General features: G+C 61.6%; 53 protein-coding genes and 3 pseudogenes. 26 read left to right on the top strand and 30 right to left on the bottom strand.

Annotated features, from left to right (window positions below; all coding sequences use genetic code 11):
* Positions 1-215: 215 nt before the first annotated feature.
* Positions 216-1,901, bottom strand: a complete 1,686-nt coding sequence (locus tag ECTHA_RS0106835; protein WP_025281664.1) for a glutamine--tRNA ligase/YqeY domain fusion protein — start codon at positions 1,899-1,901, stop codon at positions 216-218.
* Between the two features lie 238 nt (positions 1,902-2,139).
* Between ECTHA_RS0106835 and ECTHA_RS0106830 the strand changes: the two genes are divergently transcribed.
* The 9 genes from ECTHA_RS0106830 to ECTHA_RS0106790 all read left to right on the top strand — a co-directional run bounded on the left by ECTHA_RS0106830 (position 2,140) and on the right by ECTHA_RS0106790 (position 13,753).
* Positions 2,140-4,014, top strand: coding sequence for a phosphoenolpyruvate carboxykinase (GTP) (locus tag ECTHA_RS0106830; protein WP_025281663.1), 1,875 nt, complete (start codon positions 2,140-2,142; stop codon positions 4,012-4,014).
* Between the two features lie 250 nt (positions 4,015-4,264).
* Positions 4,265-7,591, top strand: a complete 3,327-nt coding sequence (locus ECTHA_RS17385) for an ATP-binding protein (protein WP_025281662.1) — start codon at positions 4,265-4,267, stop codon at positions 7,589-7,591.
* A gap of 45 nt (positions 7,592-7,636) precedes the next feature.
* Entirely contained in the window at positions 7,637-9,403 is a 1,767-nt protein-coding gene (locus tag ECTHA_RS0106820; RefSeq protein ID WP_025281661.1) for an SLC13 family permease, read from the top strand.
* Positions 9,404-9,433: 30 nt separating this feature from the next.
* Positions 9,434-10,096, top strand: coding sequence for a Crp/Fnr family transcriptional regulator (locus ECTHA_RS0106815; RefSeq protein ID WP_026623610.1), 663 nt, complete (start codon positions 9,434-9,436; stop codon positions 10,094-10,096).
* A gap of 101 nt (positions 10,097-10,197) precedes the next feature.
* Entirely contained in the window at positions 10,198-11,541 is a 1,344-nt protein-coding gene (locus tag ECTHA_RS0106810; RefSeq protein ID WP_025281660.1) for an ABC1 kinase family protein, read from the top strand.
* 167 nt (positions 11,542-11,708) lie between these two features.
* A complete protein-coding gene (locus ECTHA_RS0106805) occupies positions 11,709-12,212 on the top strand; it encodes an antitoxin Xre/MbcA/ParS toxin-binding domain-containing protein (protein WP_025281659.1) in 504 nt (167 codons plus the stop codon).
* Positions 12,212-12,694, top strand: coding sequence for an RES family NAD+ phosphorylase (locus ECTHA_RS0106800; protein WP_025281658.1), 483 nt, complete (start codon positions 12,212-12,214; stop codon positions 12,692-12,694). Before ECTHA_RS0106805 ends, ECTHA_RS0106800 begins: the two co-directional genes overlap by 1 nt.
* A 431-nt stretch (positions 12,695-13,125) precedes the next feature.
* Positions 13,126-13,422, top strand: a complete 297-nt coding sequence (locus tag ECTHA_RS0106795) for a type II toxin-antitoxin system RelE/ParE family toxin (protein ID WP_025281657.1) — start codon at positions 13,126-13,128, stop codon at positions 13,420-13,422.
* 4 nt (positions 13,423-13,426) lie between these two features.
* The gene (locus ECTHA_RS0106790) at positions 13,427-13,753 is read left to right on the top strand and encodes an addiction module antidote protein (RefSeq protein ID WP_025281656.1); all 327 of its coding nucleotides are present in this window, start codon (positions 13,427-13,429) and stop codon (positions 13,751-13,753) included.
* 370 nt (positions 13,754-14,123) lie between these two features.
* On the opposite strand, the gene ECTHA_RS0106785 is transcribed toward ECTHA_RS0106790, so the two are convergent.
* The 7 genes from ECTHA_RS0106785 to ECTHA_RS0106755 all read right to left on the bottom strand — a co-directional run bounded on the left by ECTHA_RS0106785 (position 14,124) and on the right by ECTHA_RS0106755 (position 20,334).
* The gene (locus tag ECTHA_RS0106785; RefSeq protein WP_025281655.1) at positions 14,124-14,396 is read right to left on the bottom strand and encodes a HigA family addiction module antitoxin; all 273 of its coding nucleotides are present in this window, start codon (positions 14,394-14,396) and stop codon (positions 14,124-14,126) included.
* Positions 14,397-14,407: 11 nt separating this feature from the next.
* A complete protein-coding gene (locus tag ECTHA_RS0106780; RefSeq protein ID WP_025281654.1) occupies positions 14,408-14,686 on the bottom strand; it encodes a type II toxin-antitoxin system RelE/ParE family toxin in 279 nt (92 codons plus the stop codon).
* A 287-nt stretch (positions 14,687-14,973) separates the two neighbouring features.
* Complete coding sequence (locus ECTHA_RS0106775) at positions 14,974-15,357, bottom strand: hypothetical protein (RefSeq protein WP_025281653.1); 384 nt, start codon at positions 15,355-15,357, stop codon at positions 14,974-14,976.
* A 116-nt stretch (positions 15,358-15,473) separates the two neighbouring features.
* Positions 15,474-15,977: an MFS transporter gene (locus tag ECTHA_RS17380; RefSeq protein WP_051582609.1), complete on the bottom strand. Its 504-nt coding sequence runs from the start codon at positions 15,975-15,977 to the stop codon at positions 15,474-15,476.
* A gap of 421 nt (positions 15,978-16,398) precedes the next feature.
* Entirely contained in the window at positions 16,399-18,021 is a 1,623-nt protein-coding gene (locus ECTHA_RS0106765) for a methyl-accepting chemotaxis protein (protein WP_025281651.1), read from the bottom strand.
* A 257-nt stretch (positions 18,022-18,278) separates the two neighbouring features.
* The gene (locus tag ECTHA_RS0106760) at positions 18,279-19,466 is read right to left on the bottom strand and encodes a sensor domain-containing diguanylate cyclase (protein WP_025281650.1); all 1,188 of its coding nucleotides are present in this window, start codon (positions 19,464-19,466) and stop codon (positions 18,279-18,281) included.
* A gap of 7 nt (positions 19,467-19,473) precedes the next feature.
* The gene (locus tag ECTHA_RS0106755) at positions 19,474-20,334 is read right to left on the bottom strand and encodes an HDOD domain-containing protein (RefSeq protein WP_025281649.1); all 861 of its coding nucleotides are present in this window, start codon (positions 20,332-20,334) and stop codon (positions 19,474-19,476) included.
* 230 nt (positions 20,335-20,564) lie between these two features.
* Between ECTHA_RS0106755 and istA the strand changes: the two are divergent.
* The 5 genes and pseudogenes from istA to ECTHA_RS0106730 all read left to right on the top strand — a co-directional run bounded on the left by istA (position 20,565) and on the right by ECTHA_RS0106730 (position 26,307).
* Positions 20,565-22,114, top strand: a pseudogene (gene istA, locus ECTHA_RS17375) (IS21 family transposase).
* A gap of 1 nt (position 22,115) precedes the next feature.
* Complete coding sequence (gene istB, locus ECTHA_RS0106745) at positions 22,116-22,871, top strand: IS21-like element helper ATPase IstB (RefSeq protein ID WP_025280968.1); 756 nt, start codon at positions 22,116-22,118, stop codon at positions 22,869-22,871.
* A gap of 629 nt (positions 22,872-23,500) precedes the next feature.
* Positions 23,501-23,806 carry a SecDF P1 head subdomain-containing protein gene (locus tag ECTHA_RS20675; protein WP_419398060.1) on the top strand — a complete coding sequence of 102 codons (306 nt, stop codon included), beginning with the start codon at positions 23,501-23,503 and terminating at the stop codon, positions 23,804-23,806.
* A gap of 32 nt (positions 23,807-23,838) precedes the next feature.
* Complete coding sequence (locus ECTHA_RS0106735; RefSeq protein ID WP_025282983.1) at positions 23,839-24,780, top strand: hypothetical protein; 942 nt, start codon at positions 23,839-23,841, stop codon at positions 24,778-24,780.
* A gap of 6 nt (positions 24,781-24,786) precedes the next feature.
* Entirely contained in the window at positions 24,787-26,307 is a 1,521-nt protein-coding gene (locus ECTHA_RS0106730) for a hypothetical protein (protein WP_025282982.1), read from the top strand.
* A 20-nt stretch (positions 26,308-26,327) separates the two neighbouring features.
* Here the strand turns inward: ECTHA_RS0106730 and ECTHA_RS20525 are convergent, their stop codons facing one another.
* The 4 genes from ECTHA_RS20525 to ECTHA_RS0106710 form a co-directional block, all read right to left on the bottom strand.
* On the bottom strand, positions 26,328-26,453 hold the full coding sequence (locus ECTHA_RS20525) for a hypothetical protein (RefSeq protein WP_274521658.1): 126 nt from the start codon (positions 26,451-26,453) through the stop codon (positions 26,328-26,330).
* A gap of 230 nt (positions 26,454-26,683) precedes the next feature.
* Positions 26,684-27,379, bottom strand: a complete 696-nt coding sequence (locus tag ECTHA_RS0106720; protein WP_218915907.1) for a hypothetical protein — start codon at positions 27,377-27,379, stop codon at positions 26,684-26,686.
* Positions 27,380-27,419: 40 nt separating this feature from the next.
* Entirely contained in the window at positions 27,420-30,896 is a 3,477-nt protein-coding gene (locus ECTHA_RS0106715; RefSeq protein WP_128571972.1) for a hypothetical protein, read from the bottom strand.
* Positions 30,893-32,137: a TolB family protein gene (locus ECTHA_RS0106710; protein WP_158407585.1), complete on the bottom strand. Its 1,245-nt coding sequence runs from the start codon at positions 32,135-32,137 to the stop codon at positions 30,893-30,895. The genes ECTHA_RS0106715 and ECTHA_RS0106710 overlap by 4 nt, the downstream gene beginning before the upstream one ends.
* Positions 32,138-33,149: 1,012 nt before the next feature.
* Between ECTHA_RS0106710 and ECTHA_RS17370 the strand changes: the two genes are divergently transcribed.
* Positions 33,150-34,004: an SDR family NAD(P)-dependent oxidoreductase gene (locus tag ECTHA_RS17370; RefSeq protein WP_025282978.1), complete on the top strand. Its 855-nt coding sequence runs from the start codon at positions 33,150-33,152 to the stop codon at positions 34,002-34,004.
* Between the two features lie 43 nt (positions 34,005-34,047).
* On the opposite strand, the gene ECTHA_RS20520 is transcribed toward ECTHA_RS17370, so the two are convergent.
* Positions 34,048-34,173, bottom strand: a complete 126-nt coding sequence (locus tag ECTHA_RS20520; protein ID WP_274520734.1) for a hypothetical protein — start codon at positions 34,171-34,173, stop codon at positions 34,048-34,050.
* Between the two features lie 20 nt (positions 34,174-34,193).
* Between ECTHA_RS20520 and ECTHA_RS0106695 the strand changes: the two genes are divergently transcribed.
* Positions 34,194-34,847, top strand: a complete 654-nt coding sequence (locus ECTHA_RS0106695; RefSeq protein WP_238984788.1) for a hypothetical protein — start codon at positions 34,194-34,196, stop codon at positions 34,845-34,847.
* Positions 34,848-35,273: 426 nt separating this feature from the next.
* On the opposite strand, the gene ECTHA_RS0106690 is transcribed toward ECTHA_RS0106695, so the two are convergent.
* Both ECTHA_RS0106690 and ECTHA_RS0106685 read right to left on the bottom strand, forming a co-directional pair.
* The gene (locus ECTHA_RS0106690) at positions 35,274-36,509 is read right to left on the bottom strand and encodes an NnrS family protein (RefSeq protein ID WP_025282976.1); all 1,236 of its coding nucleotides are present in this window, start codon (positions 36,507-36,509) and stop codon (positions 35,274-35,276) included.
* Positions 36,510-36,531: 22 nt separating this feature from the next.
* The gene (locus ECTHA_RS0106685) at positions 36,532-36,906 is read right to left on the bottom strand and encodes a SirB2 family protein (protein WP_025282975.1); all 375 of its coding nucleotides are present in this window, start codon (positions 36,904-36,906) and stop codon (positions 36,532-36,534) included.
* Positions 36,907-37,021: 115 nt separating this feature from the next.
* Between ECTHA_RS0106685 and ECTHA_RS20350 the strand changes: the two are divergent.
* Together ECTHA_RS20350 and ECTHA_RS17365 are read left to right on the top strand one after the other, a co-directional pair.
* A pseudogene (locus ECTHA_RS20350) lies at positions 37,022-37,423 on the top strand (hypothetical protein); the annotation flags it as partial.
* Positions 37,424-37,765: pseudogene (locus tag ECTHA_RS17365) on the top strand (integrase core domain-containing protein); the annotation flags it as partial. It lies immediately after the preceding pseudogene.
* Between the two features lie 290 nt (positions 37,766-38,055).
* On the opposite strand, the gene ECTHA_RS17360 reads toward ECTHA_RS17365, so the two are convergent.
* The 5 genes from ECTHA_RS17360 to ECTHA_RS0106650 form a co-directional block, all read right to left on the bottom strand.
* Positions 38,056-38,838, bottom strand: a complete 783-nt coding sequence (locus tag ECTHA_RS17360) for a DUF2182 domain-containing protein (RefSeq protein ID WP_025282972.1) — start codon at positions 38,836-38,838, stop codon at positions 38,056-38,058.
* A 5-nt stretch (positions 38,839-38,843) separates the two neighbouring features.
* On the bottom strand, positions 38,844-39,473 hold the full coding sequence (locus tag ECTHA_RS0106665; RefSeq protein ID WP_025282971.1) for a DUF1326 domain-containing protein: 630 nt from the start codon (positions 39,471-39,473) through the stop codon (positions 38,844-38,846).
* 21 nt (positions 39,474-39,494) lie between these two features.
* Positions 39,495-40,043 (bottom strand): hypothetical protein, encoded by a 549-nt coding sequence (locus ECTHA_RS19395; RefSeq protein ID WP_238625633.1) that lies wholly within the window; start codon positions 40,041-40,043, stop codon positions 39,495-39,497.
* A 341-nt stretch (positions 40,044-40,384) separates the two neighbouring features.
* Positions 40,385-41,248 (bottom strand): helix-turn-helix domain-containing protein, encoded by an 864-nt coding sequence (locus ECTHA_RS0106655; protein ID WP_025282969.1) that lies wholly within the window; start codon positions 41,246-41,248, stop codon positions 40,385-40,387.
* Positions 41,249-41,997: 749 nt separating this feature from the next.
* On the bottom strand, positions 41,998-43,608 hold the full coding sequence (locus ECTHA_RS0106650) for a BCCT family transporter (RefSeq protein WP_025282968.1): 1,611 nt from the start codon (positions 43,606-43,608) through the stop codon (positions 41,998-42,000).
* Positions 43,609-43,829: 221 nt separating this feature from the next.
* Between ECTHA_RS0106650 and ECTHA_RS0106645 the strand changes: the two genes are divergently transcribed.
* The gene (locus tag ECTHA_RS0106645) at positions 43,830-44,258 is read left to right on the top strand and encodes a CBS domain-containing protein (protein ID WP_025282967.1); all 429 of its coding nucleotides are present in this window, start codon (positions 43,830-43,832) and stop codon (positions 44,256-44,258) included.
* 91 nt (positions 44,259-44,349) lie between these two features.
* Positions 44,350-44,676 carry a rhodanese-like domain-containing protein gene (locus tag ECTHA_RS0106635; protein WP_025282966.1) on the top strand — a complete coding sequence of 109 codons (327 nt, stop codon included), beginning with the start codon at positions 44,350-44,352 and terminating at the stop codon, positions 44,674-44,676.
* A 192-nt stretch (positions 44,677-44,868) separates the two neighbouring features.
* On the opposite strand, the gene ECTHA_RS0106630 is transcribed toward ECTHA_RS0106635, so the two are convergent.
* The 4 genes from ECTHA_RS0106630 to ECTHA_RS0106615 all read right to left on the bottom strand — a co-directional run bounded on the left by ECTHA_RS0106630 (position 44,869) and on the right by ECTHA_RS0106615 (position 48,028).
* On the bottom strand, positions 44,869-45,861 hold the full coding sequence (locus tag ECTHA_RS0106630) for an aldo/keto reductase (protein WP_025282965.1): 993 nt from the start codon (positions 45,859-45,861) through the stop codon (positions 44,869-44,871).
* A 90-nt stretch (positions 45,862-45,951) separates the two neighbouring features.
* Positions 45,952-47,337, bottom strand: coding sequence for an ethylbenzene dehydrogenase-related protein (locus ECTHA_RS0106625; protein WP_025282964.1), 1,386 nt, complete (start codon positions 47,335-47,337; stop codon positions 45,952-45,954).
* A 136-nt stretch (positions 47,338-47,473) separates the two neighbouring features.
* Complete coding sequence (locus ECTHA_RS0106620) at positions 47,474-47,686, bottom strand: hypothetical protein (RefSeq protein ID WP_025282963.1); 213 nt, start codon at positions 47,684-47,686, stop codon at positions 47,474-47,476.
* Positions 47,687-48,028, bottom strand: a complete 342-nt coding sequence (locus tag ECTHA_RS0106615) for a carboxymuconolactone decarboxylase family protein (protein ID WP_025282962.1) — start codon at positions 48,026-48,028, stop codon at positions 47,687-47,689.
* A 99-nt stretch (positions 48,029-48,127) separates the two neighbouring features.
* On the opposite strand from ECTHA_RS0106615, the gene ECTHA_RS17355 reads away from it, so the two are divergent.
* The gene (locus ECTHA_RS17355; protein WP_025282961.1) at positions 48,128-48,838 is read left to right on the top strand and encodes an ArsR/SmtB family transcription factor; all 711 of its coding nucleotides are present in this window, start codon (positions 48,128-48,130) and stop codon (positions 48,836-48,838) included.
* A 27-nt stretch (positions 48,839-48,865) separates the two neighbouring features.
* Positions 48,866-50,044, top strand: coding sequence for a trans-sulfuration enzyme family protein (locus tag ECTHA_RS0106605; RefSeq protein ID WP_025282960.1), 1,179 nt, complete (start codon positions 48,866-48,868; stop codon positions 50,042-50,044).
* 345 nt (positions 50,045-50,389) lie between these two features.
* Here ECTHA_RS0106605 and ECTHA_RS20745 read toward each other — a convergent pair whose 3' ends face one another.
* The 6 genes from ECTHA_RS20745 to ECTHA_RS18950 form a co-directional block, all read right to left on the bottom strand.
* Entirely contained in the window at positions 50,390-50,461 is a 72-nt protein-coding gene (locus tag ECTHA_RS20745; RefSeq protein WP_473216908.1) for a hypothetical protein, read from the bottom strand.
* A gap of 7 nt (positions 50,462-50,468) precedes the next feature.
* Positions 50,469-50,633 (bottom strand): hypothetical protein, encoded by a 165-nt coding sequence (locus ECTHA_RS19390; protein WP_238984787.1) that lies wholly within the window; start codon positions 50,631-50,633, stop codon positions 50,469-50,471.
* The gene (locus ECTHA_RS0106595; RefSeq protein ID WP_025282959.1) at positions 50,634-51,098 is read right to left on the bottom strand and encodes a helix-turn-helix domain-containing protein; all 465 of its coding nucleotides are present in this window, start codon (positions 51,096-51,098) and stop codon (positions 50,634-50,636) included.
* A gap of 334 nt (positions 51,099-51,432) precedes the next feature.
* A complete protein-coding gene (locus tag ECTHA_RS0106590; protein ID WP_025282958.1) occupies positions 51,433-52,626 on the bottom strand; it encodes an RNA-guided endonuclease InsQ/TnpB family protein in 1,194 nt (397 codons plus the stop codon).
* A complete protein-coding gene (locus ECTHA_RS0106585) occupies positions 52,623-53,246 on the bottom strand; it encodes an IS607 family transposase (RefSeq protein ID WP_025282957.1) in 624 nt (207 codons plus the stop codon). Before ECTHA_RS0106585 ends, ECTHA_RS0106590 begins: the two co-directional genes overlap by 4 nt.
* A gap of 53 nt (positions 53,247-53,299) precedes the next feature.
* A complete protein-coding gene (locus ECTHA_RS18950) occupies positions 53,300-53,992 on the bottom strand; it encodes a metal-dependent hydrolase (protein ID WP_084306790.1) in 693 nt (230 codons plus the stop codon).
* Positions 53,993-54,274: 282 nt separating this feature from the next.
* Between ECTHA_RS18950 and ECTHA_RS0106575 the strand changes: the two genes are divergently transcribed.
* From ECTHA_RS0106575 to ECTHA_RS17345, 4 genes are all read left to right on the top strand, one after another.
* A complete protein-coding gene (locus tag ECTHA_RS0106575; protein WP_025282955.1) occupies positions 54,275-54,832 on the top strand; it encodes a DUF2459 domain-containing protein in 558 nt (185 codons plus the stop codon).
* A gap of 51 nt (positions 54,833-54,883) precedes the next feature.
* The gene (locus tag ECTHA_RS0106570; protein ID WP_025282954.1) at positions 54,884-55,363 is read left to right on the top strand and encodes a DUF456 domain-containing protein; all 480 of its coding nucleotides are present in this window, start codon (positions 54,884-54,886) and stop codon (positions 55,361-55,363) included.
* A gap of 171 nt (positions 55,364-55,534) precedes the next feature.
* Entirely contained in the window at positions 55,535-55,831 is a 297-nt protein-coding gene (locus ECTHA_RS0106565; RefSeq protein ID WP_128571970.1) for a hypothetical protein, read from the top strand.
* Positions 55,832-56,191: 360 nt separating this feature from the next.
* Positions 56,192-57,244, top strand: a complete 1,053-nt coding sequence (locus ECTHA_RS17345) for an AlbA family DNA-binding domain-containing protein (RefSeq protein ID WP_025282952.1) — start codon at positions 56,192-56,194, stop codon at positions 57,242-57,244.
* Positions 57,245-57,312: the final 68 nt, after the last annotated feature.

The raw sequence follows: 57,312 nt of genomic DNA, 5'->3' as shown, positions 1-57,312 counted from the left end.
CCCGCCGCGCCCCTCACCCCTGACCCTCTCCCCGCAGGGGAGAGGGGGCGCTGGCTGGACCTGGGCCTGTTCCACTTTCCCCACCCCTCTCTCCGCAGGGGAGAGGGGCTTGATGTGAAAGCACCAAGGTTCAGTTATGGACGCTCCCTTCTGCCCCTCGGGGAGAAGGGCCGGGGATGAGGGGGGTGTTCAATGATGCGTGAGCGTTGGCCCCGTCAGCCCCGCATCTGCTTCTCCAGCTTGGCCCAGGTATCCCGCAGCGTCACCGCCCGATTGAACACCGGCCGCTCCAGCGTGCCATCCGGGTCCGGTACGAAATACCCCAGGCGCTCGAACTGAAAGCACTCACCCGGCGCGGCCTTGGCCGCAGCCGGTTCCAGGCGAGCATTTTCCAGGATGACCAGGGATTCGGGATTGATGTGTTCGATGAAATCCTTGTCCTTGTCACCCGCCGGATGGGGTACCTGAAACAGCCTGTCGTACAGGCGTACCTGGGCGGACACCGAATGCGCCGCCGACACCCAGTGGATGGTGCCCTTCACCTTGCGATCCGCCCCCGGCTGCCCGGAGCGGGTCTCCGGATCCAGGCTGCAACGCAGTTCCACCACCTGGCCGGATTCATCCTTGATCACCTCGTCACAGCGGATGATGAAGGCATTACGCAGGCGCACCTCGCCGCCCGGCTTGAGCCGGAAGAACTTTTTCGGGGCCTCTTCCATGAAATCATCCGCCTCAATGTAGATCTCCCGTGTCATGGCCACCTGTCGCGTGCCCATTTCCGGTTTCTGGGGGTGCACGGCGGATTCCAGCCATTCCGTCTCGCCCTCGGGGAAGTTGGTCAGCACCAGTTTCAAGGGTTTGAGCACGGCCATGGTGCGCGGTGCCCGCTCGTTCAGGTCGTTGCGCAGCGCGTTTTCCAGTACACCAAAGGGAATGATGGAATCCGCCTTGGTGACACCGATCTCCTGGCAGAACTGGCGGATGGACTGGGGCGTGAAACCCCGGCGACGGATGCCAGCCAGGGTGGGCAGACGTGGATCATCCCAGCCATGCACATGGCCCTCGTCCACCAGTCGGGTGAGACGGCGCTTGGAGAGCACGGTGAAATCCAGGTTCAGCCGCGAGAACTCGATCTGCACCGGGCGCGAGGGCACCGGCAGGTGCTCCAGCAGCCAGTCATAGAGGGGGCGATGATCCTCGAACTCCAGGGTGCACAGGGAATGGGTGATGTGCTCGATGGCATCACTCTGACCGTGTGCGAAGTCGTAGCTGGGGTAGATGCACCATTGATCCCCGGTGCGCGGGTGAGTGAGCCGGCGGATGCGGTAGATCACCGGATCGCGCAGGTTGATGTTGCCCGAGGCCATGTCGATGCGCGCCCGCAGTACATGGGCACCGTCCTGGAATTCTCCGGCGCGCATGCGCTCGAACAGATCCCGGCTCTCCTCCCGGGGTCTGTCGCGGAAGGGGCTTTCGATGCCCGGTTCGGTCAGGGTGCCCCGTTGCTGTCGGATGGTGTCGGCGTCCTGGCTGTCCACATAGGCCAGCCCGTGGTCGATCAGGTAGAGGGCCCACTCGTAGAGTTGCTCGAAGTAGTCCGAGGCATGGCGCTCGTGTTTCCAGGCGTAGCCCAGCCATTGGACGTCCTCCTTGATGGCGTCGATATACCGCTGCTCCTCCTTGGCCGGGTTGGTGTCGTCAAATCGCAGGTTGGTGTAGCCCCCGAACTCCTCGCCCATGCTGAAGTTCAGGGCGATGGACTTGGCGTGGCCCAGGTGCAGGTAGCCGTTGGGCTCGGGCGGGAAACGGGTGATCACCTGCTGGCATTGCCCGGCCTCCAGTTCCTTGCGAATACGGTTGCGGATGAAGTGGGTGGGGGCCTGGGGTTCGGGTGTGGTCATGGGGTCCAATGCGTTATGAGTAAGTCAGGGCGGGATTATAAGTGTCCGCTCAACCGGGAGCCAGCGCGGGCCGTTCGCAAACACCCTCTGACGCGCTTCCCGGCTGGTGTGAAATGTCGATGGATGAACCCCTTCGGGAACGGGCAGTCCCATAGGGCAGGCGTGCAGGTTGCCGGTCGGGGGACAATCCCCCGCAAGATTGAGTATGCTGTTTTCACTCACCAACGCGAGAGGTCCCATGAACGATCAAGCGAGAACCCAATCCCTTCCAGGGCCCGATTACTCCGACCAGGTGACCAACCAGGCGCTGCTGCAATGGGTGCAGGAGACAGTGGCCCTGTGCAAGCCCGATGCGGTGTATTGGTGTGATGGCTCCCAGGAGGAATACGACTTCTTCACCCAGCAGCTGGTGGATGCGGGCACATTCATTCGCTTGAACCCGAAAAAACGGCCCAACAGCTTTGCATGCTTCTCCGACCCCAGCGACGTGGCCCGGGTGGAGGATCGCACCTATATCTGCAGTCTGCGCAAGGAGGATGCGGGCCCGACCAACAACTGGGAAGAGCCCCGCGCCATGAAGCAGACGCTCAACGGTCTGTACGATGGCTGCATGCGCGGACGCACCCTGTACGTGATTCCCTTCAGCATGGGTCCCATCGGCTCGCCCATCTCCCAGATCGGCGTGGAACTGACCGACTCCCCCTACGTAGTGGTGAACATGCGCATCATGACCCGCATGGGCAGGAAGGTCATCGATACCCTGGGGGATGGCGACTTCGTCAAGTGCCTGCATTCGGTGGGCGCCCCCCTGGAGCCGGGTCAGAAGGATGCCCCCTGGCCCTGCAATCCGGAGGTGAAGTACATCGTCCACTTCCCGGAAGAGCGTTCCATCATGTCCTATGGCAGCGGCTATGGCGGCAATGCCCTGCTGGGCAAGAAGTGCTTCGCCCTGCGCATTGCCTCTTCCATGGCCCGGGACGAAGGTTGGCTGGCGGAGCATATGCTGATCCTGGGGGCGGAGTCACCCGAAGGCGAGAAGACCTACCTGGCCGCCGCCTTCCCCAGCGCCTGCGGCAAGACCAACTTTGCCATGATGATTCCCCCCGAGGAGTTGGGTGGCTGGAAGATCACCACCGTGGGTGATGACATCGCCTGGATCAAGCCGGATGAGCATGGCCAGCTCCATGCCATCAACCCCGAGGCAGGCTATTTCGGTGTGGCACCTGGCACCAACTACAAGACCAACCCCAACGCCATGGAGTCGGTGAAGGAAAACGCCATCTTCACCAATGTGGGCGTGACCCCCGATGGCGATGTCTGGTGGGAAGGCATGGAGGGCACCCCGCCCGAAGGTACCCTGAACTGGAAGGGACAGGTACATGAGCAGGCCTCCACTACCCCTGTGGCCCATCCCAATGCGCGCTTCACCGCGCCTGCCCATCAGTGCCCGAGTGTGGATCCCGAGTGGGAGAACCCCAAGGGCGTGCCCATCAGCGCCTTCATCTTCGGCGGCCGGCGCAGTACCACCATCCCGCTGGTATATCAGTCCTTCAACTGGAACTTCGGTGTCTACCTGGCCGCCACCATGGGCTCGGAGATGACGGCGGCTGCCTTTGGCAATGTGGGCCAGGTGCGTCGCGATCCCTTTGCGATGCTGCCATTTGCCGGCTATCACATGGCTGATTACTTCAACCACTGGTTGCAGTTCGGCCGCAATCTGCCCAATCCGCCAAGAATTTTTGGTGTGAACTGGTTCCGGAAGGATGAGTACGGCAATTTTGTCTGGCCTGGTTTTGGCGAAAACATGCGGGTGCTCAAGTGGATCATCGAGCGTTCACGCGGCCAGACATCGGCGGTGGAGAGCCCGGTGGGCTGGATGCCCCATTACGAGGACCTGGACATGCGGGGTCTGGACTTCTCGCACAAGGACTTCGACACCGTGATGGAGGTGGATCGGGAGGCCTGGAAGGAGGAACTCATGGGCCACGAGCAACTGTTCTCCAAGCTCTATGACAAGTTGCCCAAGGAGTTCTTCTTCATGCGCGAGTTGTTGCTTTCGGGGCTTTGGCGGTCGCCGGAGCACTGGCACCTGGCGCCTGAACGGGAAAACTGAAACCGTTCCAGCCGGCCCGGCGGAGAATCCGTCGGGCCGGTTTTTCGACCCTCCCATAGTATTCCCGAAGAGAAGACGTTGATCATCCGGCTGCCGGCTCTATACTTGGGCGGTTTCAGGGGGATCCTGCCCCTTATCCTGGAGCATGCTCATGGGTGGCCATACGCGGGAGACCCCACTCGCATCAACATTCACGCCTGCCCCACGACGGCGGGCTGCGCTTTCCCTGCGTTGGCTGATCGCTATCCCCATGGTGCTGATCACTTTCATTGCCTCGGGCGTCGTGGCATGGCTGGCCATCGTGGACGGTCGGGATGCGGTGAACGATATTGCCCGGCAACTGCGCACCGACGTGCTCGCGAGGGTGGAGGATCAACTCACCCAGTATCTGAGCATTCCTGCACAGGTCAATGAGAGCAATGCGCGTGCACTGCGCAGTGGTATTCTGGATCTGCAGGATTCAACCACGGTGCAGCGTTATTTCCATGGGGTGATCGAAAGCCAGCCATCACTGGCGTATTCCTTTTTCGGTACCACTGAGGGCGAATTCTACGGGGCGCGACGCATGGCCGATGGGGATGTGCAGGTGGTGCGTGCAGGGGAGGTCACTGGGGGGGATTCCCATAATTTTTCCACCAGCGAATTGGGTGATGCCCTGGAATTGAAGCAGGTCTACCCGGGCTTTGATCCCCGCGCCCGGCCCTGGTACCAGGCTGGCGTGGCTGCAGGCCGCTCCACCTGGACGCCCATTTACCGTCACTTCGTCCTTCATGACCTGGCGCTAACGGCCTCTCGACCCCATTACGACGCCGACGGGCGGTTGCTTGGGGTGTTCGCCGTGGACTATGTACTCACCCAGATCCACGCCTTTCTCCGGTCGCTGAATCTGACCCCCAATGCTCAGGTATTCGTCATGCAGGGCGATGGTCACCTGGTGGCGGCTTCCACGGCACCGGAAGGGGGATTTTTCCGGGAGGAGGCAGGGCAGTTCCTTCCTGTTCCCGCTACTGAGTCCGGAGTGGCGTCGGTGGAGGCTGCCGCTCAATTGCTTCAGGAGCGCCCGGGGGGCCTGGTGGCCATATTCCAGGACGAATTCCTGAATTTTTCAGCGGAAGGAGAGGAAAAATACCTTCAGGTCAGGCCCTTCGCTCCAGCGCCAGGGTTGGACTGGATCCTGGCTGTGGTAGTACCCGAGCAGGATTTCATGGGCGGGATTCGGGATCAGACCCGCACCACCCTCATGATCATTGCGGCCGTGCTTTTGCTGGCCGGATTGCTGGGGTTCCTGATGGCCGGTCGCCTTGCCGCGCCCATGGAGCGACTGGGGCGGGACGCCGATGCCCTGGCCAGGGGACAATGGGAGCGCAATCCCCGTCGGACGACGATCCGCGAATACAATCAGCTGGACCGGGCTTTCCAGGCCATGGCCCGGCAGTTGAGCGATCAGTTCCAGCGCGTTCGGGAACAGTCTGATGAGATCCAGGAACAGAACCGCCTGCTTGAGCAGCGAGTGGCCGAACGCACGGCTGAACTGGATCAGACCACCAGCCGGCTGCGTGCCTTCTTCGAGAATATTCCTGGCTACATCGTCATCATTGATCGGCAGTACCAGATTGTCAGTGCCAGCCAGAGTCTGCTGGAGGTGTTCGGCATCAATGATCTGGAAAAGGTGCTTCATCAGCCTTGTTATCAACTGGCCTGGGAGCAGACCAGGCCTTGCCAGCAGTGTGCGCTGGAAGAGTGTTTTCGAACCCGGCAGCCCGTGGTGCGCTACTCCACGCCTGAAGAGGAGGCAAGATTCGGCGGCCGCTCCATGCAGATCTTCAATGGTCCCATCCTGAACGACCAGGGAGAGGTCATCGGTGGCATGGTGTATTACTCGGACGTCACCGATCTGCGTGCCCTGGAGCGGCAGTTGATTGCGGCTCGCGAGGTGGCTGAGGCGGCCAACCAGGCCAAGAGCGAGTTCCTGGCCCGCATGAGTCATGAGATCCGCACTCCCATGAATGCCATCCTGGGCCTGAGCGAGCTGGTGATGCTGGAAGGCGTGCAGGGGCAATCCCATGAGTTCATGCAGATCATTCAGCATTCGGCCCGACACCTGCTCGCGGTGATCAACGACATCCTGGATCTTTCCAAGATCGAGGCCGGACGCATGGAATTGCTGGAGTCCGATTTTGATCTGCACCATGCGCTGGAACAGATGGTGGGCACCCTGAGAATGTCTGCTCAGGACAAGGATCTGGAACTGGCCCTGGAGATGGCATCCGACGTGCCCCGCTACCTGCATGGTGACATGCACCGTCTGGGGCAGATACTCATCAATCTGGTGGGGAATGCCATCAAGTTCACTGCAGAAGGCGGTGTTCGGGTGACAGTCCGGGTTCTGGGTACCCGGGGGACGCAGGTGGATCTGGGCTTCGAGGTGATCGATACCGGCGAGGGGATTCCTGAAGACCGTCAGGCGGAAATCTTCGACACCTTCACTCAGGTGGATGGTTCGGCGAAACGCCGCCATGGAGGTACCGGGCTCGGACTGGCCATCACCCGCCAGCTGGTGGAGAAGATGGGTGGGTGCATCAACGTGACCAGTCGCCCCGGGCAGGGGAGTACCTTTGGCTTCAATGTGGTGCTTGAACTCGGCGATCCCGAGAAAGTGCCCATGACCGAGGGCGCCCACCCGGCGGTATTCCACAATGCCCCTCGGTCCCGTGTCTGGCGGATCCTGCTCGTGGAGGATACTCCCGCCAATGTGGTGGTGGCCGAACAACTGCTCAAGCGTCTGGGACATGAGACGGTTTCGGTGACCCATGCCGAGGCTGCCTTTCAGCAACTGAGCCTTGAGCATTTCGACCTGGTGTTGATGGATGTAGAGATGCCTGGCATGAACGGCTTTGATGCCACCCGGCATATCCGCGACGGAGGTGCCGGGGAGGGCAACCGCATGTTGCCCATCATCGGACTGACCGCACATGCTCTGAGTGAGTATCGTGAGCGGGGGCTGGACTCGGGGATGGATGACTACATCTTCAAGCCCATCAGCCTCGGTGAGCTTGGGCGGACCATCGATCATGTGATGGGTCACTGCAATACGGGGAGTGCAAGCTCCGGGGCCTCCAAGCCCCGGTCCACTGCGCCCTGCGTGGACCTGGCACTGGTGATGCGGCGCCTGGGTGGGGATCATGAACTGCTCATCGAGATGCTGCTCACGATTCTCCCGGACTTGCCTGAAAAGATGGGCGCGCTGGCCCAGGCCCTGAATGAGGAAGATGGCGATACCGCCGCACGGATCGCGCATACCCTCAAGGGGCATGTGGCTACCATCGGCGCCCAACGGGCAGCGGAGCTGATCGAGGCCCTGGAGGCGCTGGTGCACAGGGGTGATTTTCGGCAGGCGGCGTCCCGGCTGAGCGGCATCATGGCCGAGCTGTACCGCATCTATCAAGGCACCCCCGCCGCCCTCAAGGGCGTCTTGGCGGGGATGCCCGTGGATGAGCCCGCCGTGCGCCATGGACTGCCTCAGGTGGAGGCGCTGACGCGCGAACTGGGCCCTTCAGGCCGGGCACGAGAATATTGAGAATGATCCATCCATCGCGGACGAACCACTGGAAATTGATGAATCATGATCCTTGAGGCCTGGTTTACCGCCTCGCTGATCGTGGGCATGCTGGCCATGCTCACCTTCACGCGTGCAGCCCCGGATCTGGTGTTCGTGGGGGCCGTGGTGATCCTGCTGCTGGCGGGCATCGTCAGCCCACGGGAGGCCTTTGCCGGTTTCTCCAACGAGGGCGTGATCACCGTGGCGGCCCTCTACGTGGTGGTGGCCGGCCTGCGCGAGACTGGAGGCATCCAGTGGATCGTCCAGTCCCTGCTCGGGCGGCCGCGCTCCCTGTGGCGGGCGCAAATGAGACTGACCACGCCAGTGGCGGTGATGAGTGCCTTTTTGAACAACACCCCCGTGGTGGGCATGCTCATCCCGGCCGTGAACGAATGGGCCCGCAAGCTGGATCTGCCGGTGTCGCGCCTGATGATGCCCCTGTCATTTGCCGCCATCCTGGGAGGGACGATCACGGTCATTGGCACCAGTACCAACCTGGTGGTCAATGGCCTGCTGATCGATCAGACCGGCACCGGTCTGGGCCTGTTCGACATCGCCTGGGTAGGCGTACCCGCGGCCTTTCTGGGTCTGGGCGTGATGCTGGTCTTCGGGCGATATCTGTTCCCCGATCGCCGACCGCCCATGAGCCATATCGACGATCCCCGGGAATACACCCTGGAGATGCTGGTTGAGGACGATGGTCCTCTGGTGGGGCGGAGCATTGAGGAGGCCGGCCTGCGCCACCTGCCTGGTGGATATCTCATGGAACTGGACCGTCAGGGCACCCTCATCCCCGCTGTGTCGCCCCAGGAAATGCTCCGGGCGGGCGACCGGCTGATCTTCGTCGGGGTGGTGGAGTCCATGGCCGACCTGCAGCGCATTCGTGGTCTCACCCCGGCCACCGGGCAGGTGTTCAAGCTGGATGGCCGGCGCTCCGACCGGGTGCTCCTGGAGGTGGTGGTGTCCAATACCTGCCCGGTGGTGGGCATGACCATCCGCGATGGGGGGTTCCGCAACCGCTACAACGCGGTGGTGATCGCCGTGGCCCGCAACGGTGAGCGACTGCGGGGCAAGATCGGCGACATCGTTTTGCGCCCGGGCGACACGTTGCTGGTGGAGGCGGGTTCGAGCTTCCTGGCCCAGAATCGCAACCGCCGGGACTTCTTCCTCATGACCCAGGTGCAGGATTCCGCCACGCCCCGACATGACCGGGCCCTGGTGGCCATGGGGATTCTTGTGGCCATGGTTGGCAGCGCCAGCCTGGGCCTGCTCAGCATGCTGGAGGCCGCCCTGGCGGCGGCGGGGCTGATGATCCTGAGCGGGTGTGTGAGCATGTTCACCGCCCGTGGCAGTCTGGATTGGTCGGTGCTGCTGACCATCGCCGCTGCCTTCGGCGTGGCCGCCGCCATGAACAATACCGGCCTGGCCCAGGCCGTGGCCTTGAATGTGACCGGGCTGGCCGGTGATCAGCCCTGGTTGAACCTGTTGCTGATCTATCTGCTCACCGCACTTTTCACGGCACTGATCACCAACAACGCCGCCGCCGTGCTCATGTTCCCCATTGCCTGGGCCGTGGCACAGGATCTGGGTGTGAGCCTGATGCCCTTCGCAGTGGCCATCATGTTCGCTGCCTCCGCCAGTTTTGCCACGCCGTTTGGCTACCAGACCAACCTGATGGTCTACGGCCCCGGGGGGTATCGGTTCAGTGACTATCTGCGCGCGGGCATCCCCATGACGCTGGTCACCGGAGCCCTGGTGATCCTGCTGGTGCCACTCATCTGGAGCTGGTGAGCCACACTTTCCCGACAGGAAACATTGCCCATGACCTTGCAGGAACTTCAACGCCTCCACCTGTTCGAGCCCCTGAACAACGACCAACTGGCGCGCATCCAGTCCACCCTGCGGGAACGCCACTGCCGGGCGGGTGAGCCCTTGTTTTCCCAGGGAGATCCGGCGCCGCATTTTTTCCTGGTGAAGAGCGGGGCCATGAAGCTGTACCTGCTCTCAAGGGATGGTGACGAGAAGGTGGTGGAGGTGATTCAGTCCGGGCAACTGTTCGCCGAAGCGGTGATGTTCATGGATGAGCGGCGTTATCCCGTGAATGCCTCAGCCCTGTCGGACACCCATCTGGTGATCTTCGACACCGAGTGCTTCCTGCAGCTTCTGGGGGAATCCCCTGATCTGGCCCTGAAACTGCTGGGCGGCCTGAGCCGCCGCATGCACGGATTGCTCAGTCAGATCGACGAACTCACCCTGCACAATGCCACCTATCGCCTGGTGTCCTACCTGCTGGCCCAGGCCCACTCCCAGGCCGGACAGGTGCGCCTCTCCATCCCCAAGCAGGTGATTGCGTCACGGCTGTCCATGAAACCGGAGACCCTCTCACGCATTCTGGCCCGCCTGCGGGAACGGGGCCTGCTGGAGGTGCAGGGTGAAACCCTGGTGCTGCTGAATGAGTCCGGGCTTCGGCGAGTGCTGGAGTAGTCGGGGCAGGGCGCGACAGGCGGGATGCCCCCGCAATGAACATCCGGCATAATTAGCAGTCTCTAATAAACACTCACATCGCCCACAAGGCTGCATCATTCATGTCCGATCATGGCAAACGCCGTTCCAACCCCGTCCCCAGTTCCCGTTTTGGTCGCCTGTGGCACCTGGGCATGGCCTCCGGCACGCTCGCGGCCGGGATCGGCTTCAAGGGCCTGACGGAGCTCACCCGCAAGAGCAACGGCAGTCGCCCGGCACGCATCGATCTGCCCGGCAAGCATGCACAGCGTTTCACCAATCGCCTGGCTCGCATGCGCGGGGCGGTGATGAAGATGGGGCAGCTCATGTCCATGGACGGCACGGACCTGCTCAGCGAGGAGGCCTCGGAGATCATGGGTGCCCTGCGCCAGGGCGCGGAGCCCATGCCCCTGGGGCAACTCAGTGGCGTGCTCAATCGGGAATATGGCAAGGGCTGGGAGCAGCAGTTCAAGCACATGGATCTCACCCCCATTGCGGCTGCCTCCATCGGTCAGGTGCACAAGGCCGAAACCCGCGACGGTCGCACCCTGGCGCTGAAGATCCAGTTTCCCGGCGTGCGTGAGAGCATCGACAGCGACATCAACAACCTGGCCTTCCTGTTCCGCCAGTTCCGCATCATGCCTGCCGGCGTGGACCTGGGGCCCTTGTTCGAGGAGGCTCGCCTGCAACTGCACCGCGAGACCGATTATCAGACCGAAGCCGAGTCCCTGACGGCCTATGGCGCCATGGTGGGGGATGATCCGAACCTGTTCGTACCCCGGCTGCATCCCGATTTGTCCACGGAGAATATCCTGGCCATGGACTTTGCCCCCGGCGAGCCGGTGGACCGGATGATCTCCGGCGACTATCCTCGGGAAGATCGTGACCGGGTGGCGACCCTGCTCAGTCGCCTGGGCTTCCGGGAGCTGTTCGATTTCGGGCTGGTGCAGACCGATCCCAACTTCAGCAACTATCTCTACGACATGGAGTCCGGGCGCGTGTCCCTGCTGGACTTCGGTGCCGCCCATCGCGTGCAGCCCCATTGGGTGGAGGTTTACCGCCATCTGGGTCAGGCGGCGTACTCTCAGGATCGAGAAGACATGCGCCAGGCCTGCATCGAGCTGGGGTATCTCAAGGAGGACTCGGATCCGGCCGATGTGAACGAGATGCTGGACCTGCTGTTGCTCTCCGGCGAGCCGCTGCGGCACGAGGGCCCCTATGATTTTGGCGCCTCGGACCTGTTCGAACGGGTGTATTACCGGGGCAAGGATCTGTTCCTGGACGAGCGCTTCCGCCACATGCCCGAACCGGCCACCCTGTTCCTGCATCGCAAGTTCATGGGTATGTTCCTGCTATGCCGCAAGCTGCGGGCGCGGGTGGATATCGGCCGGATGATGATGCCTTACCTGGGCCTGGACAACCCGTAGACCCTGGATATCGACCGGACGATGACGCCACACCCGTGTCCGCTCCAGCCCTTGCAGCCGCCAGGCAGGGGTTGGGCCACCGGACAGATACGTCCAGAAACGGTTGATCTGCGCTTGTCTGCATCGATTGGATGCTACAATCGCCTCATATTGATGCGGGGTGAGCTATGATCAGTCAGCCGGAGAAAGAAGAAAGTCGCGTCAGCGTCGCTGGCCGGAAGGCCAGGGCCTATCGCCCATCCGTGGATGCCACTCGTGAGGTGGTCAGAAAAAAGCTGGGGGACATTCCGGAAGAGGTGTTCTCCAGTCGCAAGATGTTTATCGATGTCTCTCGCAAGGGCATTCCTGGTGATTGGGTTAAAAGTGTGGTGGAGGCCACGGGGCTGCGAGAAGCATTTCTGGGGATTCTGAACATCGATTCTGGCAATCTCAGTCGCGTTTACCGTAGAAAAGCCCTGCCCAAGGAGACTTCTGAGGAGGTGCTGGATGCCGTCCGGTTGCTCCGCCAGGCAGCAGATGTCTGGGAGTCGTATGACCTCGCCATGCAGTGGTTCAAGAGTCCGGTACCGGCTCTGGGTGACGAGCGCCCCCTTGACCTGATCGACACCTTCGAGGGTCGTCGCTGGATTTCGCAGGTACTGAACAAAATCGAGTATGGGGAATTCAGCTGATGCGGATTTTCCGCATCACGAAGGAAAAGTACCTGGAGGTCTATACCGGGTTGGGTGGCAGCTACAAAGACGGGGCTCGCTGGAATCTCCCTGGTACGCCGGTGCTTTATTTTGCATTGTCGGCGCCGCTCGCCATGCTGGAGATGGCGAATTACACCGTAACCCCGAGAATGGTGCCTCCGTCTTATCGCCTTGGAGTGTACGAGATTCCTGACGATATTCCCATTGAGTATCTGGCGCAGGAACATTGGCCTGAGGATTGGGCCCGCTTTCCTCATCCCGAATCCACGCAGAGGCTCGGCGATGAGTGGCTGAGAGAGGGAACGGGCCTGGGCTTGATTGTCCCGAGCTGCGCTGTGTCGGCAGGCCTCGGTGAAATTATGGTTGTCAATCCGCGGCATGAGTTGACCGAGCAGATCAAGCTCGTGGAAGCGCGGAGGGATATTTTCAATCCCAGAGCGTTTCCAGGTCTTGGCGATTAGCGACCCAGAGCCGCCACTCGGCCTCAACCGATGAGGGTCTCCAGCCCTGCCTCAAGCGGACATTCGTCACTCGCCCTTCGGTGTTGGGGGCAGGCAGGCCAACGGTTTCGCTGAGCTTGATATCCTGAAGGCCAGCAGAATCTCGCACGGATGAGACCATATTGCCGTTGGCGGCTGGCAGGGAACCCAGCAAGGGTGTGGATGCACCGACGAACGTGCGCCACCGCCCGGAGCGTACCCTGTCTCTATTAAATCGTTGAGGAACACTTCCCAGCGCCCAAGGAGCGTCGGCGGCAGCATGCCCTGCATCTCTCGGACTCCTTCTACGTTGATGCCGAGTGTCTGGGTGATTCCAGCCCGGTAAGGGGAGGTTTGCATCAAGACACGCCAGCGCGTGACCACGAGTGAACTATGGTTCACAATACGGTCCAATGGTCACGATCCAGACAACCAGTACGTTCGATGCATGGTTCGAGTCACTCCGGGACCGTCAGGGCAAGGCCCGGATCGCAGCCCGATTGCGGCGCGTGGAGATGGGGCACATGGGCGACGCGAAGACGGTCGGCAAGGGCGTGCAGGAGATGCGGATCGACTGCGGACCCGGATACCGGATCTATTTCACCCGGCGGGGCATCGAGATCGTGATCCTGTTGGCCGGTGGCGACAAGGACTCCCAGCAACGGGACATTCGCGCGGCCACCGAACTGGCCCGGCAGATTGGAGACTGACGACATGACCAACGTGACACTGAAGCCCTGGGACGCAGTGGACCACCTCCACACGGACGAGGACATGGCCCTCTATCTCGATGCCTGCTTCGCTGAAGATCCCGGGGACGGGAGCCTGATCCGGGCCGCTCTCGGAGACATTGCCCGAGCCCGCGGTATGACCCAACTGGCCCGGGACACCGGCATGGCTCGCGAGGGACTGTACAGAGCGCTGTCCAGCGAGGGAAACCCTGAGTTCACCACGATCATGAAGGTTGTGCGCGCCCTCGGGCTTCGGCTGCACGCCCAAAGCGCGAACGAGAACCGGGAACCGGGCGCTTCGGTGCAGTAGCGGCCACTCGAACGCGAAAGCCCCGGTCTTGCCGGGGCTCAGACGGAAATGGGGGTACGGGTCTCTCAGTCAGTCCCGGGCGCGACGCTACAATACTCCTGCTCGCGCGGCTTCCCCGGTCTGCCGGGGACTCTTGCCGACCCATAGCGGACGGTCTGTGGAGGTGTAGAGAGACTCCACTCGTACTCACAGCTGCCACTCGAAATACCCCGGATGCGATGGGATTGAAGACCACAGATCAAGCCCCCCGCAGGATGAACTGTAACTTGATGAGTGCGTATGTCGACCAGCGCCGGGGCCGTCGGGTGATCCTCGCCAACTTACCATCCGGTACCACGTTATTTCGGGCGCATTCCCCGCAGACCCAACACTAAGCCGCCTTGCCGTGGCGCTCACGCCAAAGATCGTAATCGAGTTGCATTCCCGCCCAGACTTCGGCACGTCCGCCTCGCTCCACACCCAGCCAGCGCTCGATGCGCAAAGCCATCTTCGGTGAAATACCCGCGTGACCGTGAAGCACACGGGACAGCGCTGCCCGCGTGACGCCCAGTTCGCGAGCCGCGGCCGCCACCGAAAGCCCCAGCGCTGGCAACACGTCATCTCGCAGGATTTCTCCGGGGTGCGGTGGATTGTGCATCGTCATCATGACCCTCCTCAGTGGTAGTCCTGATAATCGACCAGGATTGCATCACCGTTATCGAACTTGAAGGTCAGCCGCCAGTTGCCGCTGACCGAAACGGACCAATGCTCCGACAGGTTGCCTCTGAGTGGGTGCAAAGCCCAGCCTGGCAGATTCATGTCCTCCGGGGTGCTAGCCCGATTCAGCACAGCGAGTTGACGGGACAGTTTGGCAGCATGCCCGCTCTGGATACCCACCTTGGACCCAGTCTCGAAGAATTTTCGGAGGCCTTTGTGCCCGAAGCTCTTGATCACGCCCCTGATCGTATAGTATCGGTATACGTCATGCAATGACGTCCATCACGTGACGCACCAAGTTTCATCCACACCTGGTTCCGACTGCTGAGACCAACTTTGTGAAACCCGTAAAACCTTCACCCTTCAACCTCGAAGGCCTTCCCGAAGCGCTCCCCATGTGGATCAGGCTGGTTCGGCGTGCCCGTTAGAGAATCGACTTCAGCCGCTCAGATCCAAGCCCTCCAATGTCCGCTCAGGGCCGGTCAGCGTCCTTGGAGGGGGGATCACTGACCGGCCCAGGCAGATCAGCACTCGGTGCGTTCGGCCATCTCCAGGGCGTCATCACTGCGGCCCAGGTCAACCCAGTGACGCTTGTCGTGATCCCGGGCAATGAAGAGCAGCAGCACGGAGGCACTGCGGATGGCCTTCTCCTGCCGGGCGGCCTCACTTTCCGGTTTGACCTGCTTGGTCATGATCCAGCGTCCAAACCACCGGGGAATCGTAGGGAACCCCAGGGCCTGTGCGGTCAGGCCATCCCTTTGCTCCGATGCTTCTCGTCGGGAAAACCGGATCCACGACACGAGTTCCGTGACGAAGGCCGGGTCGTTGAACTGGGCGATGTTGCCCTCCCGGACAAAGCCGATGATCGGTTCGATATCAGCATGACCGACCCGGAACGATCGCAACATCACGGACTCGCAAGGATTGGCCTCCAGAAGCCGCACTGCAGCCTGGTGTCCAAAAAAAAGGGCGGCTATAGGGTCTGGCCCGGCTGGGTCCGTGCCTGGCAGGAGGGGCCCGTGTGCTAAGGCTTGTACCCCAGTTCCAGTTCTGCTTGTTGCTCCGTGCGCGGATCCAGCTCGGCGGCTACCGCCGATGTGCGGGTGATGGGCACGAAGCCAGCCTTCTCTTCGGGAGCGACCGCCGGTTCCCGCAGGATCCGCCAGAGGGCAAACAGGGACAGCCCCGAGGCGATCCCGGCCACCAGCGCGCCGACCACGCCCACTGGCGTCCTGTGGTAGAGCGCCTTCAGTGACAGGGGCTGGGCCTTGATGGGGGTAGGCTGCAGGGCCGGGGTCAGGGCGATGGGGATCAAGCCCAGGCAGAACAGGATGGCCACCAGGGCAAAGCTGGCCAGGTGGCCCGGCCCGTAGATCAGCACCAGAAACTGTCCCACGCCGAGCATCACCAGGCAGATCATCATGTAGACGGCAAAGATCTGGCCCCGGTTGTGTCGAGCCCGTTCATTGAGCCAGCTCTCGATGACCATGTAGAGCCCTACCACCGAGATGCCGTTGAAGATGCGCAAGACCCACCACACCCAGGGGTCGAAGATCAGTCCTGCATCCTAACGCTTTGAGCCAATTGTTCCACCCCTTGCCCGAATCCTCGGAGATCCGCGGCATGAGCGTGTTCTGTTACGTCAAGCGCAGGATTTCATCGTGTTCCATGCGAACCAAGTGACAAGTCATCCGGAGGTCGTCCAAGGGAGGCATGACAGCCATGTCGCTCCGGGACCAAGAAGGCGTGGGAACCAGAAGCCGCTCGAAACGGACATGTCAGTCCTACCTTTTGGACTCAGTTCGAGATGCAGTCTTCATCTCACCTCCCAGAGGTCGGGATAGAAAGCCTTGGATAGGGTGGGACGTAACAGGGGGCTTGAAGGACGCGCTGCAAGCGGGCGGCTCTTCGTCGTCGCCGACCCAACGGATCCGGGCCCGGATCCGTGATCAGACCTTGAAGCTTCCCACCCGGTGTTGCAGGTCTGCGGCAAGGCGCGCCAGTTCCTCGCTGGCGGCGGTGATCTGTTCGGCACCCGCCGCCGTTTGCTCACTTCCATCGCTGATATTGACCACGTTGCGGTTGACCTCCTCGGCCACCGCGGACTGCTCCTCGGCCGCACTGGCGATCTGGGCATTCATGTCGTTGAGGGTCCCGATGGAACGGCTGATCACCTGCAAGGACTCTCCCGCTCGTGCCGCCTGCTCCACACCCGCCTGGGCCTTGGTGCGCCCTTCGCCCATGGACTTGACCGCCCGGGCGGCACCTGACTGCAGACGTTCGATCATTTCCTGTACTTCGTTGGTGGAGGCCTGAGTGCGGGAGGCCAGGGTCCGGACCTCGTCGGCCACCACCGCAAAGCCCCGTCCTTGTTCACCGGCCCGGGCAGCCTCGATGGCGGCGTTCAGGGCGAGCAGGTTGGTCTGCTCGGCGATGCCCCGGATCACATCCAGCACCTTGCCGATCTCGTCGCTATCGGCCGATACGGTACCGATGACCTCGGCGGATTCTTCCACCTGATGGGCCAGTGCCCGGATGGTTTCGATGGTCCGCTCCACTTCCTGAGTGCCTTCCCTGGACTGCTCGTCTGTACTGCGTGTGGTGCTGGCTGCTTCGGAGGCGTTGCGGGCCACTTCCTGGACTGTGGCTGCCATCTCATTCATGGCGGTGGCCACTTGCTCCACTTCCGATTGCTGGTTACGCACCTGCTGGCGTGTTTCGCCACTGGTGGCGGACAATTCTTCGGCCGCTGCCGCCAACTGCGCGGAGGCTCCCACCACCTGCTTGACCAGCCCATGCACGCGGTCGGCAAAGCCATTGAAGGCTCGCGACAGGTCGGCCACCTCGTCGCGCCCCTGCACCGGCAGGCGCTGAGTCAGATCCCCATCTCCCTCGGCGATGGCTTGCAGATGAGCGGTTGTGGCCTTGAGAGGGGTGACGATGACCCGGGTCAGCAACCAGCCCAGCATGACGGCCGAGGCCAATGCCGCCAGGGCAGCGATGCTCATGGTGGTTGTGGATGCCACGGCGGTACGCTCCGCCTGAGCACTCACGAGCTCTCGCTGGCGCGTGAGCCCGGCCCCCAGATCATCCAGCAGGCCCCGGAGTGTCTCCAGATGGCCCAGGGTCTGCCCCTGATAGATCTCCAGCCCCTGCTCGCGATTCCCATTTTCCACGGCGCGCAGGATACGGATGGCGGTTTGATGCAATTCTCGATGCGGTTGCTCAATGGCATGGAAGGTACGGCGAAAATCCCCCGGCGCCCGATCAAAGGCTTCGCTGTTGAGAAAGCTGTAATACCACTGCCCAAAGTCGCATTGGGTGTGGTCAAGTTGCCCCTGAAATGCGGTGCCCAGCACGAAGACGTTGGCCAGGTCATTCACCCAGACCAGATGGTCCACCTCCTTTTGCACCTGGAAGATGGCCTGCTCGTAGGTATCAGCCACGCGCGCCTGGGCGTCGCCCATACGACTCAGGCCGTTCCATCCGATCAAGGCGATCACCAGCAGGATCAAGAGAACGATCGTAAAGGAGGCCGCCAGCTTGCGACCGATGGTCAGGTAAGACAGCATGGTTCAGGTATCCGTGTCGAGCGCGTCAGGCGCATCTTGTACGTTTTGAAGGTTATCGGCATTGTCTGGCGGTTCTTGATTGGCATCCTGGATGTGCCCCGACTCACGGCGACGCACCCGGCGCGGCTATTCTCCCGTGAAAAGGTGTTCGCCCCCTTTTTGGGGCATCGTTTCGGATTATTGCCGGCGATCCTGTGGCCGTGCGGGCACGGCATGAGCACAGGGCATGGTTCCAGGGATGGAGTCATCCCAAAGCTTCAGGGGTTGTCCAGCAGTTCCAGCGTGGATACCCGCAAGCAATTTCGACCGGCATCCTTGCTGGCGTACATGGTGAGATCAGCCCGTGCCAGCATGTTCTCCAGCACATCACCCGGGGGAGGATGCCGCCGCGGCCCCTCCAGCACCAGTGTGCAGATGCCGATACTGGCCGTGATCCGCTGCGGCCCAGAGTCATCGAACACCCACGCCAGGCCGGCGAGAGCCTGGCGGATGCGTTTACCCACACCAATGGCTCCGTCCAGGTCTGTGCCCGGTAGCAGCAGCACGAACTCCTCGCCGCCGTAACGGGACAGCACATCGCCCTCCCGCACCAGTTGGCCAAGAGCCAGTGCCACATCCTGGAGCACCTGATCACCAGCGGCGTGGCCAAACTCGTCATTGATCCGCTTGAAGTGGTCCAGATCCAGCAGGATCAGCGAAGCGGCCGAGCCCTGGCGCAAGCCGCGGGCCAGGATGGCACGGGCTTCGGCGAAGAAGAATCGCCGGTTGTGCAGGCCGGTGAGGTCATCCAGCACTGCCAGGCTCTGAAACCGCTGCTGCAACTCACGGGCCTCCTCCAGGGCCGACTCCAACTCACGGGTTCGCTGCCCCACCTGCTCCTCCAGGTTGTGGACATGCTGCCAGTTGACCAGCATCTGTCCAAGAAAATGGGCGTAGAGGGTAAGCAACCGCTCTTCATCCGGACCGAAGGCATCGCTGTCGGTGTGAGAGACGTTCAGCACACCCAACACGTTATCGGCAATGCGGATGGGCACGGAGATCAGGCTGGAGACTGCCGGACTGATATCGGCGGGCAACGACAGGAAAGCCGGATCGTTGCGGCAATCGGACGAATACTGAACCACCCCGGTGGTCACCGCGCGACCCATCACGCCATCTCCCACCGGGAAGGCGCGGCGTACGGCTTGACCGGGTAGCCCGATCAACTCGGCCCAACTCAGGCCGGCAGCATTCACCAATTGGTCGTGCTCACACAGGAAGACAGAGCAACGTGACATATTCTGGTTCTCGAGCAGGCCCTTGAGGGCCTGGTCCAGCATTTTCCGTTGGTCGGTAACAGCGGGACCCACCTCGGACAAGGCATGCAGGGCGGAAAGGAAGTCCAGCAACTGGACCATCCGCCGGTTGGTTTCTCTGTAGGCTTCAGCGAAGGGTGTCAGATCCACGGTGTCCTCAAGGGGCGGACATCTGTCGGCTGGCCGCGACAATGGCATCCCGCTGCTCACGACAAACCTCGACAACCTTATCGACGGCAGACGCCGGCAGATCCAGCCGATCCAGAGTTTCCACGGTCGGACAGGCCTCGACTTGGTCGAACAGCGATTCGGCCAGGGTATCGCAGACTCCGACCAGGCCCACCAGCAATTGATGATCTCCGCGGTAACCTGGGTCGGCGTAATGACGCATGGCTGTGGCCGCCTCGGCGGGCAGGTGCCAGCGTTCGGCCAGGATCCTACCTGCCATGTGGTGATCCAGTCCAAGCTCTCGCTGGGCGCGGGCTGCCATCACGCGGGCATCATCCTGGCCATTGCCAGCCAGAGCCTTGTCCATGCCCTGAGGCTCAAGATCGCACAGGACGATGACGCCCAGTTGGCGCAATAGCGCAGACAGATAGGCCTGATCGGCGGCCAGGGTCCCGGACTCCACGTATCGAGAGAGCTCCCGGGCCAACCGGGCCCCCACCATGGAGACAAACCAGTAGCGATCCAGGTCCAGGGAGCGGCAGCGGCGGGGTGAGAGGTGGTCGTTGATCAACAGGCCCAGGGCGAGCCCGCGGACCATGTTCAGGCCGAGGCGGGAGATCGCGGCCTGTACTGAGAACACCTGGCGTGATCCTCCGAAATAGGCGGTATTGGCCACACCAATCACTCGGGCAGTCAGGGCCGGCTCGGTACCGATCAGATCGGCCAGTTGCCCGATGGCCGCGTCATCAGCGGCCAGCTCGCGAAGCAGCGAGTCAGCCACCTGGGGCAGCGGCGGCAGATCCTGCAGGCGCCGGATACGTCCTGCCTTGGTGTCCAATCTTTCGGGCATGCGGGGACTATACACGTTCGATCGGGAAGTCGGACTCCGTCAGCCTGCGTATTCCGGAGCAAGGTTGCCACTGATTCCACGGCAAGCCTGCCACCCATTCCAGGGGAAAGCTGCCACTGATTCCACGGCAAGGCTGCCACCCAGGCAGAGGCGCTGAGTCGACTCATCGAAGTGTCCAGACGCGGGATAACTTACCGGTAGGCTGGTCCTTTCCATCCGGGGAAGGTCAGATGCCAGCGAAGAGGTTATCCATGCGGAAGATCAAAGAAGTCCTACGCCTCAAATGGGAGCGAGGGCTGAGCAACCGCCAGGTCGCATTGGCCTGCGGTATCAGTCGTCCCACCGTGAGGGAGTATCTTCGGCGTTTTGCCGAGGCGGGTTTGAGTTGGCCATTGCCAGAGGACCTGGGCGAAAGTCGCCTGGAGCAGTTGTTATTTCCGCCCCCTCCAGACCTGCCAGCCCATGCCCGGGTCGTACCGGACTGGCATCGGGTCAAAGAGGAGTTGAGGGGCAAGCACGTCACCCTTTTCCTGATCTGGCAGGAGTACCGGGAAGCCCACCCAGAGGGGTATCAGTACAGCTGGTTTTGCGAGAACTATCGGGCCTGGCAGGGCAAGCTGGACATGGTGATGCGTCAGGACCACCGGGCTGGAGAGAAGCTGTTTGTGGACTATGCCGGCCAGACTGTGCCAGTCATTGATCGCAATACCGGGGAGATCCGCGAGGCTCAGATCTTCGTGGCAGTACTTGGGGCGTCCAATTACAGCTATGCAGAGCCGACCTGGAGCCAGACACTGCCCGACTGGATTGGATCCCACATCCGGGCCTTCGAGTTCTTCGGAGGTGTGCCAGAGCTGGTGGTGCCGGACAACCTGAAATCGGGCGTCACCAAGGCGCATCGTTACGATCCGGATCTCAACCCGACCTATCAGGACATGGCCGCCCATTACGGTGTGGCCGTTGTCCCCGCACGATCCCGAAAACCCCGGGACAAGGCCAAGGTGGAGGGTGGCGTGCTGATCGTTGAGCGGTGGATACTGGCGGCACTGCGCCACCGTCAGCACTTCTCTCTTGGGCAACTCAAATCCAGCATCCGTGAACTGCTGGAGAAGCTCAACAACCGCCCGTTCCGGAAGTTGCCCGGTTGTCGGCGCGAACACTTCGAGCAGTTGGACAAGCCGGCCCTGCAGCCTCTGCCGGCAGAGCGTTATGTCTATGCCGAATGGAAGAAGGCCCGGGTACATATCGACTACCACGTGGCCATCGGGGGGCACTACTACTCGGTGCCTTACGCCCTGATCAAGAAGGAGGTCGAGGTCCGGATCACCCACAACACCATCGAGTGTTTTTACCGGGGCAACCGCATTGCCAGCCACCCTCGCTCCGATCAGAAGGGTCGGCACACCACCGTGGCCGCCCACATGCCCGAATCCCATCGGCAGTCAGGTGAGTGGACGCCCAAGCGTCTGATCGCATGGGCCGCCAAGACCGGGCCTGCAACAGAAAAGCTCATCTGCACCGCCCTGGGTGCCCGAAAGCACCCCCAGCAAGCCTACCGTTCCTGTCTGGGCATCCTCCGCCTGGGGAAGACGTTTGGTGATGTTCGCTTGGAGGCCGCCTGTCAACGCGCGCTGACGCTTGGGACGTGCCGCTAAAGAACATCGAATCCATCCTCAAACACCGCCTGGATGAACAGCCTCTGGAAGAACAGCAGGAGCTGGCCTTACCTGATGGCCACGACAACATCCGCGGCCCAGCCTACTACTCTGAGGGGGTCTGACATGCTCAAACATCCCACCCTGGATAAACTCCACGCCCTCAAGTTAACCGGCATGGCGGCCGCCCTGGCCGACCAGGTGGCCACACCCGACATCCAGGAACTGAGCTTCGAAGAACGCCTTGGACTGTTGGTGGACCGCGAAACAACCGAACGGGAAAATCGGCGCATGGCGAGCCGGTTGCGCCAGGCCAAGCTGCGACACACAGCGAGCCTCGAAGACCTGGATTATCGGAACCCGCGCGGCCTGGACAAGGGGTTGATCCAATCCCTGGCGGCCTGCCAGTGGGTGAAGGAACACCTCAATATCCTCATCACCGGCCCCACCGGGGTTGGCAAAACCTGGCTGGCCTGTGCCTTGGCCCATAAGGCCTGCCGAGAGGGACACACCGCCCACTACGTTCGTCTAACCCGTCTGTTGCGGGAGCTGAGCATCGCCAAGGGGGATGGTCAGTACGCAAAGCTTCTGGCCAACTTGGCCAAAGTGGATGTACTGATTCTCGACGACTGGGGGCTCATGAAACTCAATGCTGAAAACCGCCGTGACCTCCTGGAGGTGTTGGAAGACCGCCACGGCAGACGATCCACCATCGCCACCAGCCAACTGCCCATGGACCAATGGCACGACGTCATCGGTGATGCCACCCTGGCTGATGCCATTCTGGATCGCTTGGTTCACAACGCCTACAAGATCAATCTCAGAGGGGAGTCCATGCGAAAAACCCAGTCCAAGTTGACCGACACCGCAACGTCGGAGTAAGAAGGAAAACCCCGCGTCGCTACGCTCCGATGGGTGGCAGCTTTGCCCCGGTCCGGGTGGCAGGCTTCACGTGGAATGGGTGGCAACCTTCAGCGGTCTACGCAGTCAGCCGGGAATACTCGACCTCCCGGAACGTAGCTCCTTGCTGATGTCTCTAGCCGACCCTGAACGGCCACCGTCCCCCCGCTCACGAACGACTCTTTACCGATTTGCTGCGGACGTCCGAAACCCACCCATGCGCGCGCCGTTCAAACGGGTCGACCCGCTTCAAAGGCGGTATCCGCATCTGAAGGGTCCTGGTAGCGCTGCCTGACCCAACGCAGGCCGCCTCCGGAAAATGCGGGTTGGTTCAGGGTGAAACCTGCCTAAGAGGTGTTCCGGGGTGGGTACTCCTGTTACCTTGTGGACTCAGACGGCTATCTATGGGAGGTCGCGCACAACCCGCTCTCCTGGGTCGGCCCGAAAGATGAAGATGGAGAGCCCAGGCATGCAGCCGACCCTAGGGCTGTGCACGGGTGAGGTCCGGCGTATGGAAGACGTCACCATGAAGTTGATGGCTTTACTGCTCCTGGTTGCTGCCGCCAACGCAGCGGCGGAATCTGCGCCGGCGTTGCACCTGTGTTTGCCTTATGTGGAGAAATCACCCGTCGGGGAACCGACAGGATCGTGGCTGGCGAGTTTGCATCCAATTGACCGAATCAGGTGCCATCAGGCTTGAGAACTTCACGCAGGCGAACGTCGGCAGCGTAATTCGCATTGTCATCGGTGATCGCGAATTCTCAAGAGCCGGAATCGCGGCGCCGATAGACAGTGGAAAGTTGCAGGGCACATTCAGTTCGCAGACGGCAGCCCTGGTATGGCAGCGAATGCTGGCCGGGGAATTTCCGGTAACGCCATGCGGGGTTGAGAGCGCAGAAATTGCAATCGGTCACTGAGGTAGGACAGCGGAATCGCGCCACAAAAGACCATGACGATCCGGAATTCGTCCCAAGAGCCATCTACCGCTCCCGCCATCGGGGTCTATCGCGCTCTCCTGTATGGCTTAGTGGTCCTGCTGGCAGTGGCCTGCTCGCCATCAGTGGACAAGCAGGGCAGCGCGGGCGAGTGGCTTGTTGATCTCAATTCGGTCTATTGCAGCGCCCTGCCCGTGGCCAGCTTCTCAGCCGACAAGGACTGGATGTTGTTCTGGATTCGGCATTTCCGTGGTGACCCGAGCACGGGCAGTCGCACATCGGTGATGTCGCCAGCCCTGCTGCAGTTCGAAAGCCGACGGCTTGTGCTGCCCGCCGGACCGGCCGATCGATCCGAAGGTCTCTCGTTTTCTCCATCCAGCCTGTGTTGGGATGACGCCGAAAAGGGGGTGTACGTGCGTGGCAGCGGGCGGCGAGCGGCTACCGAGCGCCCTTGGTATCGCGCCGAACTCAAACTGGACTCCGAACTGGTACCAGTTGCCTCACCACCCGAATCCTGTCGTCAGCCGCTCGAAGTCGAGTGGCAGTCGCACCGGGATCCGGTTATTCCAAACCAAGCCCGCGGCGATCTGGAGATTATTCGTGACGGCTGCTGCGCGGTCGAACTGCGCCGACGTAGTGATGGACTTCTGCTCGCTCGCCACGAGGCCCGAAGCGCGCTGTCGGACTTGGTCATGGTCAGCCGCTATGCTTGGTCCGAGTCCATGACTCGACTGGCTTACAGAGTGAGCGAGGAAATCAGTTGGTGGTTCGGCCGACCCACGCGGAGCTTCGTGGTTGAACGGCGCGGTCAACCTACGCCGTTGCGCGGTCAGGTCTTCGCCTTCGTGTGGCGTGGAGATGACGAACTGATCGCGTGCGCCGGGCGTTCTTCTGACGGAAGCGACGGCAGGGGCACGAGCATGAAACTCTGGCGCTTCGAAACAGCCCATCATTGACGCGCGATGAGCACCGGAAAGACGACGATTGCGAGTTCTGCCCGGCGCCGGGGTGGCCCAGCCTCGCCCTGGCTCTATCCCGTCGCCCTGATCCTCATATTCTCGGGTCTTGTAGGCCTGTTGCCCTCCGCCATCCTGGGTGAGGGCTTGCTGGAGTGGGTGCTTATCGCTGTGGTCGTTCTTGCCCTGGCCACCAACCTCATTTTTGCCCGAGTCCCGCAAGTCACCCCGGAACGAACCCTCTGGGATTTCGTGGTGATTGCGCTGGTTGCGGTCTTGCTGACCAGTTTTTACTGGTTCCGCGTTGCGCTGGGCGTTTCGGGCTGGGATGTGATCGGCCTCAAGATCGTCATGGGCCTCGCGTGGTGGTTGCCCGCCGTGGCCTTTGCTGTGCTCTATCGGCACCCGGGAGAACGCTGGTTGGAGCAGGGGCGGGGGCGCTTCCTTGCGCGGGTTTCGGTAGCGGTGGTCGCCAGTCTAGCCGGTCTGCCCACCCAGAGTGTATTGAAGGAACAGCACGCGTTGCACGTTGAGCACGCCGGGCTTCCCCAAGCGGTCGAAGAACTGGCGGCGCGCACGCTGCCCGATGGCGCGACGATGCGTTTCGAGCTCGAGGGTCGTGTGCTCACCTTGCACGTTGGCTGGCCCGAACGGGGCGCGGGTGGGAGCTACCGCCAGCTCGCGATGCTGATCAATTTGGCAGGAGATGCGGGACGTATGCAACCGGGAGGCGCCGATCGCCTGGTCCGGCGCGTGAATGTTGACCGAGTGAATCTGGAGGTCCGCAGGGGTGATCAGATTCTGGCAACCATGGACTGGCCGCAGGCCGGCCTGCAACGTGGCGCGCAGGCACTGGAGATCGACTACGACGCCGCCGGGCTGAGCCGGCTTCCGGATCAGGCCGACCTGGACGATCTCCTGCGCAGCCTGCCGCCGCACGTCCGAACCGGGGAGCTGTGCAGCCGCGCGCTGGACGAGCAGGTGTGGATCGGGCGCTGTAACGAGATTCCGAGCCCGGTGACCGCTCAGGAGTTTCGTGCCTTGAAACTTGACTGGAGAGGCGCCAACATCCTGATCCGGGAGCTCAGCCGGGTCTTCCCGGCGATCAGCGGGTTTCGGCTGGAGCTCGCGGGTTACGAGCTGGACGTCCCCCCGCCTGCTGCGGCCGACTGGGTTGACGCACGAAAATGGCTCCCAGTGCCCGATGGGACGGCGCGCCTATGGGTTTCGGACGACCCGGATGGGCAACCGCCGGAAGCGGAGTCGACGGCGGCGCCGGTAAACGTTGTTTGGCGGGACGGGCACTGGGGGCCCGGGCATAACCACGTCGAACTGTGGCCTTGGCAAGTCGGGGAACTATCGGCGGCTGGACTCAGAATCTACCTCCTGGAACTCTCCCCAGAGGGCGGGTTGCGTCTTTTCCTCGAGCCGATCGACCCCCGCTCTGGCGTCCCAAACGCTGTCACGCTGATGCCCGGCGAGTCGATCGACTGGGAAGACATCCACCTGCGTCATCTCGGTTGGTAAGCCTTTCGGTTACAGGCCTTTCAGTCGGTCAGTGTGAAATGTTTCAGTGCGGCCACATCCGTCACCCGGCCTTCGAGCATTAGCTTGAACAGGACTTCGGGATCGTGCGTTGGCAACCCCTCCAGCGGGTGGATGATGAATCGCAAGGAGGAGGCGATCCAGTCTTCGTAAAGCTCCACCGCTTAAGGCGTTGCTTTAGTGCGTCGAGCTGGGGACTCGCCAGCGGTGAGAGGTTGAAGGCTATCCCTCGCTGAGCATTGACAAGCGGACTCGGGGCATCCCCCGAGAGTTGCTGCCTTTCTTCCATTCCCGGCTAAATGGCTATGAGTGAATGAAGGTCAGAAACGTTCTCCAGCGGGCCTCATACGACAATATGTCACCGCCGAATGACAATCGCACCCTTGGGGCAGCGCTCAAGTAAAAGATCCGTGATCAGTTTGAAATCGGCAGCCTGGGTATAGATCAGGTTTCGTGTCATGTTGCGGGCAATCAGCTTGATCACGCGCTTGCGCTCGTAGACCACGACCTTACGGACACGCTTGAACGGGGTGTGCATGCTCTTGCGGGACAAGGCGAGCAGGCTCGCGCCGGCGGCTGAAGGATTGCCGGAGGCCAGCCCTGCCAGGAAGCCGACCCGCGCCATCAGATCCAAGCGCTTGACGCCTCTGGACGGCATCTCGATGTGATCGATACCCTTGTCATCCATCTCGAACAGGATGGAATAGCGTCCGCCGCTCATCAGAACGTAGATCGGATAAGCGATGATCATCAGACAGAGCATGATGCCGGCAACGATCGCGTAGACCTGGCCAAAGGCCTGCAAACCCCGCATGAATGACCCTTCCAGGGTCTCGATCACCAGGAGCAGCAGGGCCGGCATCAGGGCGGCCAGCAGGGTGATCTTGAGAAGCATCATGGGGATGACGGTATCCCGCCATAGACTGACATCATGGAGCCATCGGTACTCCGTGCCACGCCGGGTGATGTTTTCCGAAACTCTCTCGACGCTGGGGCCAACTGATTCCGGTGACCCATCGGCAACGTCTGCGCCCCTGGTGGTATTGTCTTTCATGATTCTCTATCCAGCCCTTGTGTTTGTGGCGTGACCCCTGTCAGTCAACACTGGGCGCCCAGCCGCCGAACGGGTTTCCCGATCCCTGAGAGGGTGGTCTTTCTACCAGAACATTGGTTTTACGTCCGCGTTCGAACTCATATTGGTAATGGATCTCGCCATCCCTGTAGTAGGTATATACGCCATGCGGGACGAATCGCAGGGTCGGTGCCTCCTCTGGCGAACCCATCAGCATTTGTCGGCACTCATCCGGTATGATCTTCTCGACATGATATCCCGTGGCCCCGCCCATATACGCCGAGAGATTTCGGAAAAGCTGTTGCCGCTCAGGTGCGGGCAGTTGATCTATCCAGGCTCGGCTGACCAGCATGAAGCCCTGCTGCCTATAGTCATCCTGAAGCTCGAATACCCGATTGATACAGGGGTCCTGCCAAGGGAGTTCATAGGTGACGCTGTGCAATGTGCGAACCAGATCTCTCCTCAGACGACCGGTTGGCTCAATCGTTTTCTTGACCACTTCTGGGCCCAGGCCTTCGTAATTGACATCGAATGAGGCCAGTGTGGTGCCTTCGTATGTGAGGTTGACCTTGTATCTCAGTGAAAGCTGAGACGGGTTCCCAATGGGAAAGGCCCATACCCACGTCGAGTAGTCACCGGTGGAATCTCGATCGGTCGCATTGAGAAGAGTCAGCCTATTGTGGAGGGTGTCTATCTCGGGTGGGCTTTCGGTAATTCCCAGCCCGAAGCGATGTATTCCCCCGCGGGAGTCAAAAGCCTGATGCAGACCCAGAAGGTTGTTGTCGCCCATGTACACGTAAACAGGTCGGCCACTCTCGGGTACCAGTTCCACCTCGACACGTTCCATCCATTCTTCGATGCTGGAACGCTCCGTTGCATCACGCCAGTGCCCCAGCAGTTCCTCTTCCAACGTGAACTGCAGCAACTTGCCGGAGGGGGCATTGTCATGAAAGTTCACCTCGGCCCAGGCGGTGACATCTTGAGCCCCGATGAATCCGTTCGGACGGCGTACGGGAATACCCAACAGGTCATCCCGGCGCATGGAACCTCCACCCTCGGGTGATCCAAACACGATGCCATTACCGATGCGGCGCTCAGTCTCCGGACTGAATTCGCGCACCACGAACTGCCTCGACAGGTCTTCCGCACGTATTAGCACATCGAGTTTGTCGTAATCCACGAACAACTTGAATCGACCGTGGCCGCTCACCGTATAGGATCCACTTGCCTGTTCCGGGCGGTGATTCGTGAACCCATCCATGTTGACAACGAAGGCCATCGGTGGCCGGTGGAATCGGTCATGTTGCCAGAACCATGCACTGGCGTTCCGGTATCCAGTGGTGCTCCCTTCGCTGCGTAGTGATTCAATGCTCTGCAATTCGGCGTGGTCAATGTAATAGCTCATGACCATGTCAGTGAGCATGCCGGCGTATTCCAGGGTGTCCAACGACAGCAAGGCTTCTGGGGCGCCGTCCAGAACCACCTTGCCCAGCAATTTGTTGCCGCTGTAAAGCGTGAGGGTGCTCGATACGGAGGCGATCCCTGCGTCGGAAAGCCGCTGGGCCTGTGGCTCGACGAATGCACGTTCGATGATGGGGGCCACCACCGAATACCCGGAATACAGGGCGGCACCCGTGCCTGCAACCGGCGCGCCAAAGGCCAGCTTGCCAAGGCCCAGGAGATAGCTTGCGCCGCCCACGGCATTTTTCAGCATGGAGTAGTATTCGTGCGTGCTGTACTCGTAGATCCTGGGGGAATAGAGCCGGAGCGTGACGTGGGTCTTGTGCTGGCCGGGTTCGATTTGAAGGTAATCCAGCAGCGCCTGCTGGAAATAGTCTATCGTCGGCCGATGAGGATACGCAGCGGGGCTGATGACATAATCGCCCGGAATCTGGAGGTCCAGGTGGGGCTCGTGGCCGAAGAAAGGCAATACACGTACATCAAAACCCGGCAGCAGCACCTGATCCTCGCCTTCCAGTATGGCCTTTGTCAGACGCAACCCCCAGGGTGCGAAGGTGCCCAGGTAGTATTCGGTCATGTCCCGCAGGGAGAGCTCACCCCCATAAACGTGATCCCTTGAAAAACCTGCGAGTCGTGAATCTGTTCCAGTCTGGTCGGCGAATCCTTGGTCCTGGCCATCCTGATCGAGTGCACGGACCGCCCGGGCAGCACGATCCAGGTGATGCAAGCCGTCAAGATAGCGTCGGCTGGCCGTCCTCGCTCCTTGCTCATGTCCGAGGCGCATGGCGGCATCAGCCCGCAGGAACATGAGGCGGGCACATAGCAATTCCCGGGCGGCATCAAGGTCGGCGTTTTGGCTGTCTTCTTGGCTGTCTTCCATACAACAGGGCAGTTCCGGGACAATGCCGCCCCCATGGCTACTTCTCGCGGTGGCCGAACGGACAAGCAGACCCAGCCAGCGCGGTGAGGTGGGTGGAGGGTACAGCCCCGCCTGGGAATCCCGTTGAAACGCCGCCAGGAAGGCGGCCTGGTCGGTGAGGCGGAGTTGTTCGAGGTGTGCCATTCGGGCAAGCGGATGCTCCGCGCCTGCGAGTTCCGGTTCGCCCGCCTCGGGCGCGTCGGCCACCGTCAATAGCCAGGGCATCGGAACACGTTCGAGGTTGACCGCGAGCCCCGGGTCACCATTGGGCAGGGTCACGTTCCTGGCCGGCAACCGAATCCACTCACCCAAGGAAAAGAACATGACGGCCGGATTCTCTCCCGAGGCCGGCAACTGAATCTCAACGGGCTTGCCGGGGGGGGGCGGCATCACCCCGTCCACGGCGATGGCGGTCCCTTTTTGCTCGAACGGCGCCGTGGAAGGCGGGTTGGGTATCTCCCGCAGATCCAGCGTGACATCTTGATGCAAGGCTCCCTCCGGGGAGATCAGCACGGTGCCGGAGGCATGTTCGACCCGGTCTCCTTCAGCGGTGGGAGCGAGGCCGGACTCGGGTAAGGAGGTCAATGAAGGCGGGCTGGGCCTGGCAGCGGGTTGCGGCTGCTGTGCCTTCAGCCGCTGGTAACGTTGATAGGCGTTCCGGTATTCGGTGAGTGCTTCCTGTTGAGCTCGTCCCAGATCAGGCTCGTCTCCACCGCCTCCGGTGACAAGCGATGTGTAGCGCTCGTATGCGCGCCGGTACTCGGCATAGGCCTGCTCCAGTTCAGACGTGGCATCCGGTGCGAGTCCCGAATCCTGCTGGGCCAATAACATGAACTCCGAGGCCCGAGCATCTTTCAAGAGGCCGCCGCCAAGCAGGACGATTACCGTCAGCATCATGACCAGGCATCGAGCGATCTCATGAACAGGATTGGTGGCTGTCCCCGTATTGGGCCACGTGATGTGGACCCAATCCGCCTGAGTGCCCGGCTGGATTGAACCAGTCCGGCTGTAGTGATGAATCGTGCGGGGCGTCTGAGGCATGCTTGAGCTCTCCGACAAGGGTACGATCATGTCTGCCAGGGCACTGAATTCAGGATTTGCCGTCTGATTAGATCTCACAGTGTCTCCGGCAGGGCTGTCAGGTACAGGTCGTAGCCTCCGCTGCCACCCGGGCGATTGGATGAAAACAGCAGGAGTCGCCAGGGATAGTAGAGTTCTCCCTGGTCGAAGAACCATCGTTTCAGAAGGAGCGGTCGGAACTCGTCAGCCTTGGTATTGAGCGAGACGCCTTCGGGCAGGAACTGCTGCAGATTCCTGGGTGATTGCCAACGGCCACCGCGAAAGCGCGTCACGAACAGATCGAACTGCCCGTGGCGGTCGGAAGCAAAGACCAGCAGATCGCCGGCCACATGAGGCGCCAGGGTGTCACCGTGCTCGGCCCACTCATCGACGGGCTCGATGAGCCCGGCGAGCGTCTTGTCGCCCAGCCATGCGCGGAAGTCGGTGTTGCCATCGGGATTGTCAAACCGATAGATGCGATACCGTCCCGAGCGGTTGGAACTGAAGTAGAGTTGGTGGCGACGATAATCGTAGGTGAGGTAGGCCTCATCAGACTTCGCTGTGTTGCCAAAAAACGGTCGTGCCTCACCCTTTTCATCCACAAAGTAAAGGTTTCGATTTCCTTCGTGATCGGAGTCGAATACCCACACGACGTCCTGCGCATTGGTCTCTTCCATCCAGACCGCAGGGGCCGACCGCTGGGTCAGCGCGATTGCGTGGGGATCAGTATGTTTCCGTGGTGGGACGTAGGAGACTGCCGCTGTCCTTTCGGTCAGCAAGGCAGTCGGCCCCCGCTGGTTACCCGGAAGTTCTGGAATCGAGGGGAAGCGGCCCTGTCGCCGGGCCTGGATCATCGGTGGCCCGGGCCCCTGGTCGCGGCGCTGGTGATAGGGGCTTTGAAGGATCTCCAGGTGGCCTTCGACAATATCAAATTCCGCGCCGTGTTGGTGTGCATTGCTGGCGAAGGCCAGGGGCATCACATAGTGTAGTGGCGGAGGTGGGGCAGCCACATTGAAATCATCATAGGGGGTATTGAGACCTTCGATCGAGTGAATGCCCGGCGTCATCTCCAGACGGTTGTCCAGGCCGTAATCCAGCACACAGCCCGTGGCAGCCGGGCAAAGAATGAGAAGAACTGGCAGCAAGCGGGCCCATCCCGTTATTGCCTTGGTGCCATGGCAACTTTCCATAGGCGGGCCTGCACGGTTGACCAAGCCCAAGTTGAAAGCGGACCCTGGTTCATTTATGCAGCCCCGAAGACAAAACCGTTCTCGCGAAGATGGATCAATGTTCCATTTCATGCGATCAGTGTCATGTGCCAATGGCACTTGGGCAAGTCGACTGATTGTCGACCAAACGCCCGCGTCTTTGGCGAAGAAGGAGTTGGTGCTTGCGACAGCCTGTGCAAGGCGTGGCAATGTGGCCTGGAAAAGTAACGCTGTTCGCCCATGGGTACTGGGCGGAGCATTGTTACCCCTGCCCCATCCTGGCCTCCCGCCCTCGCTGAGGCGAAATAAAGAGGTCGTCCCACACTGAGTTCCCCAAAAGGTGGGAATAACCTGTCGGGTTTGGAGCGGTTTGCGGCCGCTGGTCAGTGCAGTCCAAATGCCCGGTCTGGGCCGGCCACTGCCAACAGCATTCATCAGTTGTCGCAAGCCGACCCGAAGCGGACGGCAGAGGTAGATGTGGCGAGGTCCGTTCCCTCTCACACTGCGGACATGCTGTAGGCTCGTATCCGTAAGACCATGATTTCGAGCCGGCCAATATCTGGCGGATGGCCATTCCGGGCTTAAAAGGTGGCGATTGTTCTCCTGGACGTAGTCCCATCAAGGAAGGTAGGTCTGGGCGCAATGCATGCCCCATGCAGGGCGATGTTCCCTGCGAGACGTGGGTCCTGGATGTGAGGGGGCAGACGGTCAGAGACTGGCACGTGCGGAAGGTGGTGGTCTTCTGGCGACCAATGCAGATGCGGTCAGCGCGTTTGCGTTTCGCCGGCCGACGAGGCGTATGCTGAGCATGCCCCCCCCCCAGGGTGATTGAGGCTCACCGACGGCTCCCAGCGCCAGGAGGTACCAGCCCGCCGCCACCGTTAAATCCTTGTCGCGAGTGTAAACGTGACGAGCTTTGATGGATGGGGTCATCGCGGCGCGCATTCGGGCAGTCCGGATCACCAGGGGACGGCCGGTGGCGCTGGCAACGCCCTGGAGTCCTGATTTGGAAACATTGGGCTCGCGGATTTGATGGCGCGCCGTGGTATCGACTAGGCTCTTGAAGCGCTGTCATGCCACTCCGCAGCCCGGGAGGAGCAAAGACTTGAAACAGCCGGTCGTCGTGATTACCGGTGGCACCCGTGGCATCGGCTATGGTCTGGTGCGTGCCTTTCTGCAACGCCAATGCAGGGTGATGACCTGCGGTCGCGATGCCGAACAACTGGCGCAAGGCTTGTGGCGACTGCGAGACGCAACCGCTGCCGATGAGGCCCGGTTACAGGGGCAGACCTGCGATGTCGCCGACCCCTCAGCTTTGCAGAGGCTCTGGGATGCTGCGGTCGAGCATTTCGGCGGCGTGGATATCTGGATCAATAATGCCGCCGTCAACTCGCATGAAGTGGATTTCTGGGAGCATGACCCAGCCACAATCGAGCAGTTGATACGCATCAATCTGCTCGGCACCCTGCACGGCTGCCACATTGCGGCACGCGGCATGCTCGCCCAGGGTCATGGCCGGATTTACACCCTCGAGGGCTGGGGAAGCAGCAACGAGCGTCGCCGCGGCAGTACGCTATACGGTACCAGCAAGGCCGCACTGCGTTATTTCACCCGTTCCCTTGCTGATGAGCTGCAAGGCACGCCCGTCCGGCTGGGCAGTATCAACCCCGGGGTGGTGCCGACCGATCTGCTCGCATTGAGTATCCACGACGGCAAGGCCCGGCAAATACGTCGCTTTATCAACATCTTTGGTGACACTGTTGATACCGTCGCCCCAGGGCTCGCCGAACGCGTGCTGAACGATCGTCGCCATGGTAGCCGCATCCGCTGGCTGACACCCGGGCGGGCCATCGGGCGATTGCTGCTGGCACCGTTTCGTCAACGAACCATCATTGCGCCCGATTCAGGTACCGGGCCTGGCGACACGGTCAAGGAGGACCGTGAAGACCCGGGCCGATGATCAGCGCATGATCCTTCGGGCAGATCTCCTGCCCTGGGTGCATTCAGCCTCGGGCCGGGCCGGCGTTCATCAGGGCACGTGTGGCATCGGCCAGCAGCAGGCAGGCCAGGGAATCGTGAGCCGTATCCTGAGTGGTGCGTGAGAACGCTTCGTGACTCTTGTTCCACACTCCGATGCATGGGTTCTCGAATGAAATACCACGGCTTCGCTCGGTTTCGCCTCCCGGCCCGCGCGCTGCCCTTGATGGCCGTGCTTGCAACACCCGTGGCCGCGGACGGCAGGGGCGGGGCGCACTCCACGCCGGAACCTGCGTCAGCACCTCTTGGGGGTGATTCGCCCAGTCATAGCGTGTTCGTGTATGCGGGCCAATGGAGCGACAACCGCCTTGGCGAAATCCTGACCACACGCACCAACTTCCGCAGTTCTTACCTGGTGGCGGCCGGATTATCAGGCGTCTTGCACGGATTCAGCGAGCACCTGGACCTGGAAGGCGAGATCAACGCGGCACAGCACTGGGGGAAACAGCACCACCTTGAAATCAATGCGGCCGCCAGCCTGCGCTGGCGCACCTTCCCCTGGGATCATTACCTGGATACGTCCTTTGCCCACGGTCTTGGTCCATCGTATGCATTCGAACGGCCGCCCGTCGAGTCACGCGGGGACCAACGCGCGAGTCGCGTGCTGGTGTTTATGATGACGGAGTTGGCATTCGCACCGCCAAAGGCATCTTACACCGCGTGGGAGGGCTTCATCCGAATCCATCACCGTTCCGGAGCCTATGACATTGTCAGCAAGGCGTCGGGTTCGAATTTCGTCACTTTCGGTCTCCGCCATCGCTTTTGAACAATACTTGCGGGCAGGGTGACGCCTCTCACGAATCGGACATGAGCAGCCCGATCGCCAGCGGGGCAGGCATCAGTTGTCTCGACGCGACCCAAACCGGGCATGTGGCCTGCACTGACCAGCGACCCCAAACCGCTCTGAACCGGACAGGTTATTCCCACCTTTGGGGGACTCAGTTCGGGACAACATCTTTGTCTCGCCTTAGAGAGGGGGGGATGGGAGGCCTCGGATAGAGCGGGACGTAACATCATCCAACCGCCCGGGCGGTAGCGGCGGCTATGACCTGTATCTGACAGCCCTACTGGAGACACTGTGAGACACGGAATCAGACGGCAGATTCTGAATCCAGTGCCCAGGTAGACCAGAATCGGGCCTGACCTGTGCCGCTGAGCTGGGACTGGTGAGGTCAGTCGCCTCCTAGGTTGTTTACCCTGGCCGACCATCGGCACGGGGACGCCATAGCATGGGGCCGTAGTAGAGCACCCAGGGGGTGATGAAGGTCAGCCAGATCAGTGCGGTGGTCAGGTTCAATGGTCCCGTGTATCCCCCCGGTAGCCAGGGCGCATCGGCCGCCACGCGAGTGAGGGTGGCTCCAGAGAGTGATAGGAAGCAGGCCCAGGTGAACCCGTTGACCTGAAGGGCACGTCCTGAGTGCCCCAGCGTGACCCGGGTGGCCATGCCCAGGGTCATGGTGGTGATGAAGCCCAGGGCAAGGACATGCTGAGGTGCGTGAGCGAACCACCCGTGTCCGGTCGTCATCAGGATCAGGCTCTGCACTCCGTGCAGGAGCATGCCCACGGCAAACCAGGCCCAGGCGATGTGCAACACGGCCAGCAGACGGTGGGCGAGGGCGCGGCGAAAGCCCCAGTGCCAGGCGTGATGCAGCGCCAGAAAGGCGAGGGCAAAGTCGGCGATGAATCGCCATTGCCAATGCCCCGTCAAGGACAGCACCACATGACCGGTCACGGCGACCGCCATCAGTGGTATCGACCAGCGTGGTTGCACCGGGGTGTAGGGGCGAAGCACGCAACTGGAGAAGAACGGGATCATCCGGTGAGCGACGATCACCAGCATCGGGATCAGGAACAACCAGAATCCGGCCTTCAGGGAGAACGCATACCAGACGGTGGGAGCGCCCAGCCGCCACCCGAGCCAGGCTGCCGCGCCCAGCCATCCCATTACCAGGGCTGCGTTGAGCCAGGTTTCGTAGTAACGGTCGGCGGCGGGGGCGCCACGATACACGGCCCACAGTGCCGCCAGCGCCCAGGCCCAGCCGGCCAGAAACAGCACAAGCCCCAGGGTGACCCAGATGGGCTGAGTGAACAGGCCCAGGTAGAACAGGCCCATGCCGACGGTGAGGCCTGCCCAGGCCGGCACATAGCGGGACCGGGGGATCTCGGTCGTGTTCATCCAGCGGGGATAGGTGGTCATGAGAAAACCGAACATGAAGAACGGAAAGACCCCATAGAGCATCAGGAATGGATGAAGGGCAAAGCCCGGTACGTTCAGCGTGAGGGGTGACCACAACGTGGTGTACCGCCCGGTCAGTTCGATGCCCCAGTGGATCATGATCAGCAGCAACTGGATCATGCCGGGCAGGAACATGAGTCGATGGGGTGCGGCGCTGTACTGATTCCAGGTCTTTGTCGCCAGGTTAAGCATAGGGGTACCGTGGGCGGGGAAATCAGAAGGGGAAGGCCTGTTTGGTATGAGCCACCAGCAGCATGTAGCCGAACGCGAGGATGGCCAGCAACCAGGCGGTGGCCCGACTGGCATCATTTCGGGCGAAGCGGAAAGCGACCATTCCCAGGACGATATACGCCAGCAGGGCGGTGAGCTTGGCCATCAGCCAGGGCTGAAGCACCACGTGCATCTGCCACATCCAGGCCAGCCAAAGCCCGGTGAGCAGAAGACAAGTGTCCACCACATGAGGGGCAATGCGCACGAACCGGTGCCTGACCCTGGGCGAGTGGCGCAGGTGCAGCAGGCCACGAGCGATGAACCCGGAGATGGAGATCAGCGCCAGCGCGACGTGCAGGTGTTTGATGGTCAGATACATGGGGGGATTGTCGCGAGTGTGTGGCCATTGCCCCCTTGATCCTGATCAAGCGGTGCCAGCCGATGAGGCCATCGCCACGAATTGACCGATCCAGTTCCGTGCTCCGGCGATGTCGCGGATCGACCGCACCACCTGCGCCCACACCTCAGGCCAGGCCATCGCGGCGCTGGCCGCCGGGGCGCGCATCTTCGGCGACGAGGAATGACTCGACCTGGCCGACACCGCCGCCGCGGACCTCGACCCGCAAGGCCGGCTCGACAGCCTCAAGGCGTTCTTCAACGAGGATCTGGGCGCCCATGCCGAACGGCTGGGGGATGAACTCGATCCATGGATCGAGGTACCGACCCAGGCGGCGCTCGCTTGGTGGCTGCACTACCTGCCAGCCGAGGACGTCGCGGCCAGCCACGTCGACCCCGAAGCGGTCCGGGCCCGGCTGGAGATCCGGCCCGGCGCCGACCCGGACGACATCGCGCTGGGCTTCTTTGCCCTGCAGCGCAGCCTGTCAAAGGACGAATAAGGCCGAGCGCGGGTGAGTCGCAGACATAAGCGACATCGGGCAGGATGTGTAACCGCCGACAGGGGTAGCCAGTACGCATCGCGTGTGTACCGGCAGCGCCTGGAGAAGTACCAGATGGTGGCCTCCATGAGCAGGAAAGGTGACTGCTGGGACAATGCTGTCATGGAGCGCTTCTTTGGTTCACTGAAAAGCGAGTGGCTGGCCGGCCAGCGTTACCTCAACCGTGAGCAGGCCCGGCAGGACATCGTTCAGTACATCGAGACGGAGTACAACAGCGACCGGCTCCACTCGTCCCTGGGGTACATCACCCCACAGCAACATTTTCTAGCGGTTGCTGCTTAATCCGTGTCCGCTGCGACTTGACCAGAACAGGGCCAAGAGGTGGCCGAGTTGTCCGGAGCCATGCTTGCTATGCCCGTAGCCGACCCAAGCCGGGCATTGGGCCTGCGCGGACCAGCGACCTCAAACCGCTCTGAACCGGACGGGTTATTCCCACCTTTGGGGGACTCAGTTTGGGACGACATCTTTATCTCGCCTCAGAGAGGGCGGGATGGGAGGCCTCGGGTAGGGCGGGACGTAACAAGGGGGGTCTGCGCGGCAAGGATCTCAGCTGACATCGGCGGGCTGCTGGATCAACCGTGATGATGTTCGATGGACATCGGGCCCGCGAACATCATCATGCCCAATCCGATCAGGATAAGCACCACGCCCACCGGGCGGACGATCTTATCGCCGGCACTTCCTGTCTTCTCGTAAAGCATCAGCAGTGCCAGAGGCGCCATCCAGGCAAGGTTTGCGATGCCCACGGCGAACATCACCAGCATGAGGGCCCAGCAGCATCCCAGGCAGAATAGGCCGTGCCTGAGACCCAGCTTCAGTGCTGCGGGCACGCCACGCTGGTAATGGGCCATCAGGAAGGCAACGGGATGGCGGCACTTTTCCATGCAGCGATCCTTCAGACCCGAGAACTGGAAGGCCCCCGCCAGTATCAGTACGCCACCCACACCCACCTGCGGCCGCGATGCCAGCCAGTGCCAGTGTTCGATCACTGCGTGAACGCCCAGGTACGTCAGGGATGCCGCGATGCCAAAGCCGGTCCATACGATCAGATATCCCATCAGGAACGCAGATCTGGCCGCGACAGGGCGGGGTTGCGCCGCAGCCATATGACGAAAATGGCCGATCATGGGCAATGTGGACGGCAGCATCATGGCGGCGATGTGGATCTGCCAGGCGGCCAGAAACAGTCCAATGCTCGCCCAGGCCGCCATGTCCGGACTCAGCAGGTGATGATGATGGACCCAACCCGGGACGCCGGTGAATTCCGAGGCCAAAGCCAACGCCCAAGCCAACAGAATGGCTGTCAGCACCAGCGGCGACGCGCTCCATACGCGTCGCACCGGAGTGCCGGCCATCGTATTCACGGCTGATGCTCCATGTGCCATGCGGTCTGAATGGAATTACGTCCCTCGAAAGACCAGGTCATGTCATGATTCGGCAGGGTTACTCTATAGCTGGTCGACTTGCCGATATAGGCCGGTGCATCCTTGACGGTCGAAAAGGCACTGTCACGCAGCGTTGCCGTGGTGCCATCCGGAGACGACTGGATGGGCGTAATCTGCGCCTCGACAATGCCCGGGATCCGGAACTGACCGTTCGCCTCGTTCACCTCGTGGATCACCGGGGCACGCTCGACGGCCACCAGTTCCCCCACCAGTCCCGCCAGATCCGCGAGGCTGCCGCCTAATTGGCCTGAAAAGGCGGACACCAGGGCATTGTGCTGGTGGTCGGTTGCTTGATCATCGATGATCAGTACGCTGCGCCAACCGCCGGCCAGGGCATTGCCCGGGATGTGCGCCACATTGACAACCGTGAGTCCGGAGACATCCTGGTCTCCGATCATTCCCTTATGCAGATGAAAGGCGATGACACCAAGGCATTCGCCCCCATCAGGATCCTCGCCGATGAAGCAGGGGCAAGGCACTCCGCAAGAACAGATTTCCAGCAAGGTACCATCGAGTTGATAGGCAGATTCGGTTGATTGGGACATGGGTACGCTCCTTTCGCCGGCTCAATCGCGCTGAGCCAGGGTCTTGATTGGGTCGATGCTGTCGCGCTCAGCGTCCGGTGCGATCTCGAGCAGCCGGTCCGCCCAGTCGCGCTGCTCCACCGCCAGCCGTGCCGGAATTGCGGCGAGGTGGAAGGCGCCGGGAAACGTCCCCTGGTGGGGATGCTGGTCGAATGCGGCCTCGCGGATGCTTTCTGCTGCTGAATCCTCCGTCGCACGCGCCTGCTCAATGGCCTCTCGGCCACGGGCGATCTTGGCATCGCTTGGCGTCGTGGCCCACAGCGGTTGGAACAGTGTGGTCGCCACGCCCCAGTGGGCCATGGCGCAATCGGGGTGGGCCTGGGCGATGGCGTCGAACTCGTCGCGGGCCTGAACGTACATCATGTGGTGCATCAGCCCCAGGGCATGATCAAATGCCTGCTGGGCGTCATCGACGCAGTCCGCACCGAACGCGACGGTGCCGATCTGCTGATCGTCACTGACCGATGTGTCGGTCTGTCGGTCATGCTGGGCTGCAACCGCTGGGGCGAGCATCGCGGTGAGTAGAATCACTGAAACTCTTGTCATCATCGACCTCCCGGCTCCGATCTCGGGGTGGGTGAGCACGAGAGGAGCCTTCACTCTTGCCAGGGTGGCCAGCGCAGTGGATTCCCGACATGGGATACCCGACTGGCAGCCTTGGTGATGAGCCTAGGAGTCAGATTGGACAAGCGTTTGCATAATCTTGCGCATGGGCGACGGATCTTGCGGGTTTATTGTGGACACGTGCGCAGAATGAGTGTCCGGCTACTTCAGCCGAATCACCGTGGGACAGGTGGCCGAATGGCGTGGAACATGTGGATAGGGTAGGAAGTAATATGCCTTCAGCCATCCGATCGGGCCAGGACCGGGGTCTAGTCACGAAACTGCTGACGGTAGGTGCCGGGGGGTATGCCGGTGGTCAGACGAAAATGGCGCGCCAATTGCTGATGCGAATAGCCCGTGGCCGATGCGACCGCGCAGATGGGTAAGGAGGTGGTTTCCAGCAGCTCCCGGGCCCTCTGCAGGCGCAGGCGCGTCAGATAACGATGGGGCGGGTCCCCATGGGAGTGTGTAAAGGCCCGGGAAAAGTGCCATGGCGACAAGTCACACAGCGACGCGAGCTCGGCCAGCGTGACGCGCCTATCCAGGTGGCTCTGCATGTACTCGATCACCCGTGCCGAGTGGTGTGGAGCCAGGCCCCCTCGACAGTCCTCCGCCCTGGCGACCTGTTGGGACAGACGGCTCAGACGGACCACCAGGGCGGCCGTTATGCCGTCCACGAAGATCCGCGCGGCCGGGTCTTCCCTTTCTATCTCCTGCCACAGAAGGGTCAGACCCTGGATGATCAACGGGTCGCGGTGATGGCGTGTGTGGATGGCGCCGAAATCCAGAGGATCGCTGGCATCACGCTCCAGGCAGGCGCGTGCAAACTTGCCGGGAATACCCAAAAAACGCAGGCGGGCTGGGCCGGCAACGCTGCAATAGGTATCCACGTTGGGAGCAACCGCAACAAAGTCCATCGGCTGGGTCTGTCCCGAAAATCGACCGGCCCCGATGTCGCAGACATAGTGGAAAGCAGGACCAACCGACTGGCTCAGCATCAGGTCGCTGACGGCCGGCGTGGAGAATTCGCCGGCATCCTGGGCGCCCTCCATCATGCTGAACCCACGATCCGGCGCCACACGAGACTCCCGCAATGACGGCACCGAACGTTCCCGGGCATAGGCCTGCAGCATGTGTGAGCGCCCGTGTTGCATGACGGATCACCCCTTGTACGTCCCCGCGGTAACCAGCATGAAAGCCAGTCTTATTACCTAGTATTTTAGTATATTATTTGGGGTTGTGAATGACAGTCTCTTTTGGAGCGGGACTCGACGGAGTCGATTTCCTGAGATGCTCGTCCGAATATTGCTCCAGCCCCCATGGCACTCACTGGGTCTGCACTGCACGGCAGTGTATCTACCCCGACCGATCAAACTGAGGGCGGTACAGATGGGTACTTTTGGGGGCGGTTAGACCCAAAGCGGGCATAGGGCCTGCACTGACCAGTGACTCCAAACCGCTCTGGACCGGACAGGTTATTCCCATGTTTTGGTGAGGCTCATGCGGGGCGAGCTCTTTATTTCGCCTCAGAGAGGGCGTGATGGGGGGCCTCTGATAGGGTGGGACGTAACAAACGGTCAAGGCAGGACTGTCGCCGGGCATTGGCGGGCTGAAACTGGGGGGCCGGGTCGGCCCCGTGATGGCGGTAGTCGTGGGCGTCGGGATACTGACCGGGTGGATCACCATTTGAACGCTGTGCCGAGCGGCCGCCGCGCCTGACTGGCTGCTCAGGTGGATCAAAATGTTCCTGCAGATCATTCCTCACTTGACTGAACGCCAAGCCCCATGACGGTAGCCGGGGCGTGCACCTTCCGGCGGGGGAAGCGGCCCCGCAACCTTTCGGTACTGGGGCCGCTTCCCCGTGCATCGAGTGGATTGCCGGTCAGGCATAGCCGTGCTTGATCAGCTTCAACTCCTGATAGAGCGCTATGCCCAGGCTCACACACATGAACAGCAGCACAATGGTGAATGGCAAGCCGGTGCTGATCGCGCCGGCCTGAAGCGCATTGAGGGCCGCATCGCCACCGATGGCCAACAGCATGCCGGCCACCGTGCCCTCGAGCACAGCCCAGAAGATACGCTGTGGCGTAGGCGCGTCCAGCTTGCCACCCGAGGTGATGCTGTCGATGACCAGCGAGCCGGAATCCGAGGATGTGATGAAGAACACGAGGACCAGCACGATGGCCAGGAAGGAGGTGATGCTCGTGAACGGCATTTCATTGAGCATCTGGAACAGGGCCAGCGAGGACTCGCCGATGCCGCCGGCCAGTTCACCCACGCCCTCCCTGACCTGATCAATGCCGCCACCACCAAAGGCGCTCATCCATACCACCGTCACGAGCATGGGCAGGATCAGAACAGCGGTCATGAATTCGCGCACGGTACGACCTTTTGAAACACGGGCGATGAACATGCCCACGAACGGGCTCCAGGAAATCCACCAGGCCCAGAAGAAGACCGTCCAGGAATGATAGAAGGTGGTGTCCTCACGGCCGACCGGATTGCCCAGCGGCAGTATGTACTGGACGTAACCCCAGACAGTCGTGCCTGCATTGGCGGCGAAGGCGATCAGGCCCCCGGCAATCATGACGAAAATCAGCAATGCCAGGGCGACGAGCATGTTGATGTTACTCAACAGACGAACACCGCCGTGAATGCCCCGGATCACCGAAATCACGGCTATGGCGGTGATCCCGATGATGATCGCAATCTGAGTCATCAGGCCGCCATCGACGCCGAATAGAAACGCCATACCGCTGGCCGCCTGCTGCGCTCCCAGGCCCAGCGACGTCGCCAGACCGAACAGTGTGGCCAGAACGGCGAGTGTATCAATGACATGGCCGAACCAGCCCCAGACCCGGTCGCCGAGCAGCGGGTAGAACGTCGAGCGAATGGTCAGTGGCATGCCCTTGTTGTAGGCGAAAAAGGCCAGCGACAAGGCCACGACGCCGTAAATCGCCCAGGGATGCAGGCCCCAGTGGTACATGGTGGCCCCCAGGGAAGCCGTTGCATCACCGCCGCCCACATTGAGCGGGGTACCGAACCATTCCGTGAAGTAACCCACGGGCTCGGCCACCGCCCAGAACATCAGGCCGATCCCCATGCCAGCGGCGAACAACATCGCGAACCATGACAGATAGCCGAACTCGGGTTTGGCATCCTGGCCACCCAGTCGGACTTTTCCCACCGGCAAGATGATCAGGGCCAGGCAAAACAGAACGAACAGGTTGCCGGCTGTCAGAAACAGCCAGTCGAACTGCTCTCCAATCCAGACCCGAGTCGACTCCAAGGCCTCTTTCGACACTTCGGGGAGGATCAGGGACAGAACAACAAACACCAGGATCAATGTCGCGCTGATGACAAACACAGGATTGTGAATGTCCATCCCCATGGCTTTGATGTTGTCCTGCCCGACTTCGTAGTCCGTGTCGTAGATTCGCTCGATCCTTTTTATTTCTTCTGGTTTGGGTCGACGCCCTTTGTGCTCGCTCATGAGTCATGTCTCCTTGGATAAGACCCGGCATCCAGGCCTCCCAGGTTGATCCATGGTTGGCTTTTAGCTGAGTGTAGTGCTCATTGGCATAAGATCAACCGGGGTATTCTCTCCCGGGGCTATATGTGCACCTGCCCAACACGGGCCGCTACCTTGCTCCAGGAACTCATGTGGTCACTGCTGTCCCAATCCATGTAAGCCACCAGAAAAAGGAGGCAGTCATGAAGATCGCCGACGCAATGACAAAGAGTATCGACACCATCACCGGTGGATCATCGATCACGGACGCAGCCAGGAAAATGCGGGATATGGGGACTGGTTTTCTACCAGTCACCGATGCTGACCAGGAGCGGTTGATCGGTGTCACGACTGACCGGGACATGGTCATTCGTTGCCTCGCCGAGGGCAAGGATCCTTCCCATACCCCGGTCCGGGAAGCCATGAGCGAGAAGGTTCTGTACTGCTTTGCCAACGACGAGCTGGATGCCGCCGCGCAAAGCATGGCCGATCAACAGGTCTATCGGCTGGTCGTCCTGGACAGCCCGGAATCCAAGCGCCTGAGCGGCATCATCACCGTGGGTGATATTCGCCGACATGGGGACGAAGCGGCCGCCGAGCGGGCCGCAGAGAGGATTGCGGACGCCGCTTGAACCTCAGACGGCCTGCAGGACCGCCGCCCTGCGGAAGGGATTCCGCTCGACTGACATGCACCGAACCTGCATCGACATGAGGAGTTCTGACATGAAAACCATCGATCGTGAACAACTCAAGCGAATGAATGAAGAGCATCATGAGGATTTCGTCCTCATCAACGTGCTTCCCCGGGAGGTCTTCAATAAACGACACATCCGGACTTCCATCAACATCCCCGTGGCATCCGATGACTTTGCCGATCAGGTGGATCGCGTCGTCGGGGGCAAGAATCGCAAGATCGTGGTCTATTGCGCCAATTTCGACTGCGACGCCTCCCGCAAGGCCGCGGCGAAGCTCGACAATACCGGCTTCACTGATGTCCTCGACTATGAGGGCGGCACCCAGGACTGGTTCGAGCAGAAAAAAGCCGCCTGAGTATCGTGTAGGTCAATCGGTCTGAAGCATGCCTCGGACAATGTTCCGGGGTTTTTTGCCAGACCCGCGCCGGAGCAGGAGACACGATCCTCGTCTCCGGCGCGGTACTTACCGGTCCCCCGCACACTGACCGCCCTCGGTATCCCTTGCGCTGGGATAGATGAATCCGTAACGACCCGAGACTGTAAAGAATCACCCGTTGCGTGCCGGCGGTGCCATGAACTCAGGCCCTACCGGGTCGGTGATGTGGGTGTCGAGGATGCGGTCGATCTGATCGCGGTCTTCCCCGGTCAGCCCGATGTCCATGACCCGATGGACGGTGGCGACCTGCTCGGGGCGGCGTGCACCCCACAGGGCAATGTCGGCGCCCTGGTCCAGCAGCCAGCGCACCGCCAGATGCAGGACATCGCTTTCGAAACGCTCCCGGGCGAAGTGGTCCAGGGCCTGGACGGCCGCAAGATACTGGTCAAACCGGGGCGACTGGAACTTCGGATCGGACTGGCGCAGATCATCGCCGTCGAAGCGTGTGTCGGCCCCCATGCGACCGCTGAGCAGGCCCCGGCAGAGTGCGCCATAAGCCAGGATCGTGATGCTGTTTTCCCGGCAGTAGGGCAGGACATCCGCTTCGATGCCCCGTTCGAAGAGGTTATAGGGTGGCTGGCAGGCGTGCAGGGGACCGATCTCGCGGAAGGTGTCCATCTGCGCGGGACTGAAGTTGCTGACACCGACGGCGCGTATCTTGCCCTCCCGCAGCAATCGGGTCATGGCCTCGGCAGTTTCCTCCATGGGTGTTGCCGGGTCGGGCCAGTGGACCTGGTAGAGGTCGATGTAGTCGGTCTGCAGACGGCGCAGGGAATCTTCCACCTCGGCCCGGATGCGATCGGCGCTGGCGTTACGCAGCACCGCCTCTTCGGCGGTCCATTCCAGGCCCACCTTGGTGGCGATGAGGACGCGGTCACGGCCGCCACGGCGGCGGATGGCCTCGCCAACCAGTTCCTCGGACTTGCCGAACCCGTAAACGGGCGCGGTATCAATGAGGTTGATGCCCTGGTCCAGGGCGGCATGGATGGTGCGGATGGAAGTCTCGTCATCCGTACCACCCCACATCCAGCCACCGATGGCCCAGGTGCCCAGGGCAATGCGCGAGGCCTCGAAAGGGCTGCCTTTCAGTGGCGTGGTTTCCATGGTACCTCCCGTGCGTGTTTCGGATTGTTGGTGGCGATGCAGGACCAGACCGGCTGACCCGGGGGATCACCCCATGCGGCGCCGTGCCCCTCAGTCCCTGTGCTCTTCCCGGTCATCGTCCTCGGGTTGGACCCCCAGCTTCTGGCGTTCGAAGGCCACCGAGAAGGCGGCGATCTCTTCCAGGGTGAGGTGGATCTCGCGTATGCCGATGTCCCCTTCCTCGATGGCCTCGCGGCCCGGGTGATCGTCGCGGTTGAGCCACTGCCAGGTGATCTGGCCCGGGTAATACACCTGCAATTCGGTCCATTCCACCTCGGCGGTGTCCAGGTCGCCCTCCACGCGCTGGGCCACGATGTCGGCGTCGTCCACGCCCAGGCCCAGGGTCTGCGGGTGCGAGACCAGGTGCCAGCGGGCGCCGGAGGCATCGGTATGAACGGCAAAGGCCACCTGATAGCTTCCGCCATCCTCCAGTGACTTGCTGTCCAGCGGGTTGGGGGCTTCCAGAGTACGGGTCAGGTGAATGCGCCAGGCGCCCTCCTCATAGCCGCCCGAGGCGGCGATGGCGCCTCGGCTCCCGGTGGGCTGTCTCAGGAAGCGCTGGGGCAGGACATCGCCCTCCTGCCAGTCGTGATTCGGGTCGAAGGGGACAGCGATTTCTTCGGACAGGTAGTACCAGTCATCCTGTCCGTAGTCACGGTCCATGAGGCGTTGCCGATCCATGGCCTTGAAGCCGGTGATGCCGGGGTTGAACATCCAGGCGGGTCGCTCCGCCTTGTCGTCCCAGTTGTCGGTGAAGGGCCCCTGGCCCTCGCTGTTCAGGCGATAGTGCAGCACGTAGTTGTTGTCCGCATGCCCCACCGGATGGCTGCGATGGGCGCGCCATTGCCACAGGTCCAGGAAATATCCCTGTTCGCGCAGGGCCTGTATCTCGTCATCGGACTTGAGCTTGTCCCAGGAGACTTCATCATCGGCTGCGTCGCGACTGCCGGGGAGGTATTTGCGCACGTCGGAGCGGCCCATGTCTTCGCCCAGGACGGGATGCGCGCGCACTGCCTCGCCATCCGCGGCATCGGTGAGGGTGCGCATACCTTCATGGACGGTCATGTAGGCGCCATGCTCGCCAAAGTGGGGCACCGATCCGTCGTCCAGCATCATGGAGATCCGGTCCTCGTACAGCCCATGGGGATCCGGCCCTGGAGATCCGCGTCCGTAACGGATCCATTCCCCGTCCTCGAAGATCCAGTACTGGTGATACCAACTGGGATTGTCGGTCTCGAATTCATAACGGATCTGGATGTGCTCGTCGTTGTAGACCGCGCCCACCCGCAGGGTGCGCAGACGCTCCTCCTGGGCGGGGATGTACACGTTGCGGGCTTCGTCGACGAACTCCGGCTCGGCGGCCAGGGCCGATCCCGTCACGGTCATCGCCAGGACAGTGAAAACCGTACCCGACAGGTGAAGCGGCTGGTGTTTCATGGGATCTCCTTGATCAAATGCAATATCCACCGATGCCTGACCCTATTCGATGGCTTTGCAGGAAATCAAGCATGGCCATGGCATGCATTCCCACCGGGCGTTCGGTGAGCCGGATTTTCGGGCATGGAGATGCCCGCTACAGGGTGATGACGATGCCGCCAGCGGCCAGGATGATCACCACTGCCCAGGCGGGCAATTTCCAGACGCTGAGCAGGAGAAAGCCTGTGAGTGCCAGGGCAAACTCGTGGGGACCCAGGATGGCGCTGGTGAAGACCGGGTGATAAAGGGCAGCCCCCAGGATGCCCACGACAGCCGCATTGGCACCGCGCATCAGTGCCTGTGCGCCCACTCACCCACTCATCTGATCGAAGGCTTCCAGAGCCTGGGCTCCATAGACATAGGACGGGCCGCCGCCCATGTAGATGGACAGGCCGATGGTTTCCATGACCTCCTCGCGGGTGGCGCCGTGCTTGATGGCCGCCTTGGTATGGAAGGCAATACAGCCCTCGCAGCGCAGGGCGATGCCGATGGCCAGGGCCATGAGTTCCTTATGCTTGGCGGACACCGCTCCCTCGTGGCACGCGGCCTTGTCCATCGCACCAAAGGCCTTGGCGACCTCCGGGATGCCACTGCCCATTTCCTGCATGAGCCCACCCAGTTGCTTCGCGGTCTGATTCCAGTCTTTGTGCATATTCGTCTCCTGCGTGTTTCTATTGATGGATGTCAAGGTTTAATATCTAACGGTCGTTAGAGTGTGCTACAGACAATTTGAGTGCCGCAACCCTTTGCCATGACCCAGACCCATCGCACCCTTCAGGATCTGCTCTATGAGCAGGTGGCCCGCATCGGCAAGGCGCTGTCCAGCCCCAAGCGTCTGGAGATCCTGGATCTCCTGGCTCAGGGGGAGAAGTCGGTGGATCGCCTGGCGGAAGAGGCGGGTATCGATATCAAGCTGGCCAGCGCCCACCTGCGGGTGCTCAAGGAAGGCCGACTGGTCATGACGCGCCGACAGGGGCGTTTCATCTTTTATCGCCTGTCCGGCGAGGACGTGGCCTCCCTGAACGTGATGGTGCGATGCGTGGCCGAGGAGCACCTGCTGGAACTGCGAGCCACCCTGGAACGGATGTCGGGTGACATCGAGACGCTGGATGCCCGGAGCCGGGCTGATCTGCTGGCCCGGGCGCGCCAGGGGGAGGTGGTGGTGATCGACGTGCGTCCGCCGGAGGAGTATCAGACGGCTCATCTGCCCTTTGCCCGCTCACTGCCGCTGGCGGAGATCGAGGCCCGACTGGCCGAGTTGCCCACGGATCGGGAGATCGTGGCCTACTGCCGGGGGCCATTCTGTGTCCTGTCCGACGAGGCCGTGGCCTTGCTGCGGCGCCGGGGATATCAGGCTCAAAAGCTCAGCGATGGCGTCTCCGAGTGGCAGGCAGCCGGTCTACCGCTGGAATCCCCGGCTGCGGTTTCATCCAATGATCACGCGCACATGAGTGACCGCTAGTCCGTTCTGAAAATCTAAGGAGCCCACATGTCCACCTCATCTCGCCAAGGCATGGCCACCCGCGCCATTCATGGAGTATCAAGCCGGGATCCTCAGGGGAGTCCACACACCCCCATCTACAACACGACCACGTTCGGATTCGAGTCCACCGCCGATCTGCTGGAGGTGGTGGACGGCAATAGGCCCGGCAGTCTGTACACCCGCTATGGCATGAACCCCACCATCTTCGCCCTGGAGGAAACCCTGGCCGGTCTGGAAGGGGCCGAGATGGCCTGGGCGTTTTGCTCGGGGATGGCGGCCGAGACCGCCTTGTTCCTGACCCACGGTCGCGAAGGCATCATCTGCATGGGGGATGCCTACGGCGGCACCCTGGAGTTGCTGGAGAGCCAGTTGCCCCTGCTGGGTATCAAGACACACCTGATCCTCGGGCACGAACTGGACCGCCTGGATGCATTGCTCGCCGATGGGGCCAGACTGGTCTTCTTCGAGACCCCCACCAATCCGGCCCTGGAACTGTTCGACATCCAGGCCATTGCCGAGCGGGCCCATGCCCAGGGTGCACTGGTGGCCATCGACAACACCTTTGCCTCCCCGGTGAACCAGCAGCCTCTGGCCCTGGGCGCGGACCTGGTGGTGCACAGTGCCACCAAGTACCTGGGTGGCCACAGCGATCTCACCGCCGGCGCTCTCATGGGCTCCAGCGAGTTGCTCATGCCCGTGTGGAACTGGCGCAAGAACCTGGGATCCATGATCGCCCCGGAAACAGCCGCATTGCTGGCACGCAGCCTGCGCACCCTGTCGGTGCGCGTGCAGCGGCAGAATGCCTCGGCTCAGGCCATTGCCGAAGCCATGCTTCGCCATCCCCGTGTGGAGCGGGTGCTGTATCCGGGCCTGCCCGATTTCCCGGGCCACGACCTGGCGGCCCGGCAGATGCAGGGTTTTGGGGGCATGCTCACCATTGAGGTGAAGGGCGGCGGGGAGGCCGCCACCCGGGTGGCGGATCGTCTGCAGCTTTTCGCCCTGGCCCCGAGCCTCGGGGGTGCCGAGAGTCTGGTGACCCAGCCGTGCACCACCACCCATCATGGGTTATCACCCGAGGAACGCACCCGCCGAGGCATCAGCGATGCCATGCTGAGACTGTCGGTGGGCCTGGAGGATGTGGAGGATCTGATCACCGATCTGGAACAGGCGCTCGAAGGCAGTTAGCTTGCACGGAGCCTTCGGGGGAACTGCCGGGGAGTTCTCCGTGCCTAGCGCCCCACCACAGCCGTCTCAGTAGGGGATGCGTGTCCGCAGCCTGGGTCATTGCAGCCATTGTTACCGGAAGACTGGGTGGCTGGTCTGGGCCGAGAGGTGGCCGCACGGCAGCTCAGGGCCGACCACTGCCAACAGCGGTCATCAGTCGTCTCTTGGCGACCCGAAGCGGGCACTCAGGCGCCGCCCACGAACGACCCTTCACCGACATTCTGCCGACGCACGGAAACCTTGATCCTGAGATGGATTTCAACGTATGCGACCAGATTCCCGAAACCGGAATCGACCCCGCATCCGTCAGATCGCCACCTTCCAGTCCCGTAACTGGCCGACGGTCTGTGTCAGCCCCTGCTTGAGCAGCGTGTCCAGGTACTCGTCAACCGTCTTGGGCGGGTTCTTCAGCGATCGGCGATTCGTCGTGGATCCTCTCCGTCCAGCGCGCCCGGTACAGATCGGTCAGTGCCAGGCGCATCAGCAGGTCGCGCAGCGGTGCCGGGTAGAGCACGCACGCGTCGTAGATGACGGTGAAGTGCGAACTCATTCATTCGTACCCCATCTTGAGCGCCTGGGCCTGCTCGGCTAGTGCATCGAGGGCCTTGCTGCGCTCAGCGTCGATCCGCTCCTTGTACGCGACCACATCCTGGTAGCGGACGCGCCGGTGCGTTCCGATCTTGTGGAACGGGATCTCTCCGCGCTCCAGTAACTGCACGAGGAAGGGCCGCGAGACGTTGAGCACGTCCGCTGCGTCCTGGGTCGTCAGTTCGGCGTGAATCGGGATGATGCTGACCGCGTTGCCCTCACCGATTTCGGTCAGGACGTCGACGAGCAGCCGCAGCGCCGACACCGGGACGCGGACTGGATGCGACGCGCCTTTGTCGTCGAGGATCTCGATCTGCTGCGTTTCCGCGCGTGTCTGCAGGAAGGCGGACAACGCTCGGCCGCTCTCGCGGGCGATGGCAACTTCTTCGGCTGTCGGCAACGAATGGGTGGGAGAGAGTGTGGTCATGGCAGCCTCCTGGGAGCTTTTGACAGCGTCATGAGGCAGAGTGTAAGCGAAATGAACGAATAATCGAAATATCCGAAATAAGATGGTCTTTCCGGGCGGGCAGGCAGAAGGCACGCACCTACACCCATTTCGGCGCCAGACCGCCCCACAGTTGGCTCGTGGGAGGAAACGAGTGTCCTATGCCACTAGACGCGCTCAGCGCAGACTCGATCACCAGTCCCGACCGCGCTCGTTTTGGGCCTGGCGGTTCACCGCGAACGCAATGACGGTGTTTATCAGAAACAGCCTCGACGGTTCCGTTCCATCATACCTACCCAAACCTATTCATAAGCATCTAAACAGGTTCAGTGCTGATTTCCTGCTTCACAGAGGCCGGTTTCACTCCGGTCTCGCGACCTGAGCCAGCGCCTTCCTCTCCACAGGCTGACACCGTGGAACTCACGGCGTAATGGGCAAGATTTCTTGCCGCATTCACATCCCGGTCGTGGTGTACGCCACAGTCCGGGCAAATCCACTGCCGCGTGGATAGTGGCATTGCCTTCTGCACTGCTCCACAGACCGAACACATTTTGCTGCTGGGGAACCAGCGGTCGGCCACCACCACCTGTCCACCCCGCTGATCTGCCTTGTACGCCAGTTGCCGACGGCACTCATGAAAACTCATGTCGGCAATAGAGCGGGCCAGATGCCGGTTCGCCATCATGCCGCGCACATTCAGATCCTCGATGCCGATGGTATGAAACCGACGGGTCAGATCCGACGTGAGCTTGTGCAAGGCATCTTGGCGAATGTTGGCAATGCGGGCATGCAGTCGTGCCAGTTTTGCCTTGGCCTTGTTCCGGTTGCTGGAACCTTTTTGCTTGCGTGACAGGCTGCGTGATACCCGCCGGAGTCGCTTGAGCAGGGCGGTATGCGCCTTGGGGCCGGTGATGGTGTCTCCCGTCGAGAGCGTGGCCAGTGCCGACACCCCCAGATCCACCCCGACCGAGCCTTGGTTTTCAGTTGGTCGCCTGGGTGGATCTTCGGTCTCCACGGTGATGCTGACAAACCAGCGGTCGGCGACGCGGGAGACCGTCGCAGACATGATTTTGCCGGCAAAGCGCAACGACTCCCGCATCCGCACCCAGCCAAGGTTGGGGATGCGGATGCGGGAGCCTTCGACGCGGAACTGGTCATTGGTGAGGGTGAAGCGGTCGTGGACGCCTTTTTTGCGGAACTTCGGGTACCTGGCGCGACCGGCGAAGAAATTCCTGAACGCTTCGCCCAGCTGGATGATCGCCATCTGCGGTGCCGTTTTGGTGACCTCCAGCATCCACGGAAACTGCTCGCGCTTGATGGCGTTCAACTGGCGCCGCAGTGCGACCTGCGAGGGCTTGGGCAGGCTGTTGTCCTGCTTCCATGCCGCGTACTGGCACTGCCATTCGGCCAACGCCCAGTTGTAGGCGAAACGCGCCGTGCCGGCCGCGCGGGCAAAATAGGTCGCCTGCCTGTTGTTGGGCGCAAGCGCAATCCTGTGGGCACGGATCATGTCGCGTCCTCCACGGCCTTCTTCACGTCATCCAGCAGCTTCTGGTTCTTGCGCGAGCGGCTGCCATAAAGTCGGGCACTGAACACGGTGATGATCTCCAGCACATCCTTCGCCAAATCCTCCTCAAAGGTCGTATCTTCACCCTGGTTGAGAATCACCACCTCGACCTCCCTGGCTTCGCAGATGGCAAAGACCAACTCGGCCCCGAAGCGCAAAAGCCGATCCTTGTGGGTGATCACCAGTCGCCCGACTTCCCCATCGACGATGGCATCAAGCAGTCGCTTCAACCCTTTCTTGTGGTAGTTCATCCCCGAGCCAAGGTCGGAAATCAACTCGAATGTCCATCCCTGCTGAGCGCAGTAAAGTTCCAGAACCTGTTTCTGTCGCTCCAGATCCTCCTTCTGATCATGGCTGGGCACACGGGCATAGGCCACGGTGCGTCGCCCTGTGTTTTCCTCAGCCCGGAACATCTCGGGCCGGAGTTTCGCCAGGTCGTAACGGCGATGGCCGCCCGCTGTGTGCTCAGGCACCAACCTGCCCGATGCCTCCCAGCGGCGCAGTGTCGTAATGGACACGCCCAGCGCGTTGGCGGCCTCACCGATGCTTGACAATCTTTTCATATTGGAAAGTATCGGTAATATATGAATAGATTTCAAGCGAACTGCTCAAGCCCTCAGAGCGCGACCAACCATTGCAGCAGTTCCTCGGGGTAAGGCAGCAGCCAGATCAGCACCCCCAGGAGGATGCAAGCGGCAATGGAGCCCAGTGGGAAGTCCGGTTGCAGGATCTTGAGGGCGGAACCGAAGGAGCGTCGGATGCGGGCGTTGTTGATGTCGACGCTGTACAACTCGTCCAACACCAGGTGGATCAGGAACCCCAGGAAGATGGCGACGCCCTGCAGCCAGATCACCAGCACGTCCGCCGTCAGACACTGCAGACCCACGTAAACCCACCCCAGGCTCCAGCACAGGCCGACGACCAGGCTGTGGCACAGCCCGCGGTGTCGGCTGAGGCGCTGAAACAGCATCGCCAGGGGGTAGCGCACCACAAACCAGGCCAGCAGGGCCAGGGCGAAGATCTCGCATCCAATGGGCTCGATCTGGGGAAGCCAGTCCACCCGATGGTTGTAGGAAGCGGGCAGTATTGCCACCACTGCGGTGGCAGCCACCAGCGAGAGTGCCCCGAACAGGGCCCGCTGGGGCCGCCCGCCATCCACATCAATGTCGGGCAGAAGGGTGCCGGCCACCAGGAAGAGCATCAATCCCAGGGATTCCCAGCCATCCAGATTCCCCGTGGCCAGAGTGGCGCCGGCCAGGCCTGCCGCGAACATCCCCGCGACACTTACATGCGTTGCGAAATTGGCCATTTAGTATTTGTTGTTATTAAAAATCGCATTCATTCAGAATGTTATCATCAAAGCTGAATGAATGGACAGAGGTGCGGGGGGTGGGTTCCGTGGATCGCGAACTACCTGAGCCTTTTGCGGCGTTCACCCCCTGCGTTGTCACGGGGTGTGGGGCTGGTGCAGGCTGGTGGCCATGTTTCATCACGAGGTAGGGAATCAATGGCGGCAGGCATGAACCTTGAGCCGTGGAAGGCTGGGCGGCCAGTGGGGGCGTTCGCGGCAAAGGCGATGATCCTGTGCGGTATGGTGGCTCTGCTGACAGGCTGCGGCGCCACCATTGTCAAGCCGGATTCACCGCCCGAGGACCCGGTCACGGTGCTGCTCTTGGACCATGGGCGCCACTCCAGCCTGGTCCTGCCGGGGCCCGATGACACCGCCATGACGCGGTATTCCTACGGTGACTGGTCTTACTATGCCGAGGCCGACATGGGTTGGAAGAGTGGGTTCAGGGCATTGATGTGGCCCACCCAGGCGACCTTGGGGCGTCGTGTGCTGGAAGGCCCACCGGATGAGACAACGGTGCGCTCCCGCGTGCGCGTGGGAATCGCCGAGATCATCCCCCTGGAGGTGGCTTCCCGCGAGGCGCGTTCTCTGCAACAGGCACTGGACGCAGTGTACGAAGAGCAACTGTCCACCCGCCTTTACAACGCCCGATTCGACCTGGAGTTCGTGGAGCACCCCCGGGATTACAGCCTGAGCTCCAATTCCAATGGGATGGTGGCCGAGTGGTTGCGGGATCTGGGCCTGGAGGTGAGGGGGCAACCGGTCTGGTCGCGCTGGCGTGTTCAATCGGGGGAGTGATGGCCGCCGACCGTTACAAGGCTGAAGTCTTCCACTGCTAGACTCTCCCCCATGGAAATTCTCGCCTGGGTTCTCTGTGTCTTGCTGGTTGTTGCGGGTGTCGCGGGGTTAGTGCTCCCCGCCATCCCGGGGCCATTGTTGTTGTTTCTTGGCCTATGGGCGGCGGCCTGGGCCGAGGGCTTTGCGTACGTGGGGCTGGGTACCTTGCTGGTGCTGGGTGCCATGGCCGCTCTGGCCTCCCTGGCCGATTTCGTGGCCGGCGCATTCGGGGCACATCGTTACGGAGCCTCGGCGCGCTCCGTGGCCGGGGCCACGATCGGTGCCGTGGTGGGCCTGTTCTTCGGTTTGATCGGCCTTCTGCTGGGGCCTTTCATCGGCGCCGTATTGGGGGAGCTTTCTGCCCGTCGGGACCTATTGGCGGCGGGCCGGGCAGGTTGGGGGGCCACCCTGGGCCTCATTCTGGGCACGGCAGCCAAGGTGGCCCTGGGGCTTGCCATGGTGGCCCTGTTTCTGGCGGTGCGACTCTTCTGAACCGGGCGGTCGGTCGGTATCGGAGTCAGACCGTCCGTTCTCCCTGAGCGCCGTTTGTCCCTCGGTCGACAACTGGTCGACTTGTCATCTGCCGGGTCCTGCACAAAGCTGGGCACGTGGTTCGGGTAGAACCCGACCGTGTTCCATGCCAAGACCTTACAGGTGATTCTCATGTCTCGATATCTTCTGATCCTGATCTTTTTCGGCGCCGGCTTTCTGATGGCCTCACCCGCTCACGCCCTGGATTCCAGCAATTGTTACTGGGGAAAACTCCCCAATGGCGATTACCACGTGGCCTGCAACACGGCGGCCCTCACCGGGCGCGGCATCCTCCAGAACCGAAATGCCAGCGAAATCACCGGCCCTCGCTCCTATGACGAGATCGTGAGCCGCTTCTGCAATCAGTCCCAGTCTCCCTCTCCAGGCAACTGGCGCACCAACTTGCCTCGTCAGGGGGGTTGCAACTGACACCTGATCAAGCAGGGACCGAGATGAGCACAGTGGATGGTTTTCTTCGACCGGGTGGCGGTCCGTCTTCTTGTCGCGTGCTGTGGTTGGCGGTCTCGCTGGCAGGTACATGAGGGGTTGGAGCGGTGAGGTGGAAGACATGGCCCCACGGCTGGAGGTCATCACGAAGTTCGGTCCGCGTTGACTGCGGGGTAATCCTGAGAACAATGGGGGAATCATGGCCGCCGCTACCCCATTTCCCGTGAGCCCAGAAGATCACTCCCAGCGACAGACAGTATCCGCGTCTGATAGCATCCCGAGGCCACATCGGGGACATCGAAGCATGCGCACAATGAATACAAGCTTGCAGGAGTGCGCCGTTTGAGCCAGGAAGGCCAACTCCTCGACCAAAAGTCCTTGCGGTCCGTGATCGGCAAGAGCGCCGACTGGAACGAGCTGGTCAAGGATTGCATCGCTTTCGCCAACGCGACGGGCGGTCGCCTGTTGCTCGGCATCGAGGACGGTCAGGACGCGCCACCCGCGGGCCAACAGATTCCCACCGATCTTACGGACACCATCCGGCGTAAGATTGCCGAGCGCAGCGTCAACGTGGCCGTGCTTCCGGATGTGGTCACCGCAGCCAATGGCGGTCAATACATCAACCTCGCTGTTCCCCGGGCCATCGCGGTGGCATCGACCACTGATGGCCGCTACTTCCTGCGCGTGGCCGACCAGAGTAAACCTGTCACCGGTGACGATGTACTCCGGTTGGCGGCGGAGCGTGCGGCGCTGCCCTGGGAAACCCAGACCACGCTGCAGGTGCCCAGATCAGCCACCGATCCTGACAAGCTCGGCAAGCTGATGAATGCGCTGAGGGCATCGGACCGCGTCAAGCCATCCGTCAAGGAAAAGTCCGATGACGAGCTGCTCGACCATTACCAGCTCGCACAAGGTGGCTACCTAGCCCAGTTGGGCATCCTGTGCCTGGGGCAGCAGCATCAGCGTGCGCAGCTGACCACAGCACCGGTAATCCAGTTCATCAAGTACGACGAGCGCGGCCAGAAGGTCAACAAGCTGGTGTGGGACGACCACACCTTGAATCCGATGGAACTGATCGAGGCTGTCTGGTTGGGGGTGCCCGACTTTCGGGAGCACTACGAACTGCCGGATGGCCTGTACCGACAGAACGTGCCCGCCTTCGACGAGGTGGTGGTGCGCGAGCTTTTGGTCAACGCCCTGGTGCATCGCCCCTACACCCAGCGCGGCGACATCTTCCTGAACTTGCACCCGGTGTTGTTTCCCAGATTATTCCACGCCCCTTTTCCCACACAGATCCTGGCTACAGGCCGAGTGTTTTCCCGGATTATGCCCTCGGGTGGAAGATTCCTGGAAGGTGAACGGATGCGGGAAGCTGGGGGCGCGAGCCTTGGGTGACTCGCGCCCGGGGGCAAGGACTCAGAAGGGATCCTGCTCGTCGTCGAACAGGGAGGTCTGGCGGGTGT

Source organism: Ectothiorhodospira haloalkaliphila ATCC 51935 (genome assembly GCF_000633935.1).
GTDB lineage: Bacteria > Pseudomonadota > Gammaproteobacteria > Ectothiorhodospirales > Ectothiorhodospiraceae > Ectothiorhodospira > Ectothiorhodospira haloalkaliphila.
This window is presented reverse-complemented; position numbering and strand designations above follow the sequence as displayed.

Bases quoted from the DNA above. Each gene is read 5' to 3' on its own strand.
- ECTHA_RS0106835 (WP_025281664.1), bottom strand. From the start codon at position 1,901: ATGACCACACCCGAACCCCAGGCCCCCACCCACTTCATCCGCAACCGT.
- ECTHA_RS0106830 (WP_025281663.1), top strand. From the start codon at position 2,140: ATGAACGATCAAGCGAGAACCCAATCCCTTCCAGGGCCCGATTACTCC.
- ECTHA_RS17385 (WP_025281662.1), top strand. From the start codon at position 4,265: ATGGTGCTGATCACTTTCATTGCCTCGGGCGTCGTGGCATGGCTGGCC.
- ECTHA_RS0106820 (WP_025281661.1), top strand. From the start codon at position 7,637: ATGATCCTTGAGGCCTGGTTTACCGCCTCGCTGATCGTGGGCATGCTG.
- ECTHA_RS0106815 (WP_026623610.1), top strand. From the start codon at position 9,434: ATGACCTTGCAGGAACTTCAACGCCTCCACCTGTTCGAGCCCCTGAAC.
- ECTHA_RS0106810 (WP_025281660.1), top strand. From the start codon at position 10,198: ATGTCCGATCATGGCAAACGCCGTTCCAACCCCGTCCCCAGTTCCCGT.
- ECTHA_RS0106805 (WP_025281659.1), top strand. From the start codon at position 11,709: ATGATCAGTCAGCCGGAGAAAGAAGAAAGTCGCGTCAGCGTCGCTGGC.
- ECTHA_RS0106800 (WP_025281658.1), top strand. From the start codon at position 12,212: ATGCGGATTTTCCGCATCACGAAGGAAAAGTACCTGGAGGTCTATACC.
- ECTHA_RS0106795 (WP_025281657.1), top strand. From the start codon at position 13,126: ATGGTCACGATCCAGACAACCAGTACGTTCGATGCATGGTTCGAGTCA.
- ECTHA_RS0106790 (WP_025281656.1), top strand. From the start codon at position 13,427: ATGACCAACGTGACACTGAAGCCCTGGGACGCAGTGGACCACCTCCAC.
- ECTHA_RS0106785 (WP_025281655.1), bottom strand. From the start codon at position 14,396: ATGACGATGCACAATCCACCGCACCCCGGAGAAATCCTGCGAGATGAC.
- ECTHA_RS0106775 (WP_025281653.1), bottom strand. From the start codon at position 15,357: ATGTTGCGATCGTTCCGGGTCGGTCATGCTGATATCGAACCGATCATC.
- ECTHA_RS0106765 (WP_025281651.1), bottom strand. From the start codon at position 18,021: ATGCTGTCTTACCTGACCATCGGTCGCAAGCTGGCGGCCTCCTTTACG.
- ECTHA_RS0106755 (WP_025281649.1), bottom strand. From the start codon at position 20,334: ATGCCCGAAAGATTGGACACCAAGGCAGGACGTATCCGGCGCCTGCAG.
- istB (WP_025280968.1), top strand. From the start codon at position 22,116: ATGCTCAAACATCCCACCCTGGATAAACTCCACGCCCTCAAGTTAACC.
- ECTHA_RS20675 (WP_419398060.1), top strand. From the start codon at position 23,501: ATGTGGAGAAATCACCCGTCGGGGAACCGACAGGATCGTGGCTGGCGA.
- ECTHA_RS0106735 (WP_025282983.1), top strand. From the start codon at position 23,839: ATGACGATCCGGAATTCGTCCCAAGAGCCATCTACCGCTCCCGCCATC.
- ECTHA_RS0106730 (WP_025282982.1), top strand. From the start codon at position 24,787: ATGAGCACCGGAAAGACGACGATTGCGAGTTCTGCCCGGCGCCGGGGT.
- ECTHA_RS0106720 (WP_218915907.1), bottom strand. From the start codon at position 27,379: ATGAAAGACAATACCACCAGGGGCGCAGACGTTGCCGATGGGTCACCG.
- ECTHA_RS0106710 (WP_158407585.1), bottom strand. From the start codon at position 32,137: ATGAAATGGAACATTGATCCATCTTCGCGAGAACGGTTTTGTCTTCGG.
- ECTHA_RS0106695 (WP_238984788.1), top strand. From the start codon at position 34,194: ATGAAATACCACGGCTTCGCTCGGTTTCGCCTCCCGGCCCGCGCGCTG.
- ECTHA_RS0106690 (WP_025282976.1), bottom strand. From the start codon at position 36,509: ATGCTTAACCTGGCGACAAAGACCTGGAATCAGTACAGCGCCGCACCC.
- ECTHA_RS0106685 (WP_025282975.1), bottom strand. From the start codon at position 36,906: ATGTATCTGACCATCAAACACCTGCACGTCGCGCTGGCGCTGATCTCC.
- ECTHA_RS17360 (WP_025282972.1), bottom strand. From the start codon at position 38,838: ATGGCCGGCACTCCGGTGCGACGCGTATGGAGCGCGTCGCCGCTGGTG.
- ECTHA_RS0106665 (WP_025282971.1), bottom strand. From the start codon at position 39,473: ATGTCCCAATCAACCGAATCTGCCTATCAACTCGATGGTACCTTGCTG.
- ECTHA_RS0106655 (WP_025282969.1), bottom strand. From the start codon at position 41,248: ATGCTGCAGGCCTATGCCCGGGAACGTTCGGTGCCGTCATTGCGGGAG.
- ECTHA_RS0106650 (WP_025282968.1), bottom strand. From the start codon at position 43,608: ATGAGCGAGCACAAAGGGCGTCGACCCAAACCAGAAGAAATAAAAAGG.
- ECTHA_RS0106645 (WP_025282967.1), top strand. From the start codon at position 43,830: ATGAAGATCGCCGACGCAATGACAAAGAGTATCGACACCATCACCGGT.
- ECTHA_RS0106635 (WP_025282966.1), top strand. From the start codon at position 44,350: ATGAAAACCATCGATCGTGAACAACTCAAGCGAATGAATGAAGAGCAT.
- ECTHA_RS0106630 (WP_025282965.1), bottom strand. From the start codon at position 45,861: ATGGAAACCACGCCACTGAAAGGCAGCCCTTTCGAGGCCTCGCGCATT.
- ECTHA_RS0106625 (WP_025282964.1), bottom strand. From the start codon at position 47,337: ATGAAACACCAGCCGCTTCACCTGTCGGGTACGGTTTTCACTGTCCTG.
- ECTHA_RS0106615 (WP_025282962.1), bottom strand. From the start codon at position 48,028: ATGCACAAAGACTGGAATCAGACCGCGAAGCAACTGGGTGGGCTCATG.
- ECTHA_RS17355 (WP_025282961.1), top strand. From the start codon at position 48,128: ATGACCCAGACCCATCGCACCCTTCAGGATCTGCTCTATGAGCAGGTG.
- ECTHA_RS0106605 (WP_025282960.1), top strand. From the start codon at position 48,866: ATGTCCACCTCATCTCGCCAAGGCATGGCCACCCGCGCCATTCATGGA.
- ECTHA_RS19390 (WP_238984787.1), bottom strand. From the start codon at position 50,633: ATGAGTTCGCACTTCACCGTCATCTACGACGCGTGCGTGCTCTACCCG.
- ECTHA_RS0106595 (WP_025282959.1), bottom strand. From the start codon at position 51,098: ATGACCACACTCTCTCCCACCCATTCGTTGCCGACAGCCGAAGAAGTT.
- ECTHA_RS0106590 (WP_025282958.1), bottom strand. From the start codon at position 52,626: ATGATCCGTGCCCACAGGATTGCGCTTGCGCCCAACAACAGGCAGGCG.
- ECTHA_RS0106585 (WP_025282957.1), bottom strand. From the start codon at position 53,246: ATGAAAAGATTGTCAAGCATCGGTGAGGCCGCCAACGCGCTGGGCGTG.
- ECTHA_RS18950 (WP_084306790.1), bottom strand. From the start codon at position 53,992: ATGGCCAATTTCGCAACGCATGTAAGTGTCGCGGGGATGTTCGCGGCA.
- ECTHA_RS0106575 (WP_025282955.1), top strand. From the start codon at position 54,275: ATGGTGGCTCTGCTGACAGGCTGCGGCGCCACCATTGTCAAGCCGGAT.
- ECTHA_RS0106570 (WP_025282954.1), top strand. From the start codon at position 54,884: ATGGAAATTCTCGCCTGGGTTCTCTGTGTCTTGCTGGTTGTTGCGGGT.
- ECTHA_RS0106565 (WP_128571970.1), top strand. From the start codon at position 55,535: ATGTCTCGATATCTTCTGATCCTGATCTTTTTCGGCGCCGGCTTTCTG.